The following is a 56329-nucleotide window of genomic DNA, read 5'->3' on the forward strand; positions in this document are numbered from 1 at the left end:
GCTGGGCCGTGCCGGTCTTGCCGCCGACCGTCACGCCGGGGATCTGGGCGTTGGCGCCGGTGCCCTTCTCGACGACCGTCTCCATGATGCTCTGGAGCATCTGCGCGTGCTCCTGGGTGAGCGGCCGGCTCTGCTCCTCGGGCTCCGTCTTCTCCAGCACGTCCACGCCGGGCGTCTCCAGCCGGTCGATCATGTACGGCTTCATCAGCTTGCCGTCGTTGGCGACCGCGGCGGCGAGCATGGCCATCTGGAGCGGGGTGGCGCGGGTGTCGAACTGGCCGATGGAGGAGAGCGCGGTCTGCGACTCGTTGATGTCCTCGGGGAAGATCGAGGCGTCGGCGCGGACCGGGATGAACTGCTCCTCGTTGAAGCCGAACTTCTTCGCGGTCTCCAGCATCTTGTCCTTGCCGACGTCGACGCCGAGCTTGCCGAAGACGGAGTTGCAGGACATCCGCAGCGCCTCGCGCAGCGAGACGTCCTTGCAGGGGATGTTGTTCTCGTTCGGCAGCGGGGTGGTGGTGCCCGGCATGATCCAGGGGAGCGGCGAGTCGGTCTTCGCGTCGACGTCCTTGATCACGCCGTGCTCCAGCCCGGCGGCGGCGGTCAGCACCTTGAAGGTCGAGCCGGGCGGGTAGGTCTCGCGCAGGGCCCGGTTGAGCATCGGGTTGTCGGGGTCGTTCTTGGGCTGGAGGGCGTTGTACGCCTTGCTGTCCTTGTTGCTGCGGCCCGCGAAGGTGCTGGGGTCGTAGCTCGGCGTGGAGGCCAGCGCGAGGATCTTCCCGGTCTGCGGGTCGATGGCCGCGACGGCGCCCTTCTTGTCGCCGAGGCCCTTGTAGGCGGCCTTCTGGGCGGCGCCGCTGAGTGTGGTGACGACGTTGCCGCCCTTCTTCTCGTCGCCGGTGAACATGCTCAGGGTCTGGTCGAAGAACAGCCGGTCGTCGTTGCCGGTGAGGATGCCGTCCTCAAGGTTCTCGATCTGGTTCGCGCCGAAGACCTGCGAGGCGTACCCGGTGACGGGGGCCCACATGGGGCCGTCGACATAGGTGCGCTTGTACTCGAAGAGGGTGTCGTCCGTCTTGATCGAGCCGGTGATGGGTTTGCCGTCGACGATGATGTTGCCGCGCTCGCTCTTGTAGCGCTCGATGTCGACGCGCTTGTTGTACTTGCTCCCGTTCAGCTCCTCCGCCTTGACGTACTGGAGCCAGTTGACCCGTACGAGCAGGGCGAGGATGAGGAGTCCGCAGAAAATCGCGATACGGCGCAGCGGCTTGTTCACGGTCGGACCACCTGGGTCATCTCGGCGTCGGGGGAAGGGGCGGGGGCCGGAGCGGGTCGGCGCGCGGTGTCGCTGATCCGGATGAGAATGCCGATCAGGGCCCAGTTGGCGAGGACGGACGAACCGCCGTACGCGACGAACGGCATGGTCATACCGGTCAGAGGGATGAGGCCCATGACGCCGCCGGCGACCACGAAGACCTGGATGGCGAAGGCGCCGGAGAGACCGATGGCGAGAAGCTTGCCGAAGGGGTCGCGGGCGGCGAGCGCGGTGCGCACACCGCGCTCGACGATCAGCGCGTAGAGCATCAGGAAGGCCATCGTGCCGGCCAGCCCGAACTCCTCACCGACGGTGGTGAGGATGAAGTCGGCGTTGGCGGCGTACGTGATCAGGTCGGAGTTGCCCTGGCCGAGCCCGGTGCCGAGAGTGCCTCCGGAGCCGAAGGACATCAGCGCCTGGCCGATCTGGTTGCAGGCGTCGCTCTGCTCGTAACAGGAGAAGGGGTCCAGCCAGGCGGTGACACGGGCCTGCACGTGCGGCTCGAAGGTGGCGACGCCGACGGCTCCGCCGACCGACATCAGCAGGCCGAAGACGATCCAGCTGGTCCGCTCGGTGGCCACGTACAGCATGACCACGAAGAGGCCGAAGAAGAGCAGCGAGGTGCCGAGGTCCGTTTCGAAGACCAGGATGAGGATCGACAGACCCCAGATGGCCAGGATCGGTCCGAGGTCGCGGCCCCGGGGCAGATACAGGCCCATGAAACGGCGGCTGGCGAGAGCGAGCGCGTCCCGTTTCACCATCAGATAGCCGGAGAAGAAGACCGCGATGACGATCTTCGCGAACTCACCGGGCTGGATGGTGAACCCGGCGATGTTGACCCAGATCCTCGCGCCGTTCACCGGGCTGAAGAACATCGGCAGGATCAGCAGGAACAGACCGACGGCCATGGAGATGTACGTGTAGCGCTGGAGGATGCGGTGATCCTTCAGCAGTACGAGTACGGCCGCGAAAAGAGCGATGCCGAGCGCCGAGTACATCAGCTGCTTGGGCGCGTCGGCCTGGTAACCGCCGAAGATCTCGCCACGCTCGATGAGCCGCGGTGACTGGTCCAGCCGCCAGATCAGCACCAGTCCGAGCCCGTTGAGCAGGGTCGCCAGCGGCAGCAGCAGCGGATCGGAGTACGGGGCGAACTTGCGCACCACGAGATGCGCTACGCCGGCGAGCAGGGCGAGGCCCAGCCCGTAACCGCCCATGCCCGCAGGCACTTTGCCGTCGAGCGCCAGCCCCACGTTCAGGTAAGCGAACACCGGAATCAGGACGGCGAACGCGAGCAGGGCCAGCTCGGTGTTGCGGCGGCTCGGTGCTTCGATCGCGCCGATGGTGGTCGTGTTGGTGACAACGCTCATGGTGGTGAAAGGCCCCCTACGGCCGGCTACTGCTGCTTACCGCAGTTCGAGACCACTTTCTGTTCCTCCTCCGAGAGGCTGGGGCCAGGAGTGGGGGTCGCGGTTTTCGGCTTGGTGTCGGTGGTCACGGTCGAGGTGCTCGTACCGGTGGTGCCGCCGGCTTCTCCCTGGCCGGTGACCGCTTCGGCGCTCTGCTCGGTCTCGCGGCGCTTGTCGTCCTTCTCGCAGGCCGACGCCTGGGTGGCGAGTTCCTGGATCTTGACTCGGCCGTCGGCGAGATTGCCTTCGGCGATGGTGGCCTCGACCTGCTTGCGCTGATAGGGCGGGAGGTACTTGAGTTTGATGGCGGGGTGGTCCTTCTCGATCTTCGAGAGGGAGATCCAGGCCAGATCCTGGCTGATGCCCCGGTAGAGAGCGACGTGTTCGCCGTTGGCGCCGATGTAGTACTGGTTCTGGGTCCAGCGGTAGCCGCCGTAGAAGCCGCCGCCGATGACGGCCAGCGCGAGCACGGTGTAGAGCGACCCCTTGAGCCAGCGGCGCCGGGGGCGGGGTTTGACGAATTCCTCGTCGTCGTCGTAATTCCCGTACGACCCGCTCTGCGACGCGGAGTCGTAGCCGTCGTCGCCGCTGCCGGGCGGGCCGAAGCCGCCGGCGGGCTGCTGCGGTACGGCGCGGCCGAGGCCGGCCGCGCGGCCGGCCGGGGTCTGCATCGCGGCGGCGTTCTCGGCGGAGCTGAGCGGGAGCTGGTTCTCCGCGACGGCGCCGACGACGACCGGGGTGTCGTTGAGCTGTCCGGCCAGGGTGTCGTTGGACTCGACGTCCAGGACATCGGCGACGATGCAGGTGATGTTGTCGGGGCCACCGCCGCGCAGCGCGAGCTGGATGAGGGCCTGGATGGTCTCCTGGGGGCCCTGGTAGCTGGCGAGCGCCTCTTCCATCGTCTGGTGGGAGACGACGCCCGAGAGGCCGTCGGAGCAGATCAAGTAGCGGTCGCCGGCGCGGACTTCGCGGATGGAGAGGTCAGGTTCGACATGGTCGCCACTGCCCAGCGCGCGCATCAGCAGGGAGCGCTGCGGGTGGGTCGTGGCCTCTTCCTCGGTGATCCGGCCCTCGTCCACCAGCCGCTGCACCCAGGTGTGGTCCTGGGTGATCTGGGTCAGCACACCGTCGCGCAGCAGATATGCGCGGGAGTCGCCGACATGGACGAGGCCGAGACGCCGCCCGGTCCAGAGCAGGGCGGTGAGCGTGGTGCCCATGCCCTCCAGCTGGGGGTCCTCCTCGACCATGACCCGCAGTTGGTCGTTGGCGCGCTGCACCGCCGTACCGAGCGAGGTGAGGATGTCGGAGCCCGGTACGTCGTCGTCGAGCTGCACGAGAGTGGAGATCACCTCGGAGGAGGCGACCTCGCCCGCGGCCTGGCCGCCCATGCCGTCCGCGATGGCCAGCAGCCGGGGGCCGGCGTAACCGGAATCCTCGTTCCCCTCCCGGATCATGCCCTTGTGCGATCCGGCGGCGAAACGCAGGGACAGACTCATGCGCACCTCACCCGTCGGTTCGCCCGCTGAATGCGGTGCCAGCCGGTCTCGAGCCACACTGCCCACCCTCCGGTCGGGAGCCTGCCGCGGTCCGCTGTCGGGACCGCGGCGACTCGCTCGCTCCGCTCGCTCATTGTCGTACTACTTCCGCAGCTCGATGACGGTCTTGCCGATGCGGATCGGAGCGCCCAGTGCGATCGGCTGCGGGGTCGTGAGCCGGGTCCGGTCGAGATAGGTGCCGTTGGTGGACCCGAGGTCCTCGACGATCCACTGGCCGTCACGGTCCGGGTAGATCCTGGCATGGCGGCTGGACGCGTAGTCGTCGTCCAGCACGATCGTCGAATCGTGCGCGCGGCCCAGCGTGATGGTCTGCCCCTGGAGCGCCACCGTGGTGCCGGTGAGCGATCCCTCGGAGACGACCAGCTTTGTGGGTGCTCCCCGGCGCTGCCTGCCCCCCTGCTGCTGGCGCTGCTGAGGCGGCGCCGGTGTCTGGCGTGGCTGCTGCGGCCGGGCGTCGGCGTTGCGACGCGAGCCGCGCTGCGTGACGCGTGTTCCGAACAGATCGCTGCGGATGACCTGTACGGCCACGATCACGAACAGCCACAGAACGGCCAGAAAACCTAGCCGCATGACCGTCAGGGTCAGCTCTGACATTGCCCCCGCTTCACCCTTCGGCTTGCCTGAAAACGATGGTGGTGTTGCCCACGACGATCCGCGAGCCGTCGCGGAGCGTAGCGCGGGTGGTGTGCTGTCCGTCTACCACGATGCCGTTGGTGGACCCGAGATCCTGGATCGTGGAGGGCACTCCGGCCCGGATCTCGCAGTGGCGGCGCGACACCCCCGGATCGTCGATCCGTACGTCGGCGTCGGTGCTGCGGCCCAGGACCAGGGTCGCCCGGGAGATCTGGTGGCGGGTGCCGTTGATCTCGATCCAGCGGCGCACCTGGCCCTGCGGCATCGCTCCGGGACCGGGCGCTGACGGCCGGCCGTGGGCGGGCGCGGAGGACGGCGGCGGGGGCACGGCGGCGGGCGGGTAGCCGTAACCGCCGGGGGCGCCGTGCGGCGGCGCGGAGGGCGGCGGAGGTGCGGCGTGGCCGCGCTCGGGCGACGGCGCCGCGTTCGGCTGGGACGAACTCGACGCCAGGGTGCGGCTGCGTACCCGGTACAGCCCGGTGTCGAGGTCCTCGGCCTTCTCCAGGTGGACCTTGATCGGGCCCATGAAGGTGTAGCGCTGCTGCTTCGCGTAGTCGCGGACCAGCCCGGACAGTTCGTCGCCGAGCTGCCCGGAGTAGGGGCTGAGGCGCTCGAAGTCGGGCGTGCTCAGCTCCACGATGAAGTCATTGGGCACGACGGTCCGCTCGCGGTTCCAGATCGTCGCGTTGTTGTCGCACTCCCGTTGGAGGGCACCCGCGATCTCGACCGGCTGGACTTCGGACTTGAACACCTTCGCGAAGGTGCCATTGACCAAACCTTCGAGACGCTGCTCGAAACGCTTCATGACTCCCATGGGGCACCTCCTCCGTCGTTGCCGTCCTGGTACTGCTTACTGATCGTATCCACGCGTCGGGAAATCGGCTGGTTCCCCTTGTCTGGCCCGTCGATGAGTGTCACCTCTCACACGGGATCGTAGAGGCGGCCCGCCGCCAGTGTCCCGCACCCCGGGGGTACTCAGGAGGAGTGGGGGCGGCGGGTGTCCGTTCCCCGCCCCCGGCTCCCGTCGCGAAACAAACGGATGTGAAGGCACCCCCCGGCGCGTGCTAATCTTCTCGATGTCGCCAGGAGCACACACCAGCAGGTGGGAGCCACCGGAGGACACACCCAATGCGCGGGTGGCGGAATAGGCAGACGCGCTGGATTCAGGTTCCAGTGCCCGAAAGGGCGTGGGGGTTCAACTCCCCCCTCGCGCACAGAGAGACACCGTGAGAACGGGTCTCCGCCAGAGACGAAAGTCTTGGCGGGGGCCCGTTTTCTGGTTTTCCGGGGTCTGGGCGGGACGTGGGGCGGCGTTCCGGGCGGGGGCCTGTCGCCGGGGAGATCCGGCGGCGGCCCGGGGGAGGACCCGACGAGGACCCGACGAGGACCCGACGAGGGCGCGGGAGCGGAATATCCGGTCGGCGTGGCGAGGCCCCAGCCGGTGACGCATGTCACCGGCTGGGGCCTCGTCGTCGTACGCCGTCGTACGTCGCTGTACGCGGGTGGTCCGTGCCGGTCCGGGGCCGCGTGCGGTTCGGTACGGGTCCGGTCGGTCCTGGTACGGGTGTTGGGCGGTTCAGACGGCGAGGCGGGCGGCCAGGGTCTTGGCCCTCTGGGTGGCTTCCTCGCGCGCCTTGGCGCGGGAGGCGTCGGCGAGGGGGACGAGGTCCGCCATCTCCGGCTTGGAGCGTGCGAGGGTCAGCTCGGGGACGATGAATTCGACGTCGGTGGCGCCGAACATGCCCTTCAGGACCTTCTCCAGGTAGTTCTGGACGAATTCGAAGTCCTCGCGGGGGGTTCCGGGGGCGTACGAGCCGCCGCGGCTGGCGACGACCGTGAACGGCGTGCCCGCGAGCGGGTTGGTGTCGCCCGCGTTGTGGCCGACGAGGATCGCGTGGTCGAGCCATGCCTTGAGCGTGGACGGGATCGAGAAGTTGTACATCGGGGCGCCGATCAGCACGGCGTCCGCCTCGGCCAGTTCGGCGGCCAGCTCCGCGCGCAGCTCGTTCTCGTGGCCGGCCATGGCGGCGGCGAGGTCCAGGTGGGGCAGCGGGGACGCGGCGAGGTCGCGGTAGATGACCTTGCCCTCGGGGTGCTGCTCCAGCCAGGACTCGACGAAGACGGCGCTGATCTCCCGGGAGGCGGAGCCTTCGGGGAAGAGGGCGGAGTCGAGGTGCAGAAGCGTGGCCATGGGATCTCCATCGGGGCGTGTGGTGAAGGGTGGTGAAGGGGGACTGCGAGGCGTGCGGACTTTCCGTTCGCACCTATGAATAACATAGTCACTTACTTTTTTTCATCCCTGCTCGGAAAGTCAGTACTCTGTGCGTATGGCGCACCCCGGAGAGAGCGAGTGCACGAGAGTCGATGTGGGCATCACGCGGGTCTTCGGGTTGCTCGGCAAGCGATGGACGGGGCCGATCATCTCGGTGCTCATGGCGCAGCCGGTCTACTTCGCGGATCTGCGGCGGGCGATCCCGGGGATCAGTGAGCGCATGCTCTCGGACCGGCTGGCCGAGCTGGTCGCGGCCGACCTGGTCGTGCGTGAGGTCGACGAGGGGCCGCCGCTGCGGGTCTCGTACCGGCTGACGGAGGCCGGCGCGGCGATGGAGCCCGCGCTGACGGAGCTGTCGCTGTGGGCCGAGAAGCATATGAACGGGCTGCCGGGCGGCGGCTGTTAGAGCCCCGCCGGGGAGCACGGCACGGGGCCGGGTGCGGGCGCCCGTAGGCTGGACGGGTGATGCACGACGCCTCCGGGGAGCCGACGATCCGTAACGACGACGAGCAGGACGTACGACGAGACGTGCCGGAGACGACGGACTCGGCGGATGTGACGAACGTGACGAACACAGCCGGGTCCGCGGGTACGCCGGGCGGCGTGGACGGGGACGCGGGAGCCGCTGGGTCCGCGGGTACGCCGGGCGGCGTGGACGGGGACGCGGGAGCCGCCGGGGAGGCGCCGGAGGCGTCGGCGCGGCCGGAGGCGCGGCTGGAGAAGGCCGTGCGCGTCGCCGAGCAGGCGCTGATCGAGTTCGAGATCGCGCTGGAGACGTTCCGGATCGAGGTCGAGAACTTCTCCCGGCTGCACCACCAGCGGCTCGGTCCCATGTACGCCCGGCTGGACGAGCTGGACGCGATGATCGCCGAGGCGCGCGCGGCCCGCAGCGGTGACCCCGAGGACCTGCGCAGGGCGCGGGAGGCGCGGGCGCTGGTGCAGCCGATGCCGGGGGTGGACGAGCTGTTCCACGACTGGCTCGACTCGGACGGCCTGTCGCCGGAGGCCGCGGCGATGCTGACCGATCAGCCCGTACGGCCGCCGAAGCGGGTACGGCCGAGCGACGAGGCGCGCAAGCTCTACCGCGAGCTGGTGCGCAAGGCGCACCCGGATCTGGCGCGGGACGAGGGTGAGCGGGCGCGGCGCGAGGAGTTCATCACACGGGTCAACGCCGCCTATGGCCGCGGCGACGAGCCGCTCCTGCGCGAACTCGTCGAGGAGTGGGCGGCGGGCCCCCGGCCGAGCGCGCGGCGGCTGAGCGAGGCCGAGGAGCTGTACGCCCGGCTGGAGTGGCTGTCGCACCGCAAGGAGACGCTGACGGTGGTCGCCAAGGAGCTGGAGGAGAGCGCGATCGGCGCGATGCTCAGGATGGCGCCCGAGGACCCGGACCGGCTGCTGGAGGAGATCGCCGAGCAACTTCTCGCGGAGGTCTCCGAGCGCGAACGGGAACTCGGGACGTGGGTGGAGTAGGTTTTTCGGAGCCCCCGGACCAGCGCGCTCCGCGTCCCGCCCGTCGGGCTGTCGCACCCCGTCGCACCTGACGCACCCGTACGAGAGAAGGCCACCTCCATGAATTTCGCCCCGCTGCCCTCGGTCGACGCCGCGGCGGTTCCGGCCGACGGTCTGGTGCTGGACGTCCGGGAGAACGACGAGTGGGCGGCCGGACATGTCGAAGGCGCGCTGCACGTCCCGATGAGCGACTTCGTGGCCCGCTTCGGCGAGGTGACCGAAGCGGTGGCCGAGGGGCGCAGGGCGTATGTGATGTGCCGGGTGGGCGGGCGCTCGGCACAGGTCACCCAGTATCTGGTCGGGCAGGGCGTGGACGCGGTGAACGTGGACGGCGGCATGCTCGCCTGGGACGGCGCGGGGCGCCCCATGGTGACGGAGACCGGCAGCCCCGCGTTCGTCCTCTGAGACCGGCCCGCAGCGCCTCTGAGACCGGCCCGCAGCGCCTCTGAGGGCGGTCCGTAGGGCTTCCCGGGGGCTTCGGAAGGGCCCGGGCGGGCGTTCTGTCCCGGCGCGGGCGCGGGCGGGCGTTCCGTGTCAGCGGTCGAAGTCCAACTCCACTTCCTCGGTGGCCGGATGGGACTGGCAGGCCAGGACGTAGCCCGCTTCGGTCTCGTCCGGTTCGAGGGCGAAATTGCGGTCCATCCTGACCTCGCCGGAGACCAGGAACGCCCGGCAGGTCCCGCACACCCCGCCCTTGCAGGCGTACGGCGCGTCCGCGCGGGCGCGCAGCACGGTCTCCAGCAGCGATTCCCCCTCCCGGACCGGCCAGCTGCCGGAGCGGCCGTCGAGCGTCGCGCTGAGGGTGGCGGAAAGGGCCGTGCCGACCGGAGCCGGGGCCGCTCGCGTCTCCGTGGTCGGGGCGTCGGTCAGGGCCTCGTCCACATGGAAGATCTCCTGATGGATACGGTCGCGCCGGACCCCGAGGCCGCGCAGCGCGCGCTCGGCGCCGGCCACCAGCCCCAGCGGGCCGCAGAGGAACCAGCCGTCGATGTCGGCCACCGGGAGCAGGGCGGGCAGCAGCCGGGTCAGCCTCTCCCGGTCCAGCCGCCCCGACCCCAGCCCGGCCTGCCGCTCCTCCCGCGAGACCGCGGTGACCAGCTGGAAGCGGTCGGGAAAGCGGTCCTTGAGATCGGCGACCTCCTCCAGGAACATCGTCGAGGCCACGGTGCGGTCGCTGCGGACCAGGCAGAACCGGGCGGCGGGTTCCCGCGCCAGCAGGGTGGCGGCGATCGACAGCACCGGTGTGATCCCGCTGCCGCCCACGACCGCGGCGAAGTGCCCGGGGCGCGGCTCCAGCACGAAGCGGCCCGCCGGCTCCATCACCTCGACCGTGTGGCCGACGGCGAGTTCCTTCAGGGCGTAGGTGGAGAACTCGCCGCCCTCGACCAGCCGGATGCCCACGCGCAGCGCCGGCTCGGGCCCGGCGGGCGCGCAGATCGAGTACGTGCGCCGTATCTCCCCCCGTGTCCCCGGCTCCCCGGGCGGGGCGGCGCGGCGCACGGCGATGTGCTGGCCGGGGGTGTGCCGGAACGTCTCGCGCAGCTCGGGCGGCACGTCGAAGGTGACGGCCACCGCGTCGTCGGTGAGCCGGTCGACCTCGCTGACCCGGAGCGGATGGAACATCTACAACTCCTTGAAGTGGTCGAACGGTTCGCGGCAGGCCGTACACCGGCGCAGCGCCTTGCAGGCCGTGGAGGAGAACCTGCTCAGCAGCTCGGTGTCGGTCGAGCCGCAGTGCGGGCAGCGGATGGCGAGCGACAGCGGTACGGGCTCGGCCGGGCCGTGCGGGCGGGGCGGGGCTATGCCGGACTCGGCGAGCTTGCGGCGGCCCTCCGCGCTGATGTCGTCCGTCGACCAGGCGGGAGACAGGACCTTCTCGACCGAGATCCGTGCCATCCCCCGGTCGTGCAGCACCCGCTCGATGTCCGAGGACATCGCCTCCACCGCGGGGCAGCCGGTGTAGGTGGGGGTCAGCTCGACATGGACAGCGGCCTGGGCCGTGCCGGGGGCGGACACCCGCACGGCCCGCAGGACGCCCAGCTCGGCCAGGGTCACCACCGGCAGCTCGGGGTCGGGGACGGCGCCCGCGAGGAGGAACAGCTCGGCCTCCAGGGCGGTGGGACCGGCGGCGGCCGCCGGGGAGCCCGGCGCGCTCACCATGACGCCCCCGGGTGGCTGCGGTGCAGATGCTGCATCTCGGCGATCATCGGCCCGAACGGCTCGGTGTGCAGCCCCTGCCGGCCCGCGCCCGCCGTCCAGGCGCCGGTGCGCGGCCCTTCCGGGACGCCGAGCGTCGCCCGCTCCAGCACCCCGGTGACGGAGGCGAGCCAGCCTCTCTCCAGGGCCGCCCAGTCGATGTCCAGACCTTCCACGGGCTGGAACATCTCGCCGGTGAACCGCCAGAGCGCCTCGCACGCCCGGCTCATCCTCCGGTGGCTCTCGGGTGTGCCGTCGCCGAGTCGCAGGGTCCAGTGCTCGGCGTGGTCCTGGTGGTACGCGACTTCCTTGACGGCCTTGGCCGCGAGGTCGCCGAACACGCTGTCCCCGCCCACCAGCTCCCGGTACAGAGCCAGTTGGTAGGTGGAGAAGTACAGCTGGCGCGCGATGGTGTGCGCGAAGTCCCCGTTCGGCTGCTCGACGAGCTGCAGATTGCGGAAGTGCCGTTCGTCGCGCAGATAGGCCAGCTCGTCCTCGTCCCCGACGAGGGAGAGCAGGATCCGTGCCTGGCCCAGCAGGTCGAGCGCGATATTGGCGAGGGCGACCTCCTCCTCCAGCGCGGGGGCGTGTCCGGCCCACTCCCCCAGCCGGTGCGAGAGGATCAGCGCGTCGTCGCCGAGGGCCAGGGCCGCGGCGGCGGCCCGTACGTCCAAAGCGTCATGCGACGGTGCGGCGTTCACAGGTGGCGCACCCCTTCCGGGATCTCGTAGAAGGTCGGGTGGCGGTAGGGCTTGTCGGCGGCCGGTGCGAAGAACGGGTCCTTCTCGTCGGGGGAGGACGCGGTGATCGAGGCGGACGGCACCACCCAGATCGAGACGCCCTCGTTGCGCCGGGTGTAGAGATCGCGGGCATTGCGGAGCGCCATCTCCGCGTCCGGGGCGTGCAGACTGCCGGCGTGGGTGTGCGAGAGCCCCCGGCGGGACCGCACGAACACCTCCCACAGCGGCCAGTCGGTCGAGCTGCTCATGCCGTCGCCTCCATCCGCGCGGTCTCGTCGTGGGTGCCCGGGTCCGGCGTGCCCGGGTCCGGTGTGCTCGGGGGGCGCTCGGTCCCGGCGTGACCGGTTCCCGTCGCCGGCGCGGCGCGGTGCTTCGCCGCGTGGGCGGTCGCGGCGTCCCGCACCCAGGCACCCTCTTCGTGGGCCCGGCGGCGCTGGGTGATCCGCTGTTCGTTGCACGGCCCGTTGCCCTTGAGGACCTCGCGGAACTCGGTCCAGTCGATGGCGCCGAAGTCGTGGCGCCCGCGCTCCTCGTTCCAGCGCAGGTCGGGGTCGGGGAGCGTCAGACCGAGGGCTTCGGCCTGCGGGACGCAGATGTCGACGAAGCGCTGCCGCAGCTCGTCGTTCGAATGCCGCTTGATCTTCCAGGTCATGGACTGCGCGGAGTGCGCCGACTCGTCGTCCGGCGGGCCGAACATCATCAGTGACGGCCACCACCAGCGGTCCACCGCGTCCTGCGCCATGTCGTGCTGGGCGGGCGTCCCCCGGCTCAGGGCGAGCAGCAGCTCGTACCCCTGGCGCTGGTGGAAGGACTCCTCCTTGCACACGCGCACCATGGCGCGGGCGTACGGGCCGTACGAGCAGCGGCACAGCGGCACCTGGTTGGTGATCGCGGCGCCGTCCACCAGCCAGCCGATCGCGCCGACATCGGCCCAGGTCAGCGTCGGGTAATTGAAGATCGACGAGTATTTCTGGCGGCCGGAGTGGAGCTTGTCGAGCAGCTCGTCGCGGCCGGCGCCCAGGGTCTCGGCCGCGCTGTAGAGATAGAGGCCGTGGCCGGCCTCGTCCTGCACCTTGGCCATCAGGATCGCCTTGCGGCGCAGCGACGGCGCGCGGGTGATCCAGTTCGCCTCCGGCTGCATGCCGATGATCTCGGAGTGGGCGTGCTGGGCCATCTGGCGGACCAGCGTGGCGCGGTAGGCGTCCGGCATCCAGTCGCGCGGCTCGATCCGCTCGTCGGCCGCCACCGCCGCGTCGAACGCCGCCAGCGCTCCGTCCGTCGTCGTCTCCATCGCGGCCTCCGCAGCCGTCCCCTCGGTCACTGCCGTCATCCGGGCCCCCTACCGACCGATCGTTCGGTTCATGGACTTCAATGGTGGGTCGGGGGCCCGTAGGGTGTCAACCTCTGTGGATAAGTGGCCGGAGACGACGGGGATCGGGGCGGGATGGATTCGAACGACGATGAGGCTGCGCAGGCCGGGCCACCACGGTCCGGCCCGGGCATAGCGGGCCTCTCGCTCCCGTACCAGGTCGTCGCGGCGGTGGCGCTCGCCGTCGTCGGACTGCTCGCCTGCGTGCACGTGGGCATGGTCTTCCTCCACGTCGCGCCGTCCAACACGGTCACCAAGAACCAGGGCAAGACCGTCGACGCGTGGATCTATCCCGAGTTCGAACAGAACTGGAAACTCTTCGCGCCCAACCCGCTCCAGCAGAACATCGCCGTCCAGGTGCGCGCCGAGGTCGAATCGGCCGGCGGCGCGACGGCCACCACCGGCTGGATCGACCTCTCGGCCGAGGACGGCAGGGCGATCGAGGGCAACCCGCTGCCCAGCCATGTCGACCAGAACGAGCTGCGGCGCGGCTGGGACTTCCTCGTCGGGGCGCACGACAGCAAGAACCGTCCCAACGGACTGCGCGGCCGGCTCTCCGAGACCTATGTCCGGCGCATCGTGATGCTGCGCCTGGAAGACCATGACCTCGGCGGCCCCGTGAAGCGCATCCAGCTCAGGTCGTCCACCGCCGCCGTCGAGTCGCCGCGCTGGAGCCAGGAGAAGATCGACACGCGCCCCTCCTACCGCCTCTTTCCCTGGTGGACGGTGGGTGCCGAGGATCTTCCGGCAGGCGTGAGCAACGGCCGTACGGAGGCGGGCGAGTGAGCGAGCGGACGAGCGGGCAGCGGGACGGGCAGCCGGACGAGTCGCCGCACGTGCCGCGTGGTGGGCGGCCGGACGAGTCGCCGCACGTGCCGCGTGGTGGGCGGCCGGACGGGCGGCCCGGTGGGCAGGGTGACGAGCGGCCCGGCGGGCGGTCGGTCGGGAAGCCGGGCCGGGCGCCGGGCAGGCGGTCCGCCTTCGAGCAGCGGGCCGCCCACGCCCTCCAGCGCGTCACGACCACTGCCTTCGGCCGCTACCAGAGCGCCGTCGTCCGGATCGGTTTCGCCGGGACGTGGCTGCTTTTCCTGCTGCGCGAGCTGCCCCACCGCCGGGAGCTGTACGGCCCGGACTCCCCGTGGGGCTGGGACCTCGCCCAGCAGCTGATCGCGAAGAACGGCGCCTTCACCGCGCTCATGTGGTCGGACTCCACGGTCTGGTTCGAGATCGTGTACGTCGTCGCCGTGCTCTCCAGCGCGCTGCTGCTGCTCGGCTGGCGGACCCGCACCATGTCCGTGTTCTTCATGTTCGGGGTGCTGTCGCTCCAGAACCGCTCGATCTTCATGGGCGACGGCGGCGACAACGTCATTCATCTGATGGCGATCTATCTGGTGCTCACCCGCTGTGGGCGGGTCTGGTCGCTGGACGCCCGCCGGGCGGCGCGCGGCGGCGCCACCGCCGGCCTGCCCGACCGGGTCGGACCCGTCCTGTGGGTGCTGTCCGGTGCGTTCCTGCTCGTCGGCACGGTGTCGGGCGACGCCCTTCCGGCGCTGTGGCTGGTGTTCCTGTTCTGGGGCATGTGGATCGCGCAGGGGCTGTGGTGGGCGGCCGACCGGTACGCGCCGGACGGCGAGGCGCGCGCGCTGCTCGATGTCGTCGCCAACCTGGTCCACAACGCGGGGCTCGTCGTCATCATGGCGGAGGTCTGCCTCGTGTACGCCACCGCGGGCTGGTACAAGATCCAGGGTTCGCGCTGGCAGGACGGCACCGCCCTGTACTACCCGCTCCATCTCGACTACTTCTCGCCGTGGCCGTTCCTCTCCGACCTCCTCGCGTCCAACGCCCTCATCGTGCTGGTGCTGACCTACGGCACGGTCATCGTGCAGGTCGCCTTCCCGTTCACCCTCTTCAACCGGCGCGTCAAGAACGTGCTGCTGGTCGCGATGATCCTGGAGCACGCGGGTATCGCGGTCCTGCTCGGGCTGCCGTTCTTCTCGCTCGCGATGATCGCGGCCGACGCGGTGTTCCTGCCGACGAACTTCCTGCGGTGGCTGGGCGCCGCCGTCTCCCGGCTGCGCGACCGCCTCTTCCCCGGCCTGCGCCCGGCCGGCCCGGCTCAGACCCCGCCCGCGCAGCGGAGCGACAGCCCTGACCAGCCACGTACTCTCGTGGAGTGAGCAGCGAGACACCGGCCGAGGCGCTGGAACCGGTCCAGTACGACGACGGCTTCGGCCCGCAGATCGGCGTCGGGCCCCACAGCGAACCCTGGCCGAAGGACGAGCGGTACGACCTGGAGCTGCTGGCGGCCGGCGACCGGCGCAATGTCGCCGATCAGTACCGCTACTGGACGCGTGAGGCGATCGTCGCCGACCTCGACACCCGGCGCCACGACTTCCATGTGGCGGTGGAGAACTGGGGTCACGACTTCAACATCGGCTCGGTGGTCCGCACCGCCAACGCCTTCCTGGCCAAGGAGATCCACATCGTGGGCCGCCGGCGCTGGAACCGCCGCGGCGCCATGGTCACCGACCGGTACCAGCACGTGCGCCACCACCCGGACACCGAGCGGCTGACGGCGTGGGCGGCGGCGGAGGGGCTGCCGATCATCGGGATCGACAACCTGCCGGGGGCCGTACCGCTGGAGCGCACCGAACTGCCGCGCCGCTGTGTGCTGCTGTTCGGGCAGGAGGGGCCGGGGCTGACGGAGGAGGCGCGCGCGCACGCCGCGATGGTGTGCTCGATCGCCCAGTTCGGCTCGACCCGCTCGATCAACGCGGGAGCGGCGGCGGCCATCGCCATGCACGCCTGGGTCCAGCGGTACGCGGAGATCCCGGAGCCGCCCGCCCGCTGACCGGCGGCTCCGGGGCCGGCCGCTCAGGACGGGCGCCTGACCTCCACCACGCGGAAGCGGTTGGCCACGAACGCCGCGTCGCACAGCGCCGCGTTCGCCGCCGGGTTGCCGCCGGAGCCGTGGAAGTCGGAGAAGGCCGCCGTCTGGTTCACATACACCCCGCCCGTGAGGTTCAGCGAGAGCTGCGCGGACTCCTCCAGGCAGACCTCCTCGACGGCGCGCTCGGTCTCCGGCGAGGTCGTGTAGGCGCCGACCGTCATCGCGCCCCGGTCGCGCACGGTGAGCCGCAGCAGATCCAGCGCGTCCGCCGTCGAGTCCACGGCGACCGCGAAGGACACCGGCCCGAAGCACTCGGAGAGATAGCCGGGCTCCTCCGCCCCCTCCCAGGTCTTGCGGGAGCCGTCGGCCTTCGCCAGCGCGGGCGTACGGACCACGGCGTCCGGGAAGTCCGGGTGGACGATCTCGCGCGAGGCCAGCGCGAGGTCCCCGAGCCCGGCCGCCGCGTCCAGCCGGGTCTTGACGTCCGGGTTGACCAGCGCGCCGAGCACGGCGTTGGCCCGCGCGTCGTCGCCCAGCAGGCCGGAGACCGAGGCCGCGAGATCGGCGACCACCTCGTCGTACGACTTGTCGCCCACGTCCGTCGCGATGCCGTCCCGGGGGATCAGCAGATTCTGCGGGGTGGTGCACATCTGGCCGCTGTACAGCGACAGCGAGAAGGCGAGATTGGCGAGCATGCCCTTGTAGTCGCCGGTGGAGTCGATGACGACGGTGTTGACGCCGGCCTTCTCCGTGTAGACCTGCGCCTGGCGGGCGTGGCTCTCCAGCCAGTCCCCGAAGGCGGTCGATCCGGTGTAGTCGATGATCTTGATCTCGGGCCGTACCGCCAGGGACTTGGCGATGCCCTCGCCGGGGCGCTCCACGGCCAGCGCCACCAGATTCGGGTCGAAGCCCGCCTCCGCGAGCACCTCGCGGGCCACCCGCACCGTCAGCGCGAGCGGCAGGACCGCGCGCGGGTGCGGCTTGACGAGCACCGCGTTCCCCGTGGCCAGGGAGGCGAACAGGCCCGGATAGCCGTTCCACGTCGGGAAGGTGTTGCAGCCGATCAGCAGCGCGATGCCGCGCGGAACCGCGGTGAACGTCTTCCGCAGCTCAAGAGGGTCGCGCTTGCCCTGCGGCTTCGACCAGTCGGCCGCCGCGGGCGTACGCGTCTGCTCCTGGTACGCGTACGCCACGGCCTCCAGGCCGCGGTCCTGGGCGTGCGGCCCGCCCGCCTGGAGCGCCATCAGGAACGCCTGCCCGCTGGTGTGCATCACCGCGTGCGCGAACTCGTGGGTCCTCGCGCTGATCCGCGCCAGGATCTCCAGACAGACCAGGGCGCGCGCCTCCGGGCCCGCCTCCCGCCACGCGCCCATGCCCGCGCGCAGGGCGGGCAGCAGGACGTCCGGATCCGCGTGCGGATACTCCACGTCGAGCGCCGGGCCGTAGGGCGAGACCTCCCCGCCCGTCCAGCCGTCCGTGCCCGGCTGGTCCAGCTCGAAGCGGGTGCCGCGCAGGGCCTGGAAGGCGGCGAGTCCGTCGGCGGCGGCACTCTCGCCGTACGCCTTGGGGTGCTCGGGGTGGGGGGACCAGTAGGCGCGGGTGCGGATCGCGTCGAGGGCCTGATCGAGCGTGGACCGGTGCTTATCGGCGAGCTGCTGGGGGCTGAGCTGGGCGGCCATCACGGACCAACTCCTCATCGAGCGTGGCAGGGACACAAGCCGGCGGACAGAGTTAGAGTAACCGAACGATCGGTCGGTACAAGGGGGCCGGGCGAACCTGTGGACAACTCGGCCACGGGCGACTCACCGGGACAGATACGGGAGGATTGCGGCCATGACAGCAATCGAGCCGGGCCGCGTCGTCGCGGTCGTCGGCACCGGCACGATGGGGCAGGGCATAGCCCAGGTGGCGCTGGTCGCCGGTCATCCCGTACGGCTCTACGACGCCGTGCCGGGCCGGGCGGAACAGGCGGCCACCGCTCTCGCCGCACGTCTCGGCCGACTGGTCGAGAAGGGCCGGCTCGACGCCTCCGCGCGCGACACGGCGATGGCCCGGCTGCACCCGGCCACCCGTCTCGGCGAACTGTCCGACGCCGCGCTCGTGGCCGAGGCCGTCCTGGAGCGGCTCTCCGTCAAGCGGGAGCTGTTCGCGGCGCTGGAGGACATCGTGGCCGAGGACTGTCTCCTCGCCACCAACACCTCCTCCCTCTCCGTCACGGCCGTCGCGGGCGCGCTGCGCCACCCCGGCCGCTTCGTCGGACTGCACTTCTTCAACCCGGCGCCGCTTCTTCCGCTCGTGGAGGTCGTCAGCGGCGCCGCGACCGACCCGTCGGCCGCCGAGCGCGCGTACGCGACGGCCGGCGCCTGGGGCAAGACCCCCGTACGCTGCGCCGACACCCCGGGCTTCATCGTCAACCGCGTCGCGCGCCCCTTCTACGCCGAGGCGCTGCGGGTGTACGAGGAGGGGGCCGCCGACCCCGCCACGATCGACGCGGTCCTGCGCGAGTGCGGCGGCTTCCGGATGGGCCCCTTCGAGCTGACCGATCTGATCGGCCAGGACGTCAACGAGGCCGTCACCCGGTCGGTCTGGGAGTCCTTCTTCCAGGACGTGAGGTTCACGCCCTCGCTCGCGCAGCGCAGGCTCGTGGAGTCGGGCCGGCTGGGCCGTAAGACGGGCCGGGGCTGGTACGTGTACGGACCGGACGCCGCGCGCCCGTGCCCGCGCACCGAGGAGCCGCGGCCGGCCCCGGAGGCCGTGAGCCTGCACGCGGACCTCGGGCCCGCCGCCGTACTGCGCGAGATGATCGAGGAGACGGGCATCGAGGTGACCCGCCACCACGCCCCGGGCGCCTCCTACGGCTTCATCGGCCTGCCCGGCGGTACGGCGCTCCGCCTCACCGACGGGTCGACCGCCACGGGCGACCCGTCCGGGGCGTACATCCACTTCGACCTCGCCCTGGACTACCGCTCCTGCGCCCGTGTCGCCCTCGCGCCCGGCGCGGACGCGGACCCCGCCGACCTGCGGGCCGCCATCGGCCTCTTCCAGCGGCTCGGCAAGGAGGTCAGCGTCGTCGACGACGTTCCCGGCATGATCGTGGGCCGGACGGTCGCCATGCTGATCGACTTCGCGGCGGACGCCGCCGGCCGCGGGGTGGCGAGCGCGCGGGACATCGACACCGCCATGAAACTCGGCGTGAACTACCCTGGCGGACCCGGCGAGTGGTGCGAACGTCTCGGTGCGCGATGGGCGCACCGGTTCCTGCGCGCCCTGGACGGCGCGTACCCCGGCGGGCGTTACGGCTCGTCCCCGGCGCTGCGCCGGCGCGCCGACCTCGAAGCGAAACAGGGACGTTCATGACCACCGCCAAGCGCGACACCTACACGCCCGAGACCCTGCTGGCCGTGGCCGTCCGCGTCTTCAACGAGCGCGGTTACGACGGCACGTCCATGGAGCACCTCTCGAAGGCGGCCGGGATCTCGAAATCCTCGATATACCACCATGTGGTCGGCAAGGAGGAGCTGCTGCGCCGCGCGGTCAGCCGCGCCCTGGACGGCCTCTTCGGGATTCTCGAGGAGGACGGCGCCACCCGGGGGCGGGCGATCACGCGCGTCGAGTACGTGACCCGCCGCACGGTCGAGGTGCTGATGGCCGAGCTGCCGTATGTGACGCTGCTGCTGCGGGTCAGGGGCAATACGCAGACCGAGCGCTGGGCGATGGAGCGGCGCAGGGAGTTCGACCAGCGCGTGGCCGACCTCCTCAAGGCCGCCGCGGCGGACGGGGACCTGCGCGCCGATATGGACATCAGACTGGCGACCCGGCTGCTCTTCGGCATGGTCAACTCCCTGGTGGAGTGGTACCGGCCGCAGGCGGCGGGCGGCTACGACCGCGAGCAGGTGGCCGAAGCGGTGGTGCGCCTCGCCTTCGACGGGCTGCGTACGGCGCCGTAGCGGGACAGGTTCCTCGTACGGCGCCGTAGCGGGGCATGGCCCTCGTACCACGCCGTCACAGGGCAGGCCCCGGCGTCTGGGCTCCGCCCGGCGTCTGGGCTCCGCCCGGCGGCCGGGCGTCCGGTGTCAGGTCCGTCTCCTCGAACACCAGCAGGGTGCGGGTGGAGAGCACCTCGGGAATGGCCTGGATACGGGTGAGCACCAGCTCCCGCAGGGACCGGTTGTCCGGGGTGTGCACCAGCAGCAGCACGTCGAAGTCGCCGCTGACCAGGGCGATATGAGTGGCTCCCGGCAGCTCCTGGAGCTGTTCGCGCACCGTGCGCCACGAGTTCTGGACGATCTTCAGGGTGATATAGGCGGAGGCGCCCTGGCCTGCCCGTTCATGGTCGATCCTGGCGCCGAATCCCCGGATGACGCCGTCGTCGATCAGCCGGTTGATCCGGGCGTAGGCGTTGGCGCGCGAGACATGGACGCGTTCGGCCACCGACCGTATCGAGGCGCGGCCGTCCGTCCGCAGGATGCGCAGGATGTCCCGGTCGATGGAGTCCAGCGGGCGCGCCGCCGCGGCCGGCTCCGCGGCGTTGCCGCAGCCCTCGCCGTACCCCGCTTCGGGGGCTCTGCCGATGCCGTCGGCCATTTGTTCAGCTTCCATGTCTCCCCGTCTCTCCACCATGGACGAGCTGCGTCCATCCCAGGCTGTGGAGAACCGTTTGTCCACAGGCTGAGGGCGTGTGTAGCCAAAATGGCCCGGCGACCGAACAATCGGTAGGTGAGGCGTGCCACATTCAGGCACCCCGTTCGCCCGCTCCCACGAGGAGGCGCACGCGTGAAGAAAAGCAGTACGTCCGTCCAGGAGCCGCCCGCCGCAGCGGCCCACCGGCCCACCCCGGCGCCGGCGTGGCGACCGCGCACCGATCCCGCACCGCTGCTCCCCGACCCCGAGCCGTACCGGGTGCTGGGGACGGACGCGGCGGCGGGCGCCGATCCCGCGCTGCTCCTGCGGCTCTACACCGAGCTGGTCAGCGGCCGCAGGTTCAACACGCAGGCCACGGCGCTCACCAAGCAGGGCAGGCTCGCGGTCTATCCGTCCAGCACCGGGCAGGAGGCGTGCGAGGTCGCCGCCGCGCTGGCGCTGCGCGCGCGTGACTGGCTCTTCCCCAGCTACCGCGACACCCTCGCGGCCGTGGCGCGCGGACTCGACCCCGTACAGGCGCTGACGCTGCTGCGCGGCGACTGGCACACCGGCTACGACCCGCGCGAGCACCGTGTCGCCCCGCTGTCCACCCCGCTCGCCACCCAGCTGCCGCACGCCGTCGGGCTGGCGCACGCGGCCCGGCTCAAGGGGGACGACGTGGTGGCGCTCGCGCTGGTGGGCGACGGCGGCACCAGCGAGGGCGACTTCCACGAGGCGCTCAACTTCGCCGCCGTCTGGCGCGCTCCCGTCGTCTTCCTCGTACAGAACAACGGCTTCGCCATCTCGGTGCCGCTCGCCAAGCAGAGCGCGGCGCCTTCGCTGGCCCACAAGGCCGTCGGGTACGGCATGCCGGGCCGGCTGGTCGACGGAAACGACGCGGTGGCGGTGCACACGGTGCTCGGGGAGGCCATGGCGCGCGCCAGGCGCGGTGAGGGGCCGACCCTGGTCGAGGCCGTGACCTACCGCGTCGACGCCCATACGAACGCGGACGACGCCACGCGCTACCGGGACGCGGAGGAGGTCGAGACCTGGCGGGCACACGACCCGATCCGGCTGCTGGAGCACGAGCTGACGCGGCGCGGGCTGCTCGACGAGGCGGGCATCGCCGAGGCGGCCGAAGCGGCCGAGGCCATGGCCGCGCGGCTGCGCGACCGGATGAACGCGGAGCCGGTGCTCGACCCGGCGGACCTCTTCGCCCATGTCTACGCGGAGCGGACGTCCCAGCTGCGCGAGCAGGAGGCGCTGCTGCGCGCGGAGCTGGCCGCCTCCGCCGAAGGGGCCGGTGAGGCGCGATGACCGCTGTCGGGACGGCCCCCGCGGCCCCCCGGGCCACCAAGCCCGCCACCATGGCACAGGCTCTGCGGCGCGCGATGCGCGACGCGATGGCGGAGGACCCGTCGGTCCATGTCCTCGGAGAGGATGTCGGCACGCTCGGCGGTGTCTTCCGGATCACGGACGGTCTCGCGGCGGAGTTCGGGGACGAGCGCTGCACGGACACCCCGCTCGCCGAGGCGGGCATCCTGGGGGCGGCTGTCGGCATGGCGATGTACGGGCTGCGCCCCGTCGTGGAGATGCAGTTCGACGCCTTCGCCTATCCCGCGTTCGAACAGCTCGTCAGCCATGTGGCGAAGACGCGCAACCGCACGCGCGGCGCGATGCCCCTGCCGATCACCGTGCGGGTGCCGTACGGCGGCGGGATCGGCGGCGTGGAGCATCACAGCGACTCCTCCGAGGCGTACTACATGGCGACTCCGGGGCTCCATGTCGTCACGCCCGCGACGGTGGACGACGCGTACGGGCTGCTGCGCGCGGCGATCGCCTCCGACGATCCGGTGATCTTCCTGGAGCCGAAGCGCCTCTACTGGTCGAAGGCCCCGTGGTCGCAGGACGCGCCCGCCGAGGTCGAGCCGATCGGCCGGGCCGTCGTGCGGCGGCGGGGGCGCGGCGCCACCCTGATCACGTACGGGCCGTCCGTGCCCGTCTGTCTGGAGGCGGCGGAGGCTGCGCGGGAGGAGGGCTGGGACCTGGAGGTCGTCGATCTGCGCTCGTTGGTGCCGTTCGACGACGAGACGGTGGCCGCGTCGGTCCGGCGGACGGGGCGCGCGGTCGTCGTCCACGAGTCCACCGGTTTCGGCGGACCCGGCGGCGAGATCGCCGCCCGCGTCACCGAGCGCTGCTTCCATCACTTGGAGGCGCCGGTCCTTCGAGTGACCGGATTTGATATTCCGTACCCGCCGCCGATGCTGGAGAGGCACCATCTTCCGGGAGTGGACCGGGTGCTGGACGCGGTAGCGCGGCTCCAGTGGGAGACGGAGAGCTGATGGCCCAGGTGCTGGAATTCAAACTGCCCGATCTCGGCGAAGGGCTGACCGAGGGCGAGATCGTGCGCTGGCTGGTGGCGGTGGGCGATGTCGTCGCCGTCGATCAGCCGGTCGTGGAGGTCGAGACGGCCAAGGCGTTGGTCGAGGTGCCCTGCCCTTACGGGGGCGTGGTCACGGCGCGCTACGGCGAGGAGGGGACGGAGCTGCCGGTGGGCGCGCCGCTGCTGACGGTGGCGGTGGGGCCGTCCGAGGGGGCGGCGGAGGCGGGCGAGGAGGACGTGGCCGCGTCCGTCCCCGATCCGGCGGCCGTGCCGTCCGCAGCCCCGGCTGCCCCGATCCCCCCGGCCGCCCCGGCCGCTCCGGGTGAGACGTCGGGCAATGTGCTGGTCGGGTACGGGACGGGGGCGCCGACGGCGCGTCGTCGGCGGGTCCGGCCGGAGCTGCCGGCTCGGGCGGCCGCCCTCTCGGCCGTCGCGTCGGTGAACGGTGCGGCCGCCGGACCGGCCCAGGGCCCGGTCCCGGTCGTCTCGCCGCTGGTGCGCAGGCTGGCCCGCGAGCACGAGGTGGATCTGCGCGGGCTGACCGGCTCGGGACCGGACGGTCTGATCCTGCGCAGCGACGTGGAGCGGGCGATCCGGGAGGGCGTGGCCGTCGTCGGCGCCGCGCCGGGCGCGCGGGGGGCGTCGGCGGCATCGATCGCGTCGCCGCCGGTCACGGCCGTACCGACGGCGCCCGTCGCCCCGGCACCGGCTCCCGCACCCGCTGCTGTGTCGCCCGCCGCCGCCGGGGCCGGGCAGGCCGGGGCCACCCGGGTGCCGCTGCGGGGCGTGCGCGGCGCGGTCGCGGACAAGCTCGCGCGCAGTCGGCGCGAGATCCCGGACGCGACCTGCTGGGTGGACGCGGACGCCACGGAGCTGATGGCCGCCAGGGCGGCGATGAACGCGGCGGGCGGCGCGAAGATAGCGCTGCTCGCCCTGCTGGCCCGGATCTGCACCTCGGCACTCGCCCGTCATCCCGAGCTGAACGCGACCGTGGACATGGCGGCCCGGGAAGTCGTACGCCTGCCCGCGGTGCACCTCGGGTTCGCCGCGCAGACCGACCGGGGGCTGGTCGTCCCCGTCGTACGCGACGCGCACCTGCGCTCCGCCGAGTCGCTGAGCGCCGAGTTCGCGCGGCTGACGGAGGCGGGCAGGGCAGGGCGGCTGACACCGGCCGATCTGACGGGCGGCACGTTCACGCTCAACAACTACGGGGTGTTCGGCGTCGACGGCTCCACGCCGATCATCAACCACCCGGAGGCGGCGATGCTCGGAGTCGGCCGGATCGTGCCCAAGCCCTGGGTGCACCGAGGCGAGTTGGCGGTGCGTCAGGTCGTCCAGCTGTCGCTCACGTTCGACCACCGGGTCTGCGACGGCGGCACGGCGGGCGGTTTCCTGCGCTATGTGGCGGACTGCGTCGAGCAGCCGGCGGTGCTGCTGCGCACGCTGTAGGCGCCGCTGCCGATGCCCTGGAGGGGCAGGCGGCGGATACGGGCCGCCTCGCGCGCTTCGAGCACCTGGGCGCGGCCCATACTTCAGTCATGACCGCCTATGACGCCGTCGTACTCGCCGGAGGTGCCGCGAAGCGGCTCGGCGGGATCGACAAACCGGGAGTACGGATCGGGGGCCGGCCGCTGCTCGACCGGGTGCTGCGGGCCTGCGCGCGGGCCGACAGCACCGTGGTCGTGGGCGGCAGACGGCCCACCGCGCGTCCGGTCCGCTGGGCACGCGAGAGCCCGCCGGGCGGCGGGCCCCTCGCCGCGCTCGACGCGGGGGTGCGCTCCGTCGCCGCCGGTACCGAAACGGTGGTCGTCCTCTCGGCCGATCTCCCGTTCCTGGGGGAGCCGACGGTCCAGCGGCTGATCGGGACGCTGGACTCCACCGGCCGGGAGGGCGCTCTGCTCACCGACGCCGACGGCCGGGACCAGCCCCTGGTCGCCGCCTACCGGGCGGAGCCGCTGCGCCGCGAGATCGCCCTCCTCGCCACCGAGTACGGGGGCCTCGCCGGTCTGCCGCTGCGGCTCCTCGCGGCGGAACTCGACCTCGCCCGGGTCGGGAGCGATCCGCTCGCCTCCTTCGACTGCGACACCTGGCAGGACATCGCCACGGCCCGGGCCCGCATCAGAGAGCATGGGACCGTGCTGGACGAATGGATGACCGCAGTCAAGGACGAACTCGGTATCGAGCTGGACGTCGACACCCATGTCCTCCTCGATCTCGCCCGCGACGCCGCGCACGGCGTCGCCAGGCCCGCCGCTCCGCTGACGACCTTCCTGGTCGGTTACGCGGCGGGCCGGGCGGCCGGAGACGGCCCCGAAGCCGTGGCCGAGGCAGCGCGCAAGGCCACGGCGCTCGCTCTCCGCTGGGCGGAAGAGGCGGCCGAGGCCGACAGGGCCGGCAAGTCGGGTGGGGAGAGCGCCGGAGGAGCGGCCGAGGGGGCCGACGCCGGATGACGCATGACCGTGAGGCCGAGGGGATCGACGGGGTCGAGGACGCCCTTGCCCTCGCTCTCGTCGGCCGGCAGCCGGCGCGGGCACACGCCCGCCCGCATCAGGACCCCGGCGCGGGTCCGGATCGCGCCCGGAGCGCCGAGCGTGAGCGCCACGACGAGCACGACGAGCACGACCAGGAAGACCGGCACGGGAGCCGGGGCCCGGGCGCCCGATCGGCCCCGACGGGCCGCCCTGGTGCCATGCCGTGGTCCGACGCCCGCGCGCTCGCTTCGCGCGCCGCGCGTTCCGACGGGGCGTGCCCGTCCGCCCGCGCCCGCCGGGTCCCCCTCGACCGGGCGCTGGGCCTCACCCTCGCGGAGCCGCTGACCGCGCTCACCGATCTGCCGTCCTTCGACACCTCCGCCATGGACGGCTGGGCGGTCTCGGGGCCTGGCCCCTGGTCCGTGGGGGCCGACCCCGCCGCGCCCGCGAAGAAGACCGGGCGGGCCGGACGCAAGCCCTCTCCCACGGGCATACTCGCAGGTCAGGGCGAGAGTGAGCCGCTCCCCGACGGGATGGCGGTACGGATCGCCACCGGCGCCCGCGTGCCGGCCGACACGACCGCCGTGATCCGCAGCGAGCACGCCCGTACGGACAGCACCGGCCATCTCCACGCCGCACACGCGCTCACTCCCGGCCAGGACATCAGGTCGCGCGGCCAGGAGTGCCGCTCCGGCGACCGGCTGCTGCCCGCCGGATCCTCGGTGACGCCCGCCGTGCTGGGCCTGGCCGCGGCCGCCGGCTACGACGAACTGCTGACCGTTCCGCGACCACGCGTCGAGGTGCTGGTCCTCGGTGACGAGCTGCTGACCGAGGGGCTCCCCCAGGGCGGGCTGATCCGTGACGCCCTGGGGCCGATGCTCGCGCCCTGGCTGCGCGCTCTCGGCGCCGAGGTCGTCGCCACCCGACGGCTCGGTGACGACGCCGAAGCGCTGTACCGGGCGGTCACCGCGTCCGAGGCGGATCTGATCCTGACCACCGGCGGTACGGCGGCGGGACCGGTCGACCATGTCCACCCGGTGCTCGAACGGGCGGGCGCCGAGTTGCTGGTGGACGGCGTCGCCGTCCGGCCGGGCCACCCCATGCTGCTGGGCCGGCTGCCCTCGGGGCGCCACCTCGTGGGCCTGCCCGGCAACCCGCTCGCCGCCGTCTCCGGCCTGCTGACCCTCGCCGAGCCTCTGCTGCGTGCCCTGTCCGGACGGGCACAGCCGGCTCCGTACCACGCACCGCTGCGTGACGCGGTCCAGGGCCACCCGCACGACACCCGGCTGGTGCCCTTCGTCTACCGTGACGACGGCCTGGTCCCGCTACGTTTCCACGGGCCCGCCATGCTGCGCGGTATCGCCGCTTCGGACGGGCTCGCGGTGGTCACGCAGGGGGGCGCACGCCCCGGCGACGAACTGGAAGTACTCGACCTGCCCTGGACGGCACCGGTCGACGGAGGGTGTTTCACGTGAAACTTCCCGGCCACGACGCGATGGCCCGGCACGCGGACGAGTATCTGGTCACCGCACGGGTGAAACTGCCGCGCCGCAAGGTCGTACGCCCCCTGCGGCAGGTCAGCAGAAGGCTGCTGATGGCGCTGTTCGTCCTCGCCCTGACGGTGTTCATCGTCTATATCGACAGGGAGGGCTACCACGACAACGCGGACAACTCCGTCGACTTCCTCGACTCCGTCTACTACGCGACCGTGACGCTCTCCACCACGGGGTACGGCGACATCGTTCCGTACAGCGACGGCGCACGGCTGGCCAATGTGCTGCTGGTGACCCCGCTGCGGGTGCTCTTCCTCATCATCCTGGTCGGTACGACTCTTGAGGTGCTCACGGAGCGCACCCGCGAGGAGTGGCGGCTGAACCGTTGGAGGTCCAACTTGCGTGACCACACCGTCATCGTCGGCTACGGCACCAAGGGACGCTCGGCGATGCAGACCCTGTGCGCGACGGGGCTGAAGAAGGAGCAGATAGTCATCGTCGACCCCTCCGGCAAGGTCATCGAGGCCGCCAACGCCGAAGGCTTCGTGGGCGTCATCGGCGACGCCACCCGCAGCGATGTGCTGTTGCGTGCCGAACTCCAGCGCGCCCGGCAGATCGTCATCGCCACCCAGCGCGACGACACCGCCGTACTGGTGGCGCTGACCGCGCGCCAGCTCAACCGGGGCGCGAAGATCGTCGCGGCGGTCCGCGAGGAGGAGAACGCGCCGCTGCTCCGCCAGTCCGGCGCGGACGCCGTCATCACCAGCGCCAGCGCCGCAGGACGGCTGCTCGGTCTCTCCGTGCTGAGCCCCAGCGCCGGTACGGTGATGGAGGACCTCATCCAGCAGGGCAGCGGCCTCGATCTCGTCGAACGCCCGGTCGTCAAGGCCGAGGTGGGGCGGAACGTGCGGGAGACGGACGATCTGGTGGTCAGCGTTCTGCGCGGACACCGGCTGCTCGGGTACGACGACCCGGCCGCGAGTCCGCTCCAGCTCACCGACCGTCTGATCACCATCGTCCGCGCGAGCACCCTCACGGCTCCGGAGGGCTCCGGCTGAGCCTCACGCGGGGGCCGCGCGCGGGCCTCCGGGCCCCCGCTCGCGGCCCTCGCCCCCGGCGGGACTCCCAGGATTCCTCCGATGACCTCGCGCGCGGTGTGCTCCTGCCGGGGGCGGCCCTCTCCGGAGTAGCCTCGCGGCCATGCATGCGATCACGATTCCGGAACCCGGCGGCCCCGAGGCGCTCGTATGGGCCGAGGTGCCCGATCCCGTACCCGGCGAGGGGGAGGTGCTCGTCGAGGTGGCGGCGAGCGCCGTCAATCGCGCGGATCTGTTGCAGCGACAGGGCTTCTACGACCCACCGCCCGGGTCGTCCCCGTACCCCGGACTCGAGTGCGCGGGGCGCATCGCCGCGCTGGGACCCGGGGTGTCGGGATGGGCCGTCGGCGACGAGGTGTGCGCGCTGCTGGCGGGCGGCGGATACGCCGAGCGGGTGGCTGTACCGGCGGGTCAGCTGCTGCCCGTGCCCGAGGGGCTGGAGACGGTCACGGCCGCCGCGCTGCCCGAGGTGGCCGCCACCGTCTGGTCGAACGTCTTCATGGTCTCCCATCTGCGGCCGGGCGAGACGCTGCTCGTGCACGGCGGGGCGAGCGGCATCGGCACCATGGCGATCCAGCTGGCCAAGGCGGTCGGCGCGCGGGTCGCGGTGACGGCGGGCGGCCCCGAAAAGCTGGCGCGCTGCGCCGAGTTGGGCGCGGACATCCTGATCGACTACCGCGAGCAGGATTTCGTGGCGGAGATCGACCGGGCGACGGACGGGGCGGGCGCGGATGTCATCCTCGACATCGTCGGCGCGAAGTATCTGGAGCGGAACGTGAAGGCGCTGGCCGTGAACGGCCGGCTCGCGGTGATCGGCCTCCAGGGCGGCGCGAAGGGCGAACTCAACCTGGGCGCCCTGCTGAGCAAGCGCGCCGCCGTCACGGCGACCTCGCTGCGTGCCCGCCCGCTGACCGAGAAGGCGGCGATCATCGCGGCCGTACGGGAACACGTCTGGCCGCTCATCGAGGCGGGCCGGATCCGGCCGGTCGTGGACCGCACGCTGCCGCTGCCCGAGGCGGCCGAGGCGCACCGCGCCCTGGAGGCGGGCGGGCACTTCGGCAAGCTGCTGCTGGTCAACCCGACGGCCGGCCCCACGGCCACCTCTGCGGCCACCCCCACGGCCAACGGCCCGATCGGCGGCTGACGCGGGCCGGGTTCCCCGTGAGAACGGCTCAGCGGCCCGGTACACCGTGGGGTGTACCGGGCCGCTGAGTCCTGTCATGGGCGGGGACGGGACCTACAGATACGGGCCCGAGCGGATCGCGCCGCCCCCCTGGTCGCCCTCGTCCTCGGGGACCGAGCCGGGCGGAAGCGCGCGCCGCATCGATTCCAGCTGAGCCCTGGCCGCCATCTGCTGGGCGAACAGCGCCGTCTGAATGCCATGGAAGAGACCTTCGAGCCACCCCACCAGCTGCGCCTGCGCGATGCGCAGCTCCGCCTCCGAGGGGATCGCCTCGTCGGTGAAGGGCAGCGAGAGGCGCTCCAGCTCCTCCACCAGCTCGGGGGCCAGGCCGTCCTCCAGCTCCTTCACCGAGCCGGCGTGGATCTCCTTGAGCCGGACCCGGCTCGCCTCGTCCAGAGGAGCCGCCCGTACCTCCTCCAGCAGCTGCTTGATCATGCTGCCGATGCGCATGACCTTCGCCGGCTGCTCGACCATCTCCGTCACCGGGATCTCGCGCGCGTCGTCGCCGGCTCCACCACCGCCGAGCGCCATACCGTCCTGGCCCACCACGAGGACATGGGGGCTCTCCTGCGACCGTTCGTTACTCGGCATCTCCATGTGGCCATTGTCGCGCACACACCGGCTCCGACGCGGTGTGCCCCCGCACGAAGGAGGTCGTCCTCCGTACGGGGGCACACCCTCACCCGTTCACACGCGGCGCGCGCGGCGCCGGACACGGTGAGCCAGGCAGGATCCACACGAGTGGCCCTACGTCGCCGCCCTGCGGCCCAGCGTCCGGTGCGAGCGGGTGACCAGCGCGGCCAGAACGGCCGCGCCCACGGGGACGGCGATCAGCAGGGCCGCCATCGTCCCCCAGGGGATGACGATCGGCACGTACGGCATCTCACGCGTGCTGCCCAGCGCCTCGTCGAGCGCCTCGTAGTACCAGCCCATCTGCTCGCGTTTCTCCGTCAGCCTCAGCCCGATCGCCGGGAGCACCCCGGCCGCCGAGCCGAGCAGCACACCCATCACGGCCACCACCCCGCACTGGAACCCGCTGAGTGTCCTGCGCACCCGTCCCGGAGCCCCCACCGAGGCGAGCGTCTTGAGGTCGGCCTCGGCGTCGGCCTGGGCGAGACCGGTGGCGATACCGGCGGCGCCGATCGTGATCAGCCCGGCGAAGACCGTCAGCACCAGCAGTTCCATGGAGTAGCGGCTCGCGTAGCCGTCCTCGATATGGAGGTTCACCGCGCTGCCGGTCTTGTCGATCTCACTGTCCAACCGCTGCTTCTGGTCGCTGCTGGGCTTCTCGTCGGTCGAGTAGTACCCACCGAGCGGCACCGTGCGCATACCGGCGGACTCGGCCGTCTCCGGGGTCAGGACCATGGTGATGCCATACGTTTGGGGATGGCCCGGCACCTGGTGCGCGGTGAAGGACTTGACCTCCCCCGGCGGCTCCTCGTTCTCGTCCCCCTCTTCCGCGGCCCGATCGGCGGCCTCGGGGTCCGTGATCAACCGGATGCCGACCTTGCCGTCGGCGTCGACGTTCCGCTTGTCCAGCGCGACGACCTGCCCGTTCGCGAGCGCCTTCTCGGCCCCCGGATCCTTGACGCCCAGGACCTTGAGCACGTTGGCGTCCCCGACCAGCACACCGCCGTCGACGTAGCTGTAGACGTCATCCTCCTGACACCGCCAGTCCTTGCCGAGCTTCTGGCGCTCGGCCTTGCTGAAGACCTCCGAGGCGTCCTTGTCGCCCGTGGTCCACAGCGGACACTGATTGGCGTCGGGAACGACGACTTCGTAGTAGCCGCACTCCCCGTCGGAGCAGTCCGGTTTGCCGACGGCGATACGGTCCACCGGGGCCTGGACGTCCGTGGACAGCGTCTTCTCGACGGCCGCCCGTACGGCCGGCACGTCGCGTCCGCCGTCCTCGTCGATGAGGAACGAGACCGCGCCGCTGGGCAGCCGCGGTGTGTAGCCGGCCCTGTCCTGCGCGTCACTGCTGGCCGTGTACGTGGAGACCGCCACCGTGCCCGCCACCGCGGCCAGCACCGCGGCCACGGCGGGCGCCGTGCGACCCCGGTTGCGTACGGCGTCGCGCAGCGCGAGCCGGGGCGACAGCGGCAGCCAGCGGCCGATCTTGCCGAACAGGCCCACCAGCACCGGGGTCATCGCGACGATGCCCAGCTCGGCGATGGCGCTGCCCCCGGCGACGACCACGAACCGCTCGGTCATCAGCGACCCGTACAGCGCGATCGCCGCTCCGAGCACGATCGCGGCCAGGCCCACGGCCGGCAGCACCTTGCTGGTCCGGCGCACGCCGCGGCGGCCGGTGAGCGAGGCCAGGATGGACTGGCGGGAGGAGGTGATGGCCGGGGCCAGCGCGGACAGCAGACCGGTGAGCACGGCGAGGAACGCGATACCGAGGATCTCCAGCGGACGGATCTCCAGACCGCCGAAGCGCTGGCCCAGATAGTCCTCCAGTACGGGGCGCAGGACGGCGGTGAGGCCGATACCGAGGACCGTGCCGGTCACGGCCGAGACGACACCGATGACCAGACCGCCGGCGAGGACGATGGCGCGGATATGGTGCCGGTCGCCGCCGTTGGCACCCACCAGGCCGAGCTGACGGCGTGAGCGCCGGGCGCCGACGGCGAAGGCGGGGCCGGCCAGCAGACAGATCTCCAGCATGGCGAGACCGACCACGGTGGCCAGCGCGGCCTTTTCCAGCGAGCTGGCACCCTCCTCGGCGCCCCAGTCGCGCCAGTCGTTCGACTGGTAGAGGGGGACATCCGCGTCGTCGGGCGGGTCCAGGGCCACCGCACGCGAAGCGACCAGGGCACCCTTGGCGTTGGCCTGCTGCACCATGTTCCACGTGAAACCACCGTCCGCGCCCACCAGCAGCGTGGTCTCCTGCCGCGGGGCCGGCAGTCCGTCGGCCTTCAACGCCTTGGCCAGCGGTGCCAGCAGTGCTCCGGGCAGCGCGTTGACCTGATCGGTACCGAGAGCGTTGGGCAGCTCGTACGAGCCGACGATCCGGTACTCCGAATCGAGGCCGCGCGCGGTGAGCTTCGAGCCCACCTTGAGGCCGCTGTTCTTCAGGAACTGCGTGGTCGCGGCGACCTCGCCGCCCTTCTCCGGGAACCGTCCGCTCTTGAGCGTCATGATGCCCAGGGCCATCGGGTCGGCGGCCTTCAACTCCCGGACCCGGGTGGTCAGCAGCCCGTGCGTGGTACGGAGCTTCGCACTCGCCGTGGTGTCCTTCAGAACGGTGGCACCCGCCGGAACGACCTTCGTGAGGTCCGTCGGGCCGCTGGGCCACGCCTTGTCGCCGTAGTCCTTCTTCACCCGGAAGTCCTCGGCGTCCGGACTCTGGAGGAGCGCCGCTCCGCCGAAGTCGGGATCGAGGAACCGTGCGTCGGCGGCGCCGATATCCCGGTTCACACTCTCCTCGGCGGACAGCTCCGCGCTGCGGATCGTCAGATCCATGGCGCTCACGCCGAGGATCGGCAGGGCGATCATCGCAAGGACCAGAACACTGCGTCCCTTGTAGCGCCAGGCGTCGCGGCGGGCTATGCGGACGGCGGCACGCCAGGCGTTGAACCAGCTCCTCACAGCTCGGCCGCCTGCCCGCTCAGCAGGGAGTCCGCGTCGCTGCGCAGGGTCTGGTCGACGACGGCGCCGTCGCGCACGAAGACCACCCGGTCCGCCCAGGCCGCGAAGCGCGGTTCGTGGGTGACCAGGATGCCGGCCGCACCCGCGTCGCAGCGGCTGCGGAGCAGGCCGAGAACGGACTCACCGGTCTCGGAGTCCAGGGCGCCGGTCGGCTCGTCCGCGAGGACCAGCCGCCGGTCGCCGACAAGGGCGCGGCAGATGGCCACGCGCTGCTGCTGACCGCCGGACATCTCGTCGGGGAACCGGTCGGCGAGCTGTTCCAGGCCCATCTCCGTCAGCGCGGCCACGGCCTCGACGCGCGCCTTGCGCGCGGAGGTCCCGTCGAGTTCGCGGGGGAGCGCGATGTTCTCGGCGGCGGTGAGGGCGGGGATGAGGTTGTAGTCCTGGAAGACATAGCCGATGCTGCGGCGGCGTATGGCCGCGAGCTGCTTCGGGTTCGCTCTGGTGATGTCGGTGTTCTCGACGATCACACGTCCCGAGGTCGGGGTGTCGAGGCCGCCCGCGATCGTGAGCAGCGTGGACTTGCCGGAGCCGGACGGGCCCATGACGGCCACGAGTTCGCCGGGAAACAGGCTGAGGTTGACACCGCGCAGAGCGTGCACCTCGGTCGCGCCGCTGCCGTGCACCCGGGTCAGGTCCTGGAGCTGGAGTACGGGCGACTGGCCACCCGGGGAGCGATGTGACGGGTGAGGCTGCTGTGGCTGATGGGGCTGTTGTGAACGAGCGGACATGATGGTCCCCCTTGGGACGTATGCACTGACGTAGGCGCGCGGCTGTAGGCGCACATGAACTGATGCGTGCGGAGAGTGGAATGCGAAGAACGGGGCGGGGCGGGGGCGCTGGGCACCGCGAGGGCGGGCCTTGCGATGACGCGCGGCCCCGTGGTGACGGCGGCGGATGACGCGCGGCCCTGTGGTGACGGCGGCGCGCGGCGCGTCGACCGGGACGCGGCGGGCCCGTACGGCTGCGGTCCCGGCGGTGGCGGTGGGCGCGGGTGCGGTGCACGTCGCGTGGTTCACGACGTGTGGCGGGCGGGGGTGCGGTACGGAGTGCCGTTCCTGGCCCTCGTTACGGGGCTTGCTCGGCGGACTGCCGCGCGATCCTCTTCCGTGACAGCTTCCGCGCCGGCTTCCCTTCCGCCGGGGCTCCCACCCCCGCGCCCACCGCGGGTGAGCTGTCCGAGGGCGGGCCGTCCGCGGCCGGAGTGCCTGCCCGCGCGGCCCCGGACCCGGCCGGCGCCTGGCCCGTCGCGGGCGCTCCGGCCGGGTGCCCGGCCCCCTGCCGCTGGGGCAGCGACAGCCGGATCAGCCGGGCCTCGCAGTGGTCGAGCCAGCGGGCCTCGGCCTCGGTCTGGAAGATGAGCTGGTCGAGGACGAGCAGCCAGGCGACCTCGTCGCGGTCGGTCGGCACCGCTTCCAGGGCCTGCGCCTTGAGCCGGGTGTAGTCCTGCATCGCCTTGATGGTGTGGCGCCGCTGCGACTGGATGACGTCCCTGATGTCGATCCCGGACGCGCCCACGGCCATCGCGAGCTTGATCGCCAGCTCGTCACGGGGCGGTGAGGCCCGGTCCACGGGGGTGCGGTACCAGGACTGCAACTCCACGCGGCCGGCGTGCGTGATCAGGTAGAGCGCGTGTCCCGCGTCGTCCTCGCCGTCCTGCACGACCAGACCGTCACGCTCCAGACGGTTGAGCGTGGTGTACACCTGACCGACGTTGAGCGGCCAGGTGGAACCCGTGCGGGACTCGAACTCCGTACGGAGCTGTGAGCCGTAGCACGGGCCGTGTTCCAGGAGAGCGAGAAGCCCGTGGCGAATCGACATACTCAGTATGTTGACCGATTGAGGTGCCCCGGAGCAAGCGACCTGAGTCGGACGTCATAAGTACGCCGTAAGGATGACGGCGTCCGTCGGCGGTCCGGCCGACGACGCTTCAGCGGCGCCTGAGCCGCAGACCGATGAAGCCGAGTCCGAGGCCGATCAGCGTGAAGCCGGCCCCCAGCGTCAGTACGGGGACGGTCCGCGCGGCCGACCGGGTCAACGCCCGCGCGGGCTGCCGCGCGGCGGCGTCGGGCGGGCGGGTCCCGGTCCCGGCGGCCTCGTCCGCCGACTCCTCGTCGGCCTCCTCCCCGGTCTCCGCCGAGTCCTGTTCCCAGTGCCGGCCCGCCGTGCCCGTACCGTCCGGCGCGTCCGTACCCCGGTCGCGGGACGTGGAGGCGGCGGGGGACGGCGTCTCGCGCGACGGGGTCGGAGCCGGGGAGGAGGACGGGGCGGCCGACGCGGACGCGGCGGAAGAGGGGGCCTTGGTGGGAGCCGGTGACCGGCCCGGACGCGCTGTGGGCGGCGAGTCGTCGTCGCCGCCCGTTCCCGTACTCGTACCGGACTCCGGGTCCGTTCCCGCGTCGTCCGACCGGGACTCCGCCGCCCCGTCCCCGCCGTCCTCCTGCCGTACGACCTCGGGCTCCGCCGGCCGCCCGGGCCTCGGCCGTCCCTCGGCGGCCGGCCGGCCGGCCGCCGAAGGCGCGGGATCGGGCGGTGGCCCGGCGGCGGCCGACTGTACGGAGGCCGCCGAGGGTGGCGCCGCCGTCTCGTCGGCGCTCGCCGCGGGTGCGGCGAGAAGCAGGGACGCGACCGCGATCGCGCAAGAGGTGCGGAGCCGTGGGGTCACCGGTCCAGGGTCACACGGGCCGACAACTCCGGCATCTCGGATGTTCCAGGATGCGGCGGCGGGTGCGGCGGGTGCGGCGGGTGCGGCGGGTGCGGCGGGTGGCAGCGGGTGCGACGGGTGCGGCGGGTAGCAGCGGGACCGCCGGCCTGTCGCCGTACCGGCCGGGCCGTCGCGCCGGGGGCCGTCCTACTCCGGGTCCCCCGTGGCGATCGTCAGCTCGAACTCCTGGTCGCCGGGGAGCACAGCGGCCCCCGGGCTCGGGTACTGCTCAAGGACCGTGTCCTCGGCGTACTGGCCGTTGTCCACTTCCTTGACCGGCGACTTCCAGGTCCAACCGGCCGCGCGCAGACAGTTCTTCACCGAGATGAGGTCCTTGTAGCGCAGGTCGGGCGCTGTCACCTTGGCCGGGTCGAGCCCGTCGTCCGTGGGGTCCGTGCACTTCGTCGTCTTGATGGTCCGGTTCCGCTCCGGAGCCCGGTGGCCCGCCACGGCGGAGGCGCCGGGGCTCGAATCGGTCCCGGCGGAGTCCCGGGACTCCGAGTCGTTGTCCGTCAGGAGGGATATGAGCACGCCGCCGACCGCGATCAGCGCGACCGCCGCCAGGGCCACGGCGAGCGCGACGTTCCGTCTGCGGCCGGCCCCGGGGCCGCCGGGGCCGCCCTGTCCGTCGCCCGTGCCGGGACCCGGCACGGCCGCGGAGGACATCGGGGCCATGGGAGACATGGCGTACGGCTGCGGGGCCTGGTAGCCCCCGCTCATCTGCGGGTAGCCGTAGCCCTGCGCGGGCACCTGCGGCGGCGTCCCGTAGGGGGAGGGCAGCTGGCTCGGCGGGCCGTACGGGCCCGGCTGGTACGGCGTCCGCAGCTCGCTCGGCGGGGGCGGGGCGCCCTGCTCCACCGGCGGGAAGACGGCCGAACCCACCCCCGCGCCGCTGCTCGGCGGGGTCCCCGGCACGATGACCGGGGCGCTCGTCGACCGCTCGGCGGACAGTACGCGCAGACACTCCTCGCGCATGGCCTCGGCGCTGGGGAAGCGTTCGTTCGGGTTCTTCCTGAGCGCCCGCGCGACCAGCGCGTCCATCGCGGGAGTGACCGCGCGGTTGACGCTGGACGGCGCGACCGGCTCCTCCTGGACGTGCGCGTACGCGATGGCGAGCGGCGAGTCGGCGTCGAACGGCAGTCGGCCCGTCAGCAGTTGGAAGAGCATGATCCCGACCGAGTACAGGTCGGAACGGGCGTCGACCCCCCGGCCCAGCGCCTGTTCCGGCGAGAGGTACTGCGGGGTACCGACGACCATGCCGGTCTGCGTCATCGAGGTGACGCCCGACTGCATCGCGCGCGCGATGCCGAAGTCCATCACCTTGACGACGCCACGCTTGGTCATCATCACGTTGCCCGGCTTGATGTCCCGGTGGACCAGGCCCATCTCGTGGCTGGTCTCCAGCGCGGCCAGCACATCGACCGTCACCCCGAGCGCCTTGTCGGCCGGCATCGCGCCCTGGCGCTCGATGTCCGCCCGGAGCACGGAGCCGAGCGGCTGCCCCTCGACGTACTCCATGACGATGTACGGCATCGGCGCGCCGGACCCCGCCCCCGCGCCGTTCTCCAGGAGGGCGTCCTCGCCGGTGTCGAAGACGGAGACGATGTTCGTGTGCGACAGCTTGGCGACGGCCTGCGCCTCGCGCCGGAAGCGCTCGCGGAAGGACTGCTCGCGCCCCAGCTCCGTGTGGAGGGTCTTGATCGCCACCTGGCGGTCGAGCGCCGCGTCGTACGCCAGATACACGGACGCCATGCCGCCCTCGCCGAGAAGCTCACGGAGCTGATACCGGCCGCCCGCGACCGAACCGCCCGCGTAGCGGCCCTGTGGGCCGTTCTGGCTCATGACTTTCGCTCCCCCTCGGCGCCCTGACGCGGTAGTCCCGTCAGTCCTGGCCAAGTCTGCCCGAGGGCAACGACACGTCAAGCCGGGTGCCCGTTCCGTGACCGTGGACACAGCGAGCCGCCCGGAAGCGTTACAGGAAACACATGGAACTTGCACGGCCGTCGGCGCAGCGGGTTTCATGGCCGGTCCGTACCGCCTCGGCGCCCCTGGACCGGCAACTGGACCGGCGTGTCTCACAGAGGCTGTAGCGTGATGTGTCACAGCCACCCCCTTGATACATCCCCTGAGAAACACAGACCCAACCGCGGACCGCGCGCGCGGTCGTCAAGCGGACAGAAACGACGGCGAGGACTGATGGCACCCGAACCCGAAGCAGGCGGCGGAGTGTCGGATGCTGCGGACTCCTGGGGCGACAACGGACTGGTCGGCGGGACCGTCGGCGACGGCCGTTACCGCATGACCCACCGCCTCGGCCGCGGCGGTATGGCCGAGGTGTTCGCGGCGGAGGACGTGCGGCTGGGACGCATCGTCGCGGTCAAGCTGCTGCGCGGGGACCTCGCCGAGGACCCGATCTCCAAGGCCCGTTTCACGCGCGAGGCGCAGTCGGTCGCGGGGCTCAACCACCACGCGGTGGTCGCGGTGTACGACTCGGGCGAGGACACCGTCAACGGGCAGACCGTCCCGTACATCGTGATGGAGCTGGTCGAGGGCCGCACCATCCGCGAGCTGCTGGTCAGCGCGGAGGCCCCGCCCCCCGAGCAGGCGCTGATCATCGTCTCCGGTGTGCTGGAGGCGCTCGCCTACTCGCACCAGCACGGCATCGTGCACCGCGACATCAAGCCGGCGAACGTGATCATCACGGACGCGGGCGCGGTCAAGGTGATGGACTTCGGCATCGCGCGCGCCCTGCACGGCGCGCAGTCCACGATGACCCAGACCGGCATGGTCATGGGCACGCCGCAGTATCTCTCCCCCGAGCAGGCGCTCGGCAAGGCCGTCGACCACCGCAGCGACCTGTACGCCACGGGGTGTCTGCTCTACGAACTCCTCGCGCTGCGGCCCCCGTTCACCGGTGAGACGCCGCTCTCCGTCGTCTATCAGCACGTTCAGGACATTCCGGTGCCGCCGTCCGAAGCCTCGGACGTGGCCCCGCCGGAGCTGGACGGTCTGGTCATGCGTTCCCTCGCGAAGGAGCCCGACGACCGGTTCCAGAGCGCCGAGGAGATGCGCGGGCTCGTCCAGTACGGCCTCCAGATGCTCCAGCAGCAGGGCGGCTACACCGGCACCTGGAACACAGGCCCGGTCGACACACACGCCGTCGGCAACACCCCGGCGATGGGCATGGCCGCGACGACCGCCATGGGCCACCCGTCGCACGGCGAGACCTCGCAGGGCCCGATACTGCCGCCGATGAACCCGAACGACGGCGGATACGACGGGGGGCATCAGGGCGGCGGTGGCGGCCGGAGCAGGATGGTCCTCTTCGCCGCGCTGGCGCTGATCGCCGTCGTGGCGGGCGTCGCGTTCGCGATGCGGGGCATGGGCGACACGGAGACGGACAACAAGAAGACCGAGCAGACCACCAGCCCGTCGCCGACGAAGTCGACCAAGAGCCCGTCGCCCAGCGAGTCGGACTCCTCCCCGGAGGCCGAGACCGACACCTCCACCGGTGGCGGCCAGAACAACGACTGGTCTCCCCGGTACACGCCTTCCTACACCCCGAGCTACCCCGACCAGCCGTCGGAGGACACTCCGTCCGAGCCGGAGGAGTCGAACTCGGAGGACGACGGCGGCAGTACGACCGAGGGCACGGACGACGGCGGCTCGACCGGCACGGCCGACAACGGCGGTTCGGCCAACGCCGGTACGGACGCGGGCAGCGGCACCAACGCGGGCGCGGACGCGGGCGGCGGCGCCAACGCCGGTGCGGACGCGGGCGGCGGCACCAGCGTCGGCGCCGACGCGGGCGCCGGCGACGCCGCCGGAACCGGCTGACGCGGCCCGCACGCGGTGCCGCGCCGGGGGCGACGGGCCTGTCCCGCCGCCCCCGGCTTCGTCGTTCCGGGCCCGGAACACCGGGTCCACCGGGGCCACCGGGCACACGGGGTCCACCCGTCGTGCCCGGCCGGTCCGCCGTGCCCGGCCCCTCGGGGGCTCACCCCGCGAACGCCTCGCACACCGCGTCGTACTCCCGGGTCCACCACACGGCCAGGGCCGACACCGCGGCGAACAGCGGGTCGGCCCTGCGGTCGTCCAGCTGGTAGCGCCAGCGCAGTATCCAGAAGTCGTTGAGGCGCTCCCACCACACCCGGTGCACCGCCGCCGCCAGTTCGGAGGCACAGGCCCCGGCCGCGAGCCGATAGGCACGCGCATAGGCCCGTACCTTCGGTAACTCCAGGTGGCCGGTGGGCAGTACGAAGAAAATCGCCGCCGCGCGCACGGCCTCCTCCGCGCGCGGCTGCACCCCGAGCCGGTCCCAGTCGACGATCGCGGCCGGCTCCGCGCCCCGGTAGAGCAGGTTCAGCGGGTGGAAGTCGCCGTGCACCCACCCCGTGGCGGGCTCGGCGCCGGGCCTGGGGCGGCGGTGGGCGTGACGTTCCAGCAGGCCGCGCCGTTCCACCAGGCGGTGCTCGGCCAGCCGGTCGAAGACATCGGCGCGGGCGCGGCCCCTGGCCAGGGCGAGCAGCTCGTCGATGAGCGTGAAGGTGTCGGCGGGGTCGGGGCTGAGATAGCCGAGCGGCGGCAGCGGATCGGGATCGGGCTCCATCACCTGGTCGAGACAGGTGTGCACGAGTCCGAGGAGCGCGCCGAGCCGCCGGGACGCGTCGGCCGTCAGCTGGGCGCCGTCGCGGTGGCGCCCCTCGACCCAGGGGTGCAGGGCGTAGCACCGGCCGCCGATGACCGTGACGGTGTCGCCGTCGGCGCTCTCGACGGGCGGGGCGACGGGCACGCCGAGCGCCTGGAGCCGTTGGGTGGCGCGGTGCTGGCGGGCGATGGCCTCGTGGTCGCCGTCCAGGTGGTGCTTGAGGAAGTAGGCGCCACGGGTGGTGCGGAGCCGGTACCCCCGGTTGAGCAGCCCTTGAGCTACGGGCTCGCAGGAGACGGGTTCGCCCGCGTCGCGGTAGCGGTGGAGCAGGGCGCGCACGGGGGGAGCCGTACGGTCGGGTGGGGCCGAGGCGTGGGGCGCCCGGGGCACGTGGGAGAGATGTGAGGTCCGCTGGGTGGCGGACGCGGGCGGAGGAATGACGGCTGTCGCGGCAGGCGCAGCGATTTCATATGAGCGCAGCACTTGCCAGATGTTAGATCACGCAGCGTGTTGACTCTGTCGCTCGTGGGCATATTCGATCATATGTACGGCGACAAATTGGGGCGCGAGGCGCATAAAGACGGGCTCGAACGGTTCACCGTCAACCAAGGCGGGATCGGAATCAAAGAGTTCGATTTCCTGTTCGGTCGGTTCCACCAGTTCGGCGGTTCCGGTGCACTGCACCGACCAGAGGTTCTCGTCGCCACTGCCGAAGTTGTCCGCGCCGTACGCCACCACTCCGCCCCCGCACGCGCGGTGGTAGCCGAGCCCCGCGTGCATCCGCAGCAGGACCGAGCCGCCCGTCACCACATGGCGGGCGGGCGCCATGATCGGCATGGCCCGCATGCTCGTTGCCACATGCCCGTGCGACACGCGGTTGAGCAGCTCGATGGCGCGGAGTTCCTCGGTGGACATGATGTCCACTCTCCGTCACCGGCACAGCTCCCCACCAGGGGAGGCGGCCCCTCAACCCCGGGACGTTGGTCCCGATTGGGGCCGGTACGGACGCGGTACGGACGCCTTCGCCGGCGCTCCGCCGCCGTGCCCCGGTCTCAGCGTTTCTCGGCCTGGAGCCGAGCCACGAACGCGGCGGCCTGCGAGCGCCGCTCCATCCCCAGCTTGGAGAGCAGGCTGGAGACGTAGTTCTTGATCGTCTTCTCTGCGAGGTGCAGCTGCTCGCCGATCGCCCGGTTCGTCATCCCCTCGCCGATCAGGTCGAGGATTCTGCGCTCCTGGTCGGTGAGGTCCGCCAGCCGTCCGTCGCCCTTGGGGTCCTTGCCGTTGCGCAGCCGCTCCAGCACCCGGGCGGTCGCCACCGGGTCCAGCAGCGAGCGGCCCGCCGCCACGTCCCGTACCGCCGTCAGCAGCTCGTTGCCCCGGATCGCCTTCAGTACGTACCCCGAGGCCCCGGCCATGATCGCGTCGAACAGCGCCTCGTCGTCCGCGAAGGAGGTGAGCATCAGGCACTTGATGTCCTCGTCCCGCGACCGGATCTCCCGGCAGACCTCGACACCGCTCCCGTCCGGCAGCCGTACGTCCAGCACGGCCACGTCGGGCCGGGTCGCCGGAATCCGGGCCATCGCGTCGGCCGCCGTGCCGGCCTCCCCGACCACCTCGATGTCATCCTCGACGGAGAGCAGCTCGAAGACGCCCCTGCGGACGACTTCATGGTCATCAAGCAGAAATACCGTGATTTTTCCGTCTTCTCGCACGGATTCAGTCTCACACACTCACCCCTTCCCTGCCGCGGACCAGCGGGATAACGTGCCGTTGTTCCGGCGGCCTGCAAGGCTGTGACCAGTGGTTGTTCCAGACTTTGCCGATTTACTTGGAAATCCAAGCAAAATTGCAGGTCAAGTGGGGTTTCGCAGTAATGCGGACTACTGGGTAACGTGCTTGTGACAGAGCGTCCGCCGGGGCAACCTGTCACGCCTGTCCCGGTCGGTCGCACCCACCCCGTGCACACGGTCGGACCAGGCGGAGCCGCACTGGTGCCCGGCGGATCCCGGGGGCCGGACAGACGGAGGAGCACGCACGTGACCGTGGAGAGCACTGCCGCTCGCAAACCGCGACGCGCCAGCGGTACCAAGCGCGCGAGCGCGAAGAAGGCGCCGCAGCGGAAGACTTCCGAGCCCCCGCTCGTACAGCTGCTGACCCCGGAGGGCGAGCGGGTCGAGCACCCGGACTACGCGGTCGACCTGACGCCCGAGGAGCTGCGCGGGCTGTACCGCGACATGGTCCTCACCCGGCGCTTCGACGCCGAGGCCACCGCGCTCCAGCGCCAGGGCGAGCTGGGGCTGTGGGCCTCGCTGCTCGGCCAGGAGGCCGCGCAGATCGGCTCCGGCCGCGCGCTGCGCGACGACGACTACGTCTTCCCGACCTACCGTGAGCACGGCGTGGCCTGGTGCCGGGGCGTCGACCCGACCAACCTGCTCGGCATGTTCCGGGGGGTGAACCACGGAGGCTGGGACCCCACCACCAACAACTTCCACCTCTACACGATCGTCATCGGCTCGCAGACCCTGCACGCGACGGGCTACGCGATGGGCGTGGCCAAGGACGGCGCGGACTCCGCCGTGATCGCGTACTTCGGGGACGGGGCCTCCAGCCAGGGCGATGTCGCCGAGTCGTTCACCTTCTCGGCCGTCTACAACGCGCCGGTGGTCTTCTTCTGCCAGAACAACCAGTGGGCCATCTCGGAGCCGACCGAGAAGCAGACCCGGGTGCCGCTCTACCAGCGCGCGCAGGGCTTCGGCTTCCCCGGCGTCCGGGTGGACGGCAACGACGTGCTCGCCTGTCTGGCCGTGACCCGTTCCGCGCTGGAGCGCGCGCGCCGGGGCGAGGGCCCGACGCTGGTCGAGGCGTTCACGTACCGCATGGGCGCGCACACCACCTCCGACGACCCGACGAAGTACCGCGCGGACGAGGAGACGGAGTCCTGGCAGGCCAAGGACCCGATCCTGCGGCTGCGCCGGTATCTGGAGCGGCAGGGCCTGGCCGACGAGGCGTTCTTCGCCGCGCTGGAGGAGGAGAGCGAGACGCTCGGCAAGCGGGTACGGGACGTGGTGCGGGCGATGCCGCAGCCCGACCGGCTGGCGATCTTCGACCATGTCTACGCCGACGGGCACGCGCTCGTCGACGAGGAACGCGCGCAATTCACCGCGTACCAGGCGTCGTTCGCGGACGCCGACGCCGAGGGCACCGGCTCCGAAGGGGGCAACTGATCATGTCCGTACAGAAGCTGCCCATCGCGAAGGCGATCAACGAGTCGCTCCGCAAGGCGCTCGAAACCGACCCGAAGGTCCTGATCATGGGAGAGGACGTCGGAAAGCTCGGCGGCGTCTTCCGGGTCACGGACGGTCTCCAGAAGGACTTCGGCGAGGACCGGGTCATCGACACCCCGCTCGCCGAGTCGGGCATCGTGGGCACGGCCATCGGGCTGGCGCTGCGCGGCTACCGGCCGGTGGTGGAGATCCAGTTCGACGGCTTCGTCTTCCCCGCGTACGACCAGATCGTCACGCAGCTCGCGAAGATGCACGCCCGCTCGCTGGGCAAGATCAAGATGCCGGTCGTCATCCGCATCCCCTACGGCGGCGGCATCGGCGCGGTCGAGCACCACAGCGAATCGCCCGAGGCGCTGTTCGCGCACGTGGCGGGGTTGAAGGTCGTCTCGCCCTCGACGGCGTCGGACGCGTACTGGATGATGCGGCAGGCCGTCGAGAGCGACGACCCGGTGATCTTCTTCGAGCCGAAGCGCCGCTACTGGGACAAGGGCGAGGTCAACACCGAGTCGATCCCGGGACCGCTGCACAGGGCGCGGGTCGCCAGGGAGGGCACCGTCCTCACGCTGGCGGCGTACGGACCGATGGTGAAGGTCTGCCTGGAGGCGGCCACCGCCGCCGCCGAGGAGGGCCGGTCGCTGGAGGTCGTCGACCTCCGCTCGATGTCCCCGATCGACTTCGACACCCTCCAGACCTCCGTCGAGAAGACGCGCCGGCTGGTGGTCGTGCACGAGGCGCCGGTCTTCTACGGCTCGGGCGCGGAGATCGCCGCTCGCGTCACGGAGCGGTGCTTCTACCATCTGGAGGCGCCCGTGCTGCGGGTCGGCGGCTACCACGCGCCGTATCCGCCCGCCCGGCTGGAGGACGAGTACCTCCCGGGCCTGGACCGAGTGCTCGACGCCGTCGACCGCTCGCTCGCGTACTGAGGAGTGCCGTGACCATGACTGCTGAACCTTCCACCGGCTCCTCGGCCCGCTACCGCGAGTTCAAGATGCCCGACGTGGGCGAGGGGCTCACCGAGGCCGAGATCCTCAAGTGGTACGTGAAGCCGGGCGACTCCGTCACCGACGGGCAGGTCGTGTGCGAGGTCGAGACGGCGAAGGCCGCCGTCGAACTGCCCATTCCGTACGACGGCGTGGTGCACGCGCTGCGCTTCGAGGAGGGCGCGACGGTCGACGTCGGGGCGTCCATCATCACGGTGGACGTGGCGCCCGGCAGCGGCGAGGGGGCTCCGGAGCCGGCCGCACCGGCCGCCGAGTCCGCCGCGCCGGCGACCCCGGCCGCGCCGGCCGAGGCCAAGCCGGCCGCCCGTACCCCGGTCCTGGTCGGGTACGGCGTGGCCGAGTCGTCCACGAAGCGCCGGCCGCGCCGAGGCGCACCGGGTACGCCCTCGTCCGTGCCGGAACAGCAGCCGGCGGCGGTCAACGGCCGGGCGGCCACGCCCGCCCCGGCCGCCCCGGCGGTCGCCGCCCCGGCGGTCCCGGCACCGGACGCGACCGCGCCGCCGGCGGGCCGCCCGCTCGCCAAGCCGCCCGTACGCAAACTCGCCAAGGACCTCGGCGTGGACCTGGCGACGGTCGTCCCGACCGGCCCGGACGGGGTCATCACCCGCGAGGACGTCCACGCGGCGACCGCCCCGGCGGCCGAGCCGGTCACCGAGACGGCCGCAGGACCCGCCGTCGTACCGGACCGGCCGGAGACCGCCACCGGCACCGCTCCGGGCCGGGAGACCCGTACCCCGATCAAGGGCGTACGGAAGGCCACGGCGGCGGCCATGGTGGGCAGCGCCTTCACCGCGCCGCACGTCACGGAGTTCGTCACCGTCGACGTGACACGCACGATGAAGCTGGTCGAGGAGTTGAGGTCCGACCCCGAGCTGGCGGGCCTGCGGGTCAACCCGCTGCTCCTCATCGCCAAGGCGCTGCTGGTCGCGATCAGGCGCAACCCCGAGGTCAACGCCGCCTGGGACGAGGCCAACCAGGAGATCGTGGTCAAGCACTACGTCAACCTGGGCATCGCGGCGGCCACCCCGCGCGGTCTGATCGTGCCGAACATCAAGGACGCGCACGACAAGCCGCTCCCCCGGCTCGCCGAGGAACTGGGCGCACTGGTCGCAACGGCCCGCGAGGGCCGGACGACCCCGGCGGCGATGCAGGGCGGCACGGTGACCATCACCAACGTCGGCGTCTTCGGCGTCGACACCGGGACGCCCATCCTCAACCCGGGCGAGTCCGCGATCCTCGCGGTCGGCGCGATCAAGCTCCAGCCCTGGGTCCACAAGGGCAAGGTCAAGCCGCGCCAGGTCACCACCCTGGCGCTCTCCTTCGACCACCGCCTGATCGACGGCGCGCTCGGCTCCCGGTTCCTGGCGGACATCGCCGCGATCCTGGAACGGCCGAAGCGGCTGATCACCTGGGGCTGATCAGCCCTCGGGTGATCACTCAAGGCTGACCCCCCGGCGCCGGGGGGCCCGTTCGCCGGGCCCCCCGGCACGGCCGGCACCGTGCCGAGGGCCGGGACACCGCCGTTCGCTACGGCCTCCGGCGCCCCAGGGAGATCACCCCCGCCACCAGCAGCGCCACCGAGGCGCAGGCCGCCAGGGGGTCGGACACCGGCTGGGGCACGACCGCCCACGGCCGGGGGGAGTGGGCGTTGCGGAAGCCCGCCACGAGGACGAGCGCGACCCACCCCGCCGCCGTCACGCCCGCCGCCGTGGTGCTCAGCCAGGCGCGGACGAGCAGGGCGAGGCCGGTGAGGAAGAGGACGTTGCGGCCCGCCGCGAGTGCCGAGGGGGCGCCGGCCACTTCCGAGACCAGTGCCCCCGCGCCCAGCGAGGCCGCCGAAGTGGCCAGCACCAGGAGCCGGTCGGCGGTCACCACGGGGCGTACGCCGGTCAGTTCGGCCTTCGGGAGCCTCCGGTCGAGGCAGACCAGGAGCGCCACGCAGATCGTGATCGGGGCGAACAGCATCAGCCGGATACCGGCGGTGCCGTTCGGTGTCAGCGACGGCACGTTGACCGTCGTCTCACTGGCCAGCGCCATCGCGCACGCGAACGCCGCCAGACCGGCCAGCGGGTACAGCGGGCGCCGTACGGACATCCAGGCGATCACCGGCCGGCCGCCGACGCGACCGGGCCCAGCAGCCCTTCGGTGTCCGGCGCGCAGCCGGCGAGGAGCCGCGTGGCCTCGTGGAACCAGGCGCTCTGCTTCTCCCCGCTCCAGCCGCGTACCGTACGGGCCACCCGCAGGGCGTCCTGGTCCGGCATCCCGTCCACCTCGGAGTCGGGCATTCCGGCGGCGAGCTGGAGCCACACCGACAGCGGGCTCCCGTCCCGCCCGCCGTCCTCCGGGAGGCTCGGGCAGGGGTGCCGGACGGGCAGCGGGCCGAGGGCCACCACGGTTCTGGCCTCGGCCGGGGAGAGCCCCCTGGAGGGGGCGATCCGCCAGGCTCCGGCGGGCAGCGACGCGTCGTCGGACACGTAGGCGAGGGAGGTCGGCCGCTGGATGCCGGCGGCCTCCATGTGCGGCAGGACCTGCCGTAACGCCGCGCGCAGCCGGGGCACTTCGGGCCGCAGCTCCTCGGGTACGCAGATTCTGGGCGCCGTCGTGTCGCACACCGAGGCGGCGGCCTCCGTACGGGGGACGGTCGGCACCCGGGTGTCCGCGTCGGCCACCAGCGCGTAGGCCGGGACCGCCCCGCTGACCGCGCAGCAGACGCCGAGCACGGCGCGCAGGCTCCGCCGCCGCAGCGGCGAGCAGAGGACCAGCACCGCGAGGGCGGCCCCGCCCGCCAGCAGTACGGGGGCGATCAGCGCCGACGGCGCGATGTCGTCGGTGACGGAGGCGCTGTCCACCAGCAGCCCGTTCAGATGGCGGACCCACATCGTCTCCATGGTGGCGGGCACGCTCATCCACCCGAACACGCCGACCAGGACGAGCGGGCAGGCGATCGTACGGGGCAGCACGGAGCCCACCGCGAAGCCCAGGACCATGTGCGCGGCGACGACGAAGAACAGCATGCCGAAGGTGGGCAGGTCGGCGAGGCGGGGCGCCGCGCCGACCACGAACGCGGCCGTCACGCACGCGAGCAGCGTGGCGACCACCGCGAGCGCCGCCACCGGGAGCAGCGCGCTTCCGGCGATGGCGCCGCGCCCGCGCACCGGGGCCACGGACCAGATCCGTGCCTCGCGCAGGCGTCCGGCCTCCCAGGCGGCGAGGGCCGCGCACGCGGCGGAGGTCGCGAAGACCGTGTAGCCCGTCACATGGGTGGTGAAGCCGCCGTAGGAGTTGGCCGTGCCGTGCGCGAAGGTGTAGACGTACCAGCAGTTGAGGGCGGTGAGCGGCGCCGCCAGCCACAGCGCGGCGGGCCTGCCGGGAAGGCTCAGGAACCCCATCGGCCGGTCCCCTCGGTGAGCGTCTCGTAGGCGGCCTCGGCCTGCCGGCCCGCGACCGTGCCCGGGGGGGCGTGGCGCAGGAACTCCCGTACCGCGCCGCCGAACACGATCTGTCCCGCGACGAGCACCAGGACGTTGTCGTAGGCCGTGTCGAGGTCAGCGGTGTCGTGCGTGGAGAGCACGACGTGTACGGAGGCGGGCAGGCCGCCGAGCACGTCGTGGAAGACGCGCCGCTGGCGCGGGTCCATCCCCGCGGTGGGTTCGTCCAGCAGCAGCACCTCGGCGCCGTGGACGAGGGACTGCGCCACCCCCACCCGCCGTCGCTGGCCGCCGGACAACTGGGCGACGGGGGTGCGGGCCTGCCGTCCGAGTTCCACCTTCTGGAGGGCGCGCAGGGACTCGTCCCACGCCGCCGAGCGGGACATGCCCTTCAGCCACCCCACATAGGCGACCTGCCGGCGCGCGGTCAGTCCCGGTACGGATTCGATGTCCTGGGGCAGCCAGGCGACGCGCTTGCGGTACTTGTTCAGCGACCGGCGGTCGGTCGAGTCGATTCCCCGGTACGAGACGGTCCCCGACCCGGGACGCAACGCCGAGGCGGCGAGTCCGAGGACGGTGCTCTTGCCGGCCCCGTTGGGGCCGAGGAAGACCGTACGTCCCTTGGGCACAAGGCAGTCGAGGGCGTGCAGGACGCGCCGCCTTCTGTTGTAGCCGAAGGAACACCCGGTGAATTGAAGAGGCATGGGATGCGGCTCTCCTGGCATGAGGGAGCGCGGTGGCGGGAGGTGTCCCGTGGTGCGGTGAACCGCGTCCGCCACCGCGCTCGGCGATGGCGCTGTTTAGTAAGTGACCTTCACGGCTTTGACGTTCATCCGCAGATTGCCGCCGCCGCCGTTGATCTTCTTGATGGTGAAGTAGTAGTCGGAGTCCCGTGTCCTGGCACCCCAGTCCCCCGTCGAAGCGCCGCCGTTCTTGCACGCGCTGAAGGTCTTCTGCCCCTGATGGACATCGGGGAGAAGCGGCCGGACACGGTTCAGTTCGACCGTGGTGTCCTTGAACGTGGCGCCGGGCAGGGAACAGTCCGTGAAGCGGATGACGGTCGAGGCCCTGCCGGTGTGTTCCCAGGTGCTGGACTCGAAGCCGACCATGACCTCGTTCATATAGCTGTTGAGCGTTCCCGCCCATGCCTGACTGGTGAGTGACAGGGCGAGCCCCGTGGCCGCGAGGACCGCTCCGGTACGCCGCGCGACGCGGTGGGCCGAGTGATTGCGCAAGACATCTCCCTCGTTGACGCCGATCCAGACCAACCGGGCTCCGAGCCGCCCGGTTTGCCAGATCATGGTGGGGATGTCCCGTCACTCTCGGAAAATGATGGCTTTTGTGTCCCGATTGTGACGTATATGGAATTTCATAATATATTCGGCGATCATTTTCCACTGGCATAGTTCAGGATGCGGCGGAATATGAGCGGTACCGGCGAAGGAGCGGGGACGCGAGCGCGGCCGGTAAGGCGGGCGGGGGCGACGGCGGGGGCGGGTGCGGGGTCACGGAAACGGGGGCCGTCCCGGAGCTGTCCCGCCCCGGAACGGCCCCCGTTCGTCCGTTCGTCCACTCGTCCGCCGTTACCGGATCAGTCGCGCTGGGCGTCCGTCGGCAGGGAGCGCAGCTGCATCGTCTTGGCCGTGGTGGAGCCGAAGCCGTAGTCGAGCATCTTCGCCGCGTCCTTGTAGCGGTCGGACCCGTTCAGGACGACGCCGACCAGGGTCTTGCTGCCCCGGGTGGCGGCGAAGACCAGGCAGGGGCCGGCGCTCGTGCCGGTGCCGGTCTTGATGCCGATGGCGCCCTTGTAGGAGCCGAGGAGCTTGTTGGTGTTGTACCAGGTGTACGTGCGCTTGCCGCCGGTGCTGGTCGGTGCCGTGCCCTTGTAGGACGTGGCCTTCACGACCTTGCGGAAGTTGGCGTTCTTCATGGCGTACTGGGCGATCTTCGCCAGGTCGCGCGGGGTGGTGTAGTTCTTCCCGCCGCTCGATATGCCGTCGAACGAGTCGAACTTGGTGTTCTTGAGCTTCAGCTCCTTCGCCTTCGCGTTCATCTTCGCGATGAACGACTTCGTGCGGGCCGCGTTGGTGGTGCCGGTCCCGTACGTGTCGGCGAGCGCGTACGCCGCGTCGCAGCCGGAGGGCAGCATCGTGCCGTACAGCAGCTGGCGCACGGTGACCTTGTCGCCGGTGCGCAGATCGGCCGTGGAGCCGCCCTGCTTGGTCACGTAGTCGCGGTACGCCTTCTTGACCTTCACCTTGCGGTCGAGGTCGACGCCCTTGGTGCTGAGCACCACGGCGGCCGTCATGATCTTCGTCGTGCTGGCCATCTGACGGCGGGTGTCCGGGGTCTTGCTGAAGACCGTGGCGCCGGAGGCGTTGTTCAGCAGGAACGCGCCCTTGCCGCCGACCGACGGCTTGGCGGCCGCCTGGGCCGGTGCGGCCAGGGCGGAGACGGAGAGGAGCGCGCCGGAGGTGAGGGCGACCACGGCAGCTCTGCGCACGCCCGGGTGGCTTGATATCAAAGGAAACACTCCGAGTTCACACATGGATGGAAATGCGGCGAAACCGGACCGCAGACAGAAAAGGGTCCCGATACGAGACACGCGAGCGCGTCGAAAGGATGTAGGGGAAGCCCGGCGGGGATCGGTTCGGCTCCCCGGGGCCGGTTCGTGGCCCCCTTGCGTTCGAACGTGCGAGCGAATAAGGGGAGGGGGCTCACGGTGTTCGGGGCTCGGAGCGGTACGGGTCACCGCGCCCGAGGGGCTCCCCGCGGTGCGGGAGAGGGGGCATCGGCGCGGGGGCGGCCGGGCTGAATTTTTGGGGCGCATAGAGGGTTTGGATATGAGTCATCACGCTTGCGAGGGAATAAGGGTCTCCAGACTGGTTCGAGAGGTAATCGGTGGGCAAGTCTGTGACCGCGACGTCGTCACCACGACCGAGGCGGTCGGCCAACTGCCCCGGACCAACCCGTACTTATGGTTCCTGGAGGAATTGACATGGCAAGCTTCCGTACCGCCCGTGCCATCGCTGTGGTCGCCGCCCTGCCTCTCGCCGCCGCGCTCTTCACCGGGGTCGCCCAGGCCGATGACCACGCGTTCGCCGCCGAGGGGGCGAACGCGGCGGCGGCGTCCATCAAGGGCAACGGGGTGCGGGGCGACAACTTCGGTAATTCGACCACCACTCAGCAGGTGGCGAACGGTCCCGGAGCGTCCAATCAGAACAACACCGCCAATGTGATCGATTCCGGCCTGACAGCGATCGACCAGTCGAACCACAACATCTCCGTCGCCTACAACCTGCCCTTCTGGTGGTAGGACCTCGGCCCGTCGGGGGGCGTGACTGAGGGGTGAGCGGTACAGGGCGTCCCGCGTGACGGCACTTCGGTGCGGACACGCGGGACGCCTTCGCGCGGTCCCGCGGAGGTGGCGGGGTCCGCGCGGGGAGGGGGAGCCGCCGCGGGGGCGGCCAAGGGCGTCGCGGGTGCCAGGACCCCGACGGTGCCGCCCGGCTTCCTCCAGGACCCCGACGGCGCCGCCCCGGCTTCCTCCACCTTCAGGAGGTGGAGGAAGCCCCACCCCTCCACCTACAGGGGGACATCCCTTCGGGACCTGGGGGCGATCCCCCGGAGTGCGTCCCGCTCCTAGCGTGGAGCCATGACCACGCCTGTCTGCACGAGCGCCTCGCAGGCCGCCAAGCCGGCCGCGCACTCGTCGTACCCGACCGCCGCGCCGTACGTGTCGCACGTCCCGCCCTACGCGTCGTTCTCCTCGTACGTACGGGCGCGGGGGCCCGTGCTGCTGCGTGCGGCGCGCTCGCTGACCGCCAACCCGTGCGACGCCGAGGATCTGCTCCAGACGGCGCTCACCAAGACCTATGTCGCCTGGGACCGGATCGAGGACCACCGCGCCCTGGACGGCTATGTCCGCCGCGCCCTGCTGAACACCCGCACCTCGCAGTGGCGCAAGCGCAAGGTCGACGAGTTCGCCTGCGACGAGCTGCCCGAGCAGGCGGGCGTCCCCGAGCCCGACCACGCCGAGCGGCAGGTGCTGCACGACGCGATGTGGCGGGCCGTGATGCGGCTGCCCGACCGGCAGCGGGCGATGGTCGTCCTGCGGTACTACGAGGATCTGAGCGAGGTCCAGACGGCTGAGGTGCTCGGGGTCTCGGTCGGCACGGTCAAGAGCGCGGTGTCGCGCGCGCTCGGCAAACTCAGGGAGGACCAGGAACTCTCCCCGGTGCGGTGACCCGCCCGGTCGGCGCCCCGGTCCCCGGCCTCGGACGTCGAACCCGTCCTGGCCCCCGCGCCCGTCCTGGCCCCCGCGCCCGTCCTGGTCCCCCGTTCCCGGCCTCGGACGTCGAACCCGTCCTGGCCCCCCGTTCCCGTTCTCGGGCGGTTCCGATCGGTCCGGGGTAGTGACATACCGAACGGTATGTGAGAAGAATTTCCACAGCGCGACACCGTCCGCGCCACTTCTCAGCCACGCCACGCCACGCAGCGCAAGCGCCCACCGGGAGGACGCCGTGCTCAGCACGATGCAGGACGTACCGCTGACCGTCACCCGCATCCTGCGCCACGGGATGACCATCCACGGGACCTCCCGGGTCACGACCTGGACCGGCGAGAGCGAGCCGCACCGCCGCACCTTCGCCGAGATCGGCGCACGCGCCGCCCGGCTCGCCGGGGCCCTGCGCGACGACCTCGGGGTGACCGAGGGAAGTGTCCTGGGGACCCTGATGTGGAACAACGCCGAACACGTCGAGGCGTACTTCGCGATCCCCTCGATGGGCGCCGTCCTCCACACCCTCAATCTGCGCCTGCCCGCCGAGCAGCTCGTCTGGATCGTCAACCACGCCGCCGACCGCGTGATCCTCGTGAACGGCTCCCTGGTGCCGCTGCTCGCCCCGCTCCTGCCCCACCTGCCGACCGTCGAGCACGTCATCGTCTCCGGTCCCGGCGACCGGGCGCCGCTGCGCGAGGCCGCGGGCACGGCCGTACAGGTCCACGAGTACGAGGAGCTGATCGCGGACCGCCCCGCCGACTTCGACTGGCCCGAGCTGGACGAGCGGGCCGCGGCGGCCATGTGCTACACCTCCGGGACGACCGGCGACCCCAAGGGCGTCGTCTACTCCCACCGTTCGATCTATCTGCACTCCATGCAGGTCAACATGGTCGAGGCGATGGGACTGACGGACAACGACACGACGCTCGTGGTCGTCCCGCAGTTTCATGTGAACGCCTGGGGGCTGCCGCACGGCACCTTCATGAGCGGCATCAACATGCTGATGCCCGACCGCTTCCTCCAGCCCGGTCCGCTCGCCGAGATGATCGAGCGCGAGCGCCCCGACCACGCCGCTGCCGTGCCCACGATCTGGCAGGGGCTGCTCGCCGAGGTCACCGCCCGCCCGCGCGACCTCTCCTCCATGGCCCGCGTCACCATCGGCGGTGCCGCCTGCCCCGCCGCCCTGATGGAGGCGTACGACAAGCTCGGGGTACGGCTCTGCGCCGCCTGGGGTATGACGGAGACCTCGCCGCTCGGGACGATGTCCAACCCGCCCGCCGGACTCACCGATGAGGAGGAGTGGCCGTACCGCCTCACCCAGGGCCGCTTCCCGGCCGCGGTCGACGCCCGGCTGGCCGGTCCTGCGGGCGACATCCTGCCGTGGGACGGCGAGTCGGCCGGTGAGCTGGAGGTGCGCGGCCCGTGGATCGCCGGCGCGTACTTCGGGGGCGTGGACGGCGAACCGATCAGGCCGGCGGACAAGTTCAGCGACGACGGCTGGCTGCGCACCGGCGATGTCGGGGTCATCAGCCCGGACGGCTATCTCACCCTCACCGACCGGGCGAAGGACGTGATCAAGTCCGGCGGCGAGTGGATCTCCAGCGTCGAGCTGGAGAACGCGCTGATGGCCCACCCGGAGGTGGCCGAGGCGGCGGTCGTCGCCGTGCCGGACGAGCGGTGGGGCGAGCGGCCCCTCGCGACGGTCGTCCTCAAGGAGGGCGCCACGGCGGACTACGCGTCGCTGAGGGAGTTCCTCGCCCGGAGCGTCGCGAAGTGGCAGCTGCCGGAGCGGTGGGCGGTGGTCGGAGCGGTGCCGAAGACGAGCGTGGGGAAGTTCGACAAGAAGGTGATCCGTCAGCAGTACGCGGACGGCGAGCTGGACGTCACGAAGCTGTAGGCGCGGACGGCGAGCTGGACGTCACGAAGCTGTAGGCGCGGACGGCGAGCTGGACGTCACGAAGCTGTAGGCGCGGTGCCCCGGCCGGAGGCTTCAGGCCGGGGCGGCCCCGGGGCGACCCAGGGGCCGCCCCGGGGCCACCCCGGCGTCAGTTCGTTCCGATCTTCGCGAGCAGGTCGACGATCCGGTCCTGCACCTCGGACGTGGTCGACCGCTCGGCGAGGAACAGGACGGTCTCGCCGGAGGTGAGGAGGTGCAGTTCCTCCTCATCGATACCGGTCGAGGTGTATATCACCAGCGGGGTCCGGTTCAGCTGGCCGTTCGCGCGCAGCCAGTCGATGATGCCGGCGCGCCGGCGCCGTACCTGCATCAGGTCCATGACGACCAGGTTCGGCCGCATCTGCGCGGCGAGGTTGACCGCCTCGTTGTCGGTGGCCGCCCGCGCGACCTGCATCGCGCGCCGCTCCAGCGTCGCCGTCAGGGCGAAGGCGATCTCGTCGTGCTGCTCGATCAACAGCACGCGCGGCGGGTGCTGTTCGCTGTCGCGCGGCGCGAGGGCCTTGAGGAGTACGGCCGGATCGGCTCCGTACGCCTCTTCCCGCGTCGCCTGGCCGAGCCCCGCCGTCACCAGTACGGGCACCTCGGCGGCGACGGCCGCCTGGCGCAGCGACTGGAGCGCGGTCCGGGTGATCGGCCCGGTCAGCGGGTCGACGAACAGCGCCGCGGGGAACGCGGCGATCTGCGCCGCGACCTCGTCGCGGGAGTGCACGACGACCGGACGGTAGCCGCGGTCGCTCAGCGCCTGCTCGGTGGCGACGTCCGGCGCGGGCCAGACCAGCAGCCGGCGCGGGTTGTCCAGCGGCTCCGGGGGGAGTTCGTCGTCGACGGGCTGCGGCTGGGGCCGGTTGGCGACCTCGACAGCGCCGCCGGGACCGTCCAGCGGCTCGGGACCCTCGGCGCCCTCGTCGGGGGCGCCTATCGCGTACGAACGGCCTTCGGGGCGTGCGGCGGGCAGCCGCAGGCCGCCGCCCTGGGTGGCGCCGGGGGCGGGGGGCGCCGGGGGCGCGGCCTGGGGCTGTGCCGTGGCCGGGGCGGGCATGGCGGCGGGGGGCGCCGCCGGGTCGGTGTGGAGCGTGCCGTCGGGAGGCGTGCCCAGCTTGCGCCGCCGCCCGGAGCCGAGGGACTGCGGCTGGCCCTGCCCCCCTTGCCCCTGGCCTTGCCCCTGGAACTGGCCTTGGCCTGGGGGCTGCTGGCCCTGCTGGCCCTGCTGCCCGTGCGGCTGGCCCTGCTGGGGGAGGTGCTGCGCGAACGGCGTCCCCTGGCCGAGCGTGCGCACGCTGAACGCGCGCCCCTGGGTGGAGTCCGCCGGGAGCGGCGCCTCCTCCGGGAGCGGCTGGGCGGGCGGCATCGGCTGGTGAGCGCCGCGCCGGGGGTGGGGAACGGAGGACTCCACGGAGGACTCCGAGGTGGCCATCGACGCGACCGAGGCCGTCGCCGAAGTCGGCGGGACAGGCGGCGCGGCCCCTTCCGGAGCGGGAGCGGGCAGCGGAGCGGGCGCCGGGCCGGAAGCGGCGGGCGCGGGCGGCGCCGGGGCCGTGGCCGGGGGCTGCGCCGGTGCTCGCGAGGCGTCCGTACCGTCGTGGCCGTATCCGTCCGCTTCGACGGGTGCGGGCGCCGGGTCGTCGGGCCAGCCGGGCGGGCCCGACATCATCCCGAAGCCGGAGGACATCCCGGTGTCCTGGCTGTCGGCTCCCGGCGACGGGGGCGGGCTGCCCCAGGCGTTGGGGTCGCTCATGTAGGGCCCGATGGGCACGGGTCCGGAGGGTGCGGGGCCGGACGGTACGGCTCCGGACGGTACGGGACCTGAAGGTGCGGGGCCGGACGGTACGGGAACCCCGTGCGACGTGTCCCCCGGCAGCCGGCGCCGCCCCTGGGGCAGGGGATGCGGCTGCGGCGGGGTGTGGTCGGCGTCCGGGGCCGTCCGTACGGCGTCGTGGCGGCCCGGCAGCGGCGCCTCCGGGGCGGGCCGCGCGGGCGCCGGGGCCGTGGGCGCCGGGGCCGTGGGGCGGTCGGCGGCGGCGGGCGGCAGGGCGAACGGACTGCGGGGGGTCTCCGGCTCGGGCGGCACCGGAATGTGCCGTTCCTGCGCCGGCGCGAGGGCGCGCCGGGCCCTGCGGCCCCCGGCCTGCCCCTGCGCGGCATGCGGCGCCGCTGGCGCGGGGACCTGCTGCTGGGGCCCCGGAGCGTGCTGCGGCTGCGGGCTCTGCGGGGGCTGCGGGGGCTGCCCCTGAGCCGAGT

50 protein-coding genes and 1 tRNA gene (2 of these 51 running past the window's edge) are annotated in these 56329 nt (G+C 71.9%); 23 read left to right on the plus strand and 28 right to left on the minus strand.

Features of this window, described 5'->3' with window-relative positions; all coding sequences use genetic code 11:
- The 5 genes from ACFY6S_RS22995 to ACFY6S_RS23015 all read right to left on the minus strand — a co-directional run.
- Nucleotides 1-1276, minus strand: partial view of a peptidoglycan D,D-transpeptidase FtsI family protein gene (locus ACFY6S_RS22995; protein WP_388824542.1) — the 5' portion only. It extends 188 nt beyond the left edge of the window; 1276 of the gene's 1464 nt are visible here — the first part of the coding sequence; the start codon lies at nt 1274-1276; the stop codon falls past the left edge of the window.
- Entirely contained in the window at nt 1273-2682 is a 1410-nt protein-coding gene (locus ACFY6S_RS23000) for an FtsW/RodA/SpoVE family cell cycle protein (protein WP_388824545.1), read from the minus strand. Before ACFY6S_RS23000 ends, ACFY6S_RS22995 begins: the two co-directional genes overlap by 4 nt.
- A 26-nt stretch (nt 2683-2708) precedes the next feature.
- Complete coding sequence (locus ACFY6S_RS23005) at nt 2709-4217, minus strand: PP2C family protein-serine/threonine phosphatase (protein WP_388824548.1); 1509 nt, start codon at nt 4215-4217, stop codon at nt 2709-2711.
- 141 nt (nt 4218-4358) lie between these two features.
- A complete protein-coding gene (locus ACFY6S_RS23010; RefSeq protein WP_114625303.1) occupies nt 4359-4871 on the minus strand; it encodes an FHA domain-containing protein in 513 nt (170 codons plus the stop codon).
- 10 nt (nt 4872-4881) lie between these two features.
- Nucleotides 4882-5724 carry an FhaA domain-containing protein gene (locus tag ACFY6S_RS23015; protein ID WP_388824552.1) on the minus strand — a complete coding sequence of 281 codons (843 nt, stop codon included), beginning with the start codon at nt 5722-5724 and terminating at the stop codon, nt 4882-4884.
- Between the two features lie 316 nt (nt 5725-6040).
- On the opposite strand from ACFY6S_RS23015, the gene ACFY6S_RS23020 reads away from it, so the two are divergent.
- Nucleotides 6041-6124: transfer RNA gene (locus tag ACFY6S_RS23020), tRNA-Leu, on the plus strand.
- Nucleotides 6125-6486: 362 nt separating this feature from the next.
- On the opposite strand, the gene ACFY6S_RS23025 is transcribed toward ACFY6S_RS23020, so the two are convergent.
- Nucleotides 6487-7101, minus strand: coding sequence for an FMN-dependent NADH-azoreductase (locus ACFY6S_RS23025; RefSeq protein WP_388824555.1), 615 nt, complete (start codon nt 7099-7101; stop codon nt 6487-6489).
- A gap of 136 nt (nt 7102-7237) precedes the next feature.
- Between ACFY6S_RS23025 and ACFY6S_RS23030 the strand changes: the two genes are divergently transcribed.
- From ACFY6S_RS23030 to ACFY6S_RS23040, 3 genes are all read left to right on the plus strand, one after another.
- Nucleotides 7238-7588 carry a winged helix-turn-helix transcriptional regulator gene (locus tag ACFY6S_RS23030; RefSeq protein ID WP_388824558.1) on the plus strand — a complete coding sequence of 117 codons (351 nt, stop codon included), beginning with the start codon at nt 7238-7240 and terminating at the stop codon, nt 7586-7588.
- A 56-nt stretch (nt 7589-7644) separates the two neighbouring features.
- Nucleotides 7645-8652 (plus strand): hypothetical protein, encoded by a 1008-nt coding sequence (locus tag ACFY6S_RS23035; protein ID WP_388824561.1) that lies wholly within the window; start codon nt 7645-7647, stop codon nt 8650-8652.
- A 99-nt stretch (nt 8653-8751) separates the two neighbouring features.
- Nucleotides 8752-9096 carry a rhodanese-like domain-containing protein gene (locus ACFY6S_RS23040; RefSeq protein WP_388824564.1) on the plus strand — a complete coding sequence of 115 codons (345 nt, stop codon included), beginning with the start codon at nt 8752-8754 and terminating at the stop codon, nt 9094-9096.
- A 129-nt stretch (nt 9097-9225) separates the two neighbouring features.
- Here the strand turns inward: ACFY6S_RS23040 and ACFY6S_RS23045 are convergent, their stop codons facing one another.
- The 5 genes from ACFY6S_RS23045 to paaA are packed head-to-tail and all read right to left on the minus strand — an operon-like array spanning nt 9226 to nt 12957.
- The gene (locus ACFY6S_RS23045; protein WP_388824567.1) at nt 9226-10314 is read right to left on the minus strand and encodes a 2Fe-2S iron-sulfur cluster-binding protein; all 1089 of its coding nucleotides are present in this window, start codon (nt 10312-10314) and stop codon (nt 9226-9228) included.
- Complete coding sequence (gene paaD, locus ACFY6S_RS23050) at nt 10315-10851, minus strand: 1,2-phenylacetyl-CoA epoxidase subunit PaaD (protein WP_388824570.1); 537 nt, start codon at nt 10849-10851, stop codon at nt 10315-10317.
- The gene (gene paaC / locus ACFY6S_RS23055) at nt 10845-11588 is read right to left on the minus strand and encodes a 1,2-phenylacetyl-CoA epoxidase subunit PaaC (RefSeq protein ID WP_388824573.1); all 744 of its coding nucleotides are present in this window, start codon (nt 11586-11588) and stop codon (nt 10845-10847) included. The genes paaD and paaC overlap by 7 nt, the downstream gene beginning before the upstream one ends.
- Entirely contained in the window at nt 11585-11875 is a 291-nt protein-coding gene (gene paaB / locus ACFY6S_RS23060) for a 1,2-phenylacetyl-CoA epoxidase subunit PaaB (protein WP_388824576.1), read from the minus strand. The genes paaC and paaB overlap by 4 nt, the downstream gene beginning before the upstream one ends.
- Entirely contained in the window at nt 11872-12957 is a 1086-nt protein-coding gene (gene paaA / locus ACFY6S_RS23065; RefSeq protein WP_388824579.1) for a 1,2-phenylacetyl-CoA epoxidase subunit PaaA, read from the minus strand. Before paaA ends, paaB begins: the two co-directional genes overlap by 4 nt.
- A gap of 114 nt (nt 12958-13071) precedes the next feature.
- Between paaA and ACFY6S_RS23070 the strand changes: the two genes are divergently transcribed.
- The 3 genes from ACFY6S_RS23070 (at nt 13072) to ACFY6S_RS23080 (ending at nt 15847) form a co-directional block, all read left to right on the plus strand.
- The gene (locus ACFY6S_RS23070; RefSeq protein ID WP_388824582.1) at nt 13072-13782 is read left to right on the plus strand and encodes a DUF5819 family protein; all 711 of its coding nucleotides are present in this window, start codon (nt 13072-13074) and stop codon (nt 13780-13782) included.
- Between the two features lie 86 nt (nt 13783-13868).
- Entirely contained in the window at nt 13869-15173 is a 1305-nt protein-coding gene (locus ACFY6S_RS23075) for an HTTM domain-containing protein (protein WP_388824874.1), read from the plus strand.
- Nucleotides 15170-15847 carry a TrmH family RNA methyltransferase gene (locus tag ACFY6S_RS23080; protein WP_388824585.1) on the plus strand — a complete coding sequence of 226 codons (678 nt, stop codon included), beginning with the start codon at nt 15170-15172 and terminating at the stop codon, nt 15845-15847. Before ACFY6S_RS23075 ends, ACFY6S_RS23080 begins: the two co-directional genes overlap by 4 nt.
- A 23-nt stretch (nt 15848-15870) precedes the next feature.
- Here ACFY6S_RS23080 and paaN read toward each other — a convergent pair whose 3' ends face one another.
- A complete protein-coding gene (gene paaN, locus ACFY6S_RS23085) occupies nt 15871-17565 on the minus strand; it encodes a phenylacetic acid degradation protein PaaN (protein ID WP_388824587.1) in 1695 nt (564 codons plus the stop codon).
- A gap of 154 nt (nt 17566-17719) precedes the next feature.
- Here paaN and ACFY6S_RS23090 point away from each other — a divergent pair, with 154 nt between their 5' ends.
- Entirely contained in the window at nt 17720-19243 is a 1524-nt protein-coding gene (locus ACFY6S_RS23090; protein ID WP_388824590.1) for a 3-hydroxyacyl-CoA dehydrogenase, read from the plus strand.
- Entirely contained in the window at nt 19240-19833 is a 594-nt protein-coding gene (locus ACFY6S_RS23095; protein WP_388824593.1) for a TetR/AcrR family transcriptional regulator, read from the plus strand. Before ACFY6S_RS23090 ends, ACFY6S_RS23095 begins: the two co-directional genes overlap by 4 nt.
- Nucleotides 19834-19888: 55 nt before the next feature.
- On the opposite strand, the gene ACFY6S_RS23100 is transcribed toward ACFY6S_RS23095, so the two are convergent.
- A complete protein-coding gene (locus ACFY6S_RS23100; protein WP_388824596.1) occupies nt 19889-20485 on the minus strand; it encodes an Lrp/AsnC family transcriptional regulator in 597 nt (198 codons plus the stop codon).
- Between the two features lie 174 nt (nt 20486-20659).
- Between ACFY6S_RS23100 and pdhA (ACFY6S_RS23105) the strand changes: the two genes are divergently transcribed.
- From pdhA (ACFY6S_RS23105) to ACFY6S_RS23135, 7 genes are all read left to right on the plus strand, one after another.
- A complete protein-coding gene (gene pdhA, locus ACFY6S_RS23105; protein ID WP_388824599.1) occupies nt 20660-21823 on the plus strand; it encodes a pyruvate dehydrogenase (acetyl-transferring) E1 component subunit alpha in 1164 nt (387 codons plus the stop codon).
- On the plus strand, nt 21820-22848 hold the full coding sequence (locus ACFY6S_RS23110; RefSeq protein ID WP_388824602.1) for an alpha-ketoacid dehydrogenase subunit beta: 1029 nt from the start codon (nt 21820-21822) through the stop codon (nt 22846-22848). The genes pdhA (ACFY6S_RS23105) and ACFY6S_RS23110 overlap by 4 nt, the downstream gene beginning before the upstream one ends.
- Entirely contained in the window at nt 22848-24338 is a 1491-nt protein-coding gene (locus ACFY6S_RS23115) for a dihydrolipoamide acetyltransferase family protein (protein WP_388824605.1), read from the plus strand. The genes ACFY6S_RS23110 and ACFY6S_RS23115 overlap by 1 nt, the downstream gene beginning before the upstream one ends.
- An 89-nt stretch (nt 24339-24427) precedes the next feature.
- Nucleotides 24428-25339, plus strand: coding sequence for an NTP transferase domain-containing protein (locus ACFY6S_RS23120; RefSeq protein ID WP_388824608.1), 912 nt, complete (start codon nt 24428-24430; stop codon nt 25337-25339).
- Nucleotides 25336-26835 (plus strand): molybdopterin molybdotransferase MoeA, encoded by a 1500-nt coding sequence (locus tag ACFY6S_RS23125; RefSeq protein WP_388824612.1) that lies wholly within the window; start codon nt 25336-25338, stop codon nt 26833-26835. The genes ACFY6S_RS23120 and ACFY6S_RS23125 overlap by 4 nt, the downstream gene beginning before the upstream one ends.
- A 20-nt stretch (nt 26836-26855) precedes the next feature.
- The gene (locus ACFY6S_RS23130; protein WP_388824876.1) at nt 26856-27911 is read left to right on the plus strand and encodes a potassium channel family protein; all 1056 of its coding nucleotides are present in this window, start codon (nt 26856-26858) and stop codon (nt 27909-27911) included.
- Between the two features lie 142 nt (nt 27912-28053).
- The gene (locus ACFY6S_RS23135) at nt 28054-29094 is read left to right on the plus strand and encodes an NAD(P)H-quinone oxidoreductase (RefSeq protein ID WP_388824615.1); all 1041 of its coding nucleotides are present in this window, start codon (nt 28054-28056) and stop codon (nt 29092-29094) included.
- A 93-nt stretch (nt 29095-29187) separates the two neighbouring features.
- Here ACFY6S_RS23135 and ACFY6S_RS23140 read toward each other — a convergent pair whose 3' ends face one another.
- From ACFY6S_RS23140 to ACFY6S_RS23165, 6 genes are all read right to left on the minus strand, one after another.
- Nucleotides 29188-29730, minus strand: coding sequence for a bacterial proteasome activator family protein (locus ACFY6S_RS23140; RefSeq protein ID WP_388824618.1), 543 nt, complete (start codon nt 29728-29730; stop codon nt 29188-29190).
- A gap of 150 nt (nt 29731-29880) precedes the next feature.
- Nucleotides 29881-32727, minus strand: coding sequence for an FtsX-like permease family protein (locus ACFY6S_RS23145; RefSeq protein ID WP_388824621.1), 2847 nt, complete (start codon nt 32725-32727; stop codon nt 29881-29883).
- Nucleotides 32724-33518: an ABC transporter ATP-binding protein gene (locus ACFY6S_RS23150; RefSeq protein WP_388824624.1), complete on the minus strand. Its 795-nt coding sequence runs from the start codon at nt 33516-33518 to the stop codon at nt 32724-32726. Before ACFY6S_RS23150 ends, ACFY6S_RS23145 begins: the two co-directional genes overlap by 4 nt.
- Before the next feature lie 337 nt (nt 33519-33855).
- A complete protein-coding gene (locus ACFY6S_RS23155; RefSeq protein WP_388824627.1) occupies nt 33856-34608 on the minus strand; it encodes a helix-turn-helix transcriptional regulator in 753 nt (250 codons plus the stop codon).
- A 109-nt stretch (nt 34609-34717) separates the two neighbouring features.
- Entirely contained in the window at nt 34718-35452 is a 735-nt protein-coding gene (locus tag ACFY6S_RS23160) for a hypothetical protein (RefSeq protein WP_388824630.1), read from the minus strand.
- Between the two features lie 186 nt (nt 35453-35638).
- On the minus strand, nt 35639-37333 hold the full coding sequence (locus tag ACFY6S_RS23165) for a protein kinase (RefSeq protein ID WP_388824633.1): 1695 nt from the start codon (nt 37331-37333) through the stop codon (nt 35639-35641).
- A gap of 354 nt (nt 37334-37687) precedes the next feature.
- Here ACFY6S_RS23165 and ACFY6S_RS23170 point away from each other — a divergent pair, with 354 nt between their 5' ends.
- Complete coding sequence (locus tag ACFY6S_RS23170) at nt 37688-39328, plus strand: protein kinase (protein ID WP_388824636.1); 1641 nt, start codon at nt 37688-37690, stop codon at nt 39326-39328.
- A 160-nt stretch (nt 39329-39488) separates the two neighbouring features.
- Here the strand turns inward: ACFY6S_RS23170 and ACFY6S_RS23175 are convergent, their stop codons facing one another.
- From ACFY6S_RS23175 to ACFY6S_RS23185, 3 genes are all read right to left on the minus strand, one after another.
- Entirely contained in the window at nt 39489-40529 is a 1041-nt protein-coding gene (locus tag ACFY6S_RS23175; protein WP_388824639.1) for a phosphotransferase, read from the minus strand.
- A 108-nt stretch (nt 40530-40637) separates the two neighbouring features.
- Nucleotides 40638-41054 (minus strand): pyridoxamine 5'-phosphate oxidase family protein, encoded by a 417-nt coding sequence (locus ACFY6S_RS23180; protein ID WP_388824642.1) that lies wholly within the window; start codon nt 41052-41054, stop codon nt 40638-40640.
- 137 nt (nt 41055-41191) lie between these two features.
- The gene (locus ACFY6S_RS23185; RefSeq protein WP_388824646.1) at nt 41192-41851 is read right to left on the minus strand and encodes a response regulator; all 660 of its coding nucleotides are present in this window, start codon (nt 41849-41851) and stop codon (nt 41192-41194) included.
- Between the two features lie 324 nt (nt 41852-42175).
- Here ACFY6S_RS23185 and pdhA (ACFY6S_RS23190) point away from each other — a divergent pair, with 324 nt between their 5' ends.
- From pdhA (ACFY6S_RS23190) to ACFY6S_RS23200, 3 genes are read left to right on the plus strand one after another with little or no spacing between them, the layout of a single operon-like run.
- On the plus strand, nt 42176-43363 hold the full coding sequence (pdhA, locus tag ACFY6S_RS23190) for a pyruvate dehydrogenase (acetyl-transferring) E1 component subunit alpha (RefSeq protein ID WP_388824649.1): 1188 nt from the start codon (nt 42176-42178) through the stop codon (nt 43361-43363).
- Between the two features lie 2 nt (nt 43364-43365).
- Nucleotides 43366-44346, plus strand: coding sequence for an alpha-ketoacid dehydrogenase subunit beta (locus ACFY6S_RS23195; protein ID WP_388824652.1), 981 nt, complete (start codon nt 43366-43368; stop codon nt 44344-44346).
- A gap of 14 nt (nt 44347-44360) precedes the next feature.
- Nucleotides 44361-45842: a dihydrolipoamide acetyltransferase family protein gene (locus ACFY6S_RS23200; protein ID WP_388824655.1), complete on the plus strand. Its 1482-nt coding sequence runs from the start codon at nt 44361-44363 to the stop codon at nt 45840-45842.
- A gap of 109 nt (nt 45843-45951) precedes the next feature.
- On the opposite strand, the gene ACFY6S_RS23205 is transcribed toward ACFY6S_RS23200, so the two are convergent.
- The 5 genes from ACFY6S_RS23205 to ACFY6S_RS23225 form a co-directional block, all read right to left on the minus strand.
- Nucleotides 45952-46518 (minus strand): hypothetical protein, encoded by a 567-nt coding sequence (locus ACFY6S_RS23205; protein WP_388824658.1) that lies wholly within the window; start codon nt 46516-46518, stop codon nt 45952-45954.
- Nucleotides 46519-46526: 8 nt separating this feature from the next.
- Nucleotides 46527-47813 (minus strand): hypothetical protein, encoded by a 1287-nt coding sequence (locus ACFY6S_RS23210; RefSeq protein WP_388824660.1) that lies wholly within the window; start codon nt 47811-47813, stop codon nt 46527-46529.
- Nucleotides 47801-48556, minus strand: a complete 756-nt coding sequence (locus ACFY6S_RS23215; protein WP_388824663.1) for an ATP-binding cassette domain-containing protein — start codon at nt 48554-48556, stop codon at nt 47801-47803. Before ACFY6S_RS23215 ends, ACFY6S_RS23210 begins: the two co-directional genes overlap by 13 nt.
- Before the next feature lie 96 nt (nt 48557-48652).
- A complete protein-coding gene (locus ACFY6S_RS23220) occupies nt 48653-49153 on the minus strand; it encodes a hypothetical protein (protein WP_388824666.1) in 501 nt (166 codons plus the stop codon).
- Nucleotides 49154-49443: 290 nt separating this feature from the next.
- Nucleotides 49444-50400, minus strand: coding sequence for a D-alanyl-D-alanine carboxypeptidase family protein (locus tag ACFY6S_RS23225; protein ID WP_388824669.1), 957 nt, complete (start codon nt 50398-50400; stop codon nt 49444-49446).
- A 450-nt stretch (nt 50401-50850) separates the two neighbouring features.
- Between ACFY6S_RS23225 and ACFY6S_RS23230 the strand changes: the two genes are divergently transcribed.
- The 3 genes from ACFY6S_RS23230 (at nt 50851) to ACFY6S_RS23240 (ending at nt 54031) form a co-directional block, all read left to right on the plus strand.
- On the plus strand, nt 50851-51168 hold the full coding sequence (locus ACFY6S_RS23230) for a hypothetical protein (protein ID WP_388824672.1): 318 nt from the start codon (nt 50851-50853) through the stop codon (nt 51166-51168).
- Between the two features lie 339 nt (nt 51169-51507).
- The gene (locus tag ACFY6S_RS23235; protein WP_388824675.1) at nt 51508-52098 is read left to right on the plus strand and encodes a SigE family RNA polymerase sigma factor; all 591 of its coding nucleotides are present in this window, start codon (nt 51508-51510) and stop codon (nt 52096-52098) included.
- Between the two features lie 277 nt (nt 52099-52375).
- A complete protein-coding gene (locus ACFY6S_RS23240) occupies nt 52376-54031 on the plus strand; it encodes a long-chain fatty acid--CoA ligase (protein WP_388824678.1) in 1656 nt (551 codons plus the stop codon).
- A 148-nt stretch (nt 54032-54179) separates the two neighbouring features.
- On the opposite strand, the gene ACFY6S_RS23245 is transcribed toward ACFY6S_RS23240, so the two are convergent.
- A protein-coding gene (locus ACFY6S_RS23245; RefSeq protein ID WP_388824681.1) for a PAS domain-containing protein crosses the window boundary here: on the minus strand, nt 54180-56329 show its final stretch. Its footprint extends 2500 nt past the window's final position; only the last 2150 of its 4650 coding nucleotides appear in the window; its start codon lies beyond the right edge, outside the window; its stop codon occupies nt 54180-54182.

The sequence above is a fragment of the Streptomyces sp. NPDC012835 genome, assembly GCF_042900885.1.
Lineage (GTDB): Bacteria > Actinomycetota > Actinomycetes > Streptomycetales > Streptomycetaceae > Streptomyces.

Excerpts from the sequence above, each read along its gene's own strand:
- ACFY6S_RS23000 (WP_388824545.1), bottom strand. The coding sequence starts at position 2,682 with ATGAGCGTTGTCACCAACACGACCACCATCGGCGCGATCGAAGCACCG.
- ACFY6S_RS23005 (WP_388824548.1), bottom strand. The coding sequence starts at position 4,217 with ATGAGTCTGTCCCTGCGTTTCGCCGCCGGATCGCACAAGGGCATGATC.
- ACFY6S_RS23010 (WP_114625303.1), bottom strand. The coding sequence starts at position 4,871 with ATGTCAGAGCTGACCCTGACGGTCATGCGGCTAGGTTTTCTGGCCGTT.
- ACFY6S_RS23015 (WP_388824552.1), bottom strand. The coding sequence starts at position 5,724 with ATGGGAGTCATGAAGCGTTTCGAGCAGCGTCTCGAAGGTTTGGTCAAT.
- ACFY6S_RS23025 (WP_388824555.1), bottom strand. The coding sequence starts at position 7,101 with ATGGCCACGCTTCTGCACCTCGACTCCGCCCTCTTCCCCGAAGGCTCC.
- ACFY6S_RS23030 (WP_388824558.1), top strand. The coding sequence starts at position 7,238 with ATGGCGCACCCCGGAGAGAGCGAGTGCACGAGAGTCGATGTGGGCATC.
- ACFY6S_RS23040 (WP_388824564.1), top strand. The coding sequence starts at position 8,752 with ATGAATTTCGCCCCGCTGCCCTCGGTCGACGCCGCGGCGGTTCCGGCC.
- ACFY6S_RS23045 (WP_388824567.1), bottom strand. The coding sequence starts at position 10,314 with ATGTTCCATCCGCTCCGGGTCAGCGAGGTCGACCGGCTCACCGACGAC.
- paaD (WP_388824570.1), bottom strand. The coding sequence starts at position 10,851 with ATGGTGAGCGCGCCGGGCTCCCCGGCGGCCGCCGCCGGTCCCACCGCC.
- paaB (WP_388824576.1), bottom strand. The coding sequence starts at position 11,875 with ATGAGCAGCTCGACCGACTGGCCGCTGTGGGAGGTGTTCGTGCGGTCC.
- paaA (WP_388824579.1), bottom strand. The coding sequence starts at position 12,957 with ATGACGGCAGTGACCGAGGGGACGGCTGCGGAGGCCGCGATGGAGACG.
- ACFY6S_RS23070 (WP_388824582.1), top strand. The coding sequence starts at position 13,072 with ATGGATTCGAACGACGATGAGGCTGCGCAGGCCGGGCCACCACGGTCC.
- paaN (WP_388824587.1), bottom strand. The coding sequence starts at position 17,565 with ATGGCCGCCCAGCTCAGCCCCCAGCAGCTCGCCGATAAGCACCGGTCC.
- ACFY6S_RS23090 (WP_388824590.1), top strand. The coding sequence starts at position 17,720 with ATGACAGCAATCGAGCCGGGCCGCGTCGTCGCGGTCGTCGGCACCGGC.
- ACFY6S_RS23095 (WP_388824593.1), top strand. The coding sequence starts at position 19,240 with ATGACCACCGCCAAGCGCGACACCTACACGCCCGAGACCCTGCTGGCC.
- ACFY6S_RS23100 (WP_388824596.1), bottom strand. The coding sequence starts at position 20,485 with ATGGAAGCTGAACAAATGGCCGACGGCATCGGCAGAGCCCCCGAAGCG.
- ACFY6S_RS23110 (WP_388824602.1), top strand. The coding sequence starts at position 21,820 with ATGACCGCTGTCGGGACGGCCCCCGCGGCCCCCCGGGCCACCAAGCCC.
- ACFY6S_RS23115 (WP_388824605.1), top strand. The coding sequence starts at position 22,848 with ATGGCCCAGGTGCTGGAATTCAAACTGCCCGATCTCGGCGAAGGGCTG.
- ACFY6S_RS23120 (WP_388824608.1), top strand. The coding sequence starts at position 24,428 with ATGACCGCCTATGACGCCGTCGTACTCGCCGGAGGTGCCGCGAAGCGG.
- ACFY6S_RS23125 (WP_388824612.1), top strand. The coding sequence starts at position 25,336 with ATGACGCATGACCGTGAGGCCGAGGGGATCGACGGGGTCGAGGACGCC.
- ACFY6S_RS23130 (WP_388824876.1), top strand. The coding sequence starts at position 26,856 with ATGGCCCGGCACGCGGACGAGTATCTGGTCACCGCACGGGTGAAACTG.
- ACFY6S_RS23135 (WP_388824615.1), top strand. The coding sequence starts at position 28,054 with ATGCATGCGATCACGATTCCGGAACCCGGCGGCCCCGAGGCGCTCGTA.
- ACFY6S_RS23140 (WP_388824618.1), bottom strand. The coding sequence starts at position 29,730 with ATGGAGATGCCGAGTAACGAACGGTCGCAGGAGAGCCCCCATGTCCTC.
- ACFY6S_RS23150 (WP_388824624.1), bottom strand. The coding sequence starts at position 33,518 with ATGTCCGCTCGTTCACAACAGCCCCATCAGCCACAGCAGCCTCACCCG.
- ACFY6S_RS23155 (WP_388824627.1), bottom strand. The coding sequence starts at position 34,608 with ATGTCGATTCGCCACGGGCTTCTCGCTCTCCTGGAACACGGCCCGTGC.
- ACFY6S_RS23165 (WP_388824633.1), bottom strand. The coding sequence starts at position 37,333 with ATGAGCCAGAACGGCCCACAGGGCCGCTACGCGGGCGGTTCGGTCGCG.
- ACFY6S_RS23170 (WP_388824636.1), top strand. The coding sequence starts at position 37,688 with ATGGCACCCGAACCCGAAGCAGGCGGCGGAGTGTCGGATGCTGCGGAC.
- ACFY6S_RS23180 (WP_388824642.1), bottom strand. The coding sequence starts at position 41,054 with ATGTCCACCGAGGAACTCCGCGCCATCGAGCTGCTCAACCGCGTGTCG.
- ACFY6S_RS23195 (WP_388824652.1), top strand. The coding sequence starts at position 43,366 with ATGTCCGTACAGAAGCTGCCCATCGCGAAGGCGATCAACGAGTCGCTC.
- ACFY6S_RS23200 (WP_388824655.1), top strand. The coding sequence starts at position 44,361 with ATGACTGCTGAACCTTCCACCGGCTCCTCGGCCCGCTACCGCGAGTTC.
- ACFY6S_RS23205 (WP_388824658.1), bottom strand. The coding sequence starts at position 46,518 with ATGTCCGTACGGCGCCCGCTGTACCCGCTGGCCGGTCTGGCGGCGTTC.
- ACFY6S_RS23210 (WP_388824660.1), bottom strand. The coding sequence starts at position 47,813 with ATGGGGTTCCTGAGCCTTCCCGGCAGGCCCGCCGCGCTGTGGCTGGCG.
- ACFY6S_RS23215 (WP_388824663.1), bottom strand. The coding sequence starts at position 48,556 with ATGCCTCTTCAATTCACCGGGTGTTCCTTCGGCTACAACAGAAGGCGG.
- ACFY6S_RS23220 (WP_388824666.1), bottom strand. The coding sequence starts at position 49,153 with ATGATCTGGCAAACCGGGCGGCTCGGAGCCCGGTTGGTCTGGATCGGC.
- ACFY6S_RS23225 (WP_388824669.1), bottom strand. The coding sequence starts at position 50,400 with ATGTGTGAACTCGGAGTGTTTCCTTTGATATCAAGCCACCCGGGCGTG.
- ACFY6S_RS23230 (WP_388824672.1), top strand. The coding sequence starts at position 50,851 with ATGGCAAGCTTCCGTACCGCCCGTGCCATCGCTGTGGTCGCCGCCCTG.
- ACFY6S_RS23235 (WP_388824675.1), top strand. The coding sequence starts at position 51,508 with ATGACCACGCCTGTCTGCACGAGCGCCTCGCAGGCCGCCAAGCCGGCC.